The organism is Microbacterium sp. HM-570, assembly GCF_054165885.1.
The window spans coordinates 2849727-2907397 of sequence record NZ_CM135111.1 but is presented as its reverse complement, the minus strand read 5'-3'; the positions used below and the strand labels follow the sequence as shown (position 1 = coordinate 2907397).

Genomic DNA, 57671 nt, shown 5'->3' with positions numbered 1-57671 from the left:
AGTGGGCTACATAATTGCTCTCGTTGCCGCCCAGATCACTAGCGTCCTGTGCGCCTTCGTGCTGTACAGGCGCTTCGTCTTCCGCGTGCGCGGCCACGTCTGGCGCGATCTGATGGCCTTCTCGTCGGTCTACGCAGTGTCGTTCGCCATCAATATCGTCGCCCTACCGATCTTGGTCGAGATCGTGGGCTTTCATCCTTTGGTCGCTCAGGTGGCTATCGTCTTCGTGACGACGATCGTGAGCTACGTGGGACACAACTACTTTTCTTTTCGCAGGAAGCACGGTGCGTCATGACAGTCCCCAAGGTTTCGGTGGTCGTTCCCGCCTTCAACAACGAATCATTCATCCGACAGACGATGCGGTCCGTCCTTGACCAGGACGGGGTCGATCTCGAACTCGTCGTTGCTGACCACAGCTCGCAGGACGGAACCTGGGACGCAATGAGCGAGTTCGCCGGGGATCCGCGCGTGCGGCTGCTGTCGACGCCTGCGGGCGGCGGCGCCGAAGCCAACTTCAACCGTGTCTCCGCGGAAGCGCGCGGCGACTACATCAAGCTTCTTCCCGGGGACGACTACCTCTTGCCGGGGGCACTCGCACGACAGGCCCGAGCGCTGGACGAAGATGATGCGGCAGTACTGACGGCATCCCGCCGCACTATCGTCGATGCACGGGGCGGAACGGTGATCCGCGCCCATGGGCTGAAGGGCGTGAAGCGACGTCTCTCCGGAAGCGACGCGATCCGACGAACCGTTCGCGCCGGTTCCAACATCTTCGGAGAGCCCGGCGCAGTGCTCATGAGACGTGAAGCTCTGGAGAGTTCAGGACTGTGGGACTTCAGTCACCCATTCCTGGTCGATCAAGCTACCTACGTGAACCTCCTGTTGAAAGGAGACTTCATCCCTGATCAGGAGCCCGGAGCTGTTTTCCGTCTGAACAACGGCCAGTGGAGCGTCGCGCTCACCGACTACCAGTACGAGCAAGTCTCATCGTTCCACCGCGCGCTGAGCGAAGCGAACCCCGGACTCCTCACGCGAAGCGATGTGCGGGTTGGCAACCGAAACGCGTGGCTGATGGCACAGCGGCGAAAGCTCACTTACCGGATATTGCAGAGGAGGATGTCATGACCGAGCTGGATGCCTTCGAACACCGCATCTCTATCGTCATCCCCGTTTACCGAGGGGAAAGAACGCTACCGGCCGTCATCGATGAGCTTCTCCCCTACGTACAGGGTTTCCACACCGCTGCCGGCCACCGCGCCCGGATCGAAGAAGTCATTCTTGCGTACGACCGTGGCCCCGATCGATCAGACGAGGTCATGCGGCACCTGTCGAGTGAGCACAGCTTCGTGAAAGTGGTGTGGCTGAGCCGCAACTTCGGACAGCATGCAGCGACCATGGCCGGCATCTCATCCTCCGGTGGCGACTGGATCCTCACGATGGACGAGGACGGGCAGCAGGATCCCGCATTCATCGGTCTTCTGCTCGACACAGCGATCGCCGAGCAGGCGGAGGTCGTCTACGCCAGGCCCACGAACAAGCCGCCGCACGGTGCGGTGCGAAACAACGCTTCCCGACTGGCGAAACGGGTCTTGCAGAGCGTTTTCGGCAGCGGCAACGCTGCGGAGTTCAACAGCTTCCGGCTGATCCTCGGCGAGGTAGGACGGAGCGTGGCGGCCTACACCGGTACCGGCGTATACCTAGATGTGGCGCTTACATGGGTGGCGAACCGCCAGGTGACCGCGCCGGTGGTACTGCGCGAGGAAGGGGACCGCCCATCTGGCTATTCCTATGCGCGGCTGCTCGGCCACTTCTGGCGGATGGTTCTGTCCACCGGCACCAAAGGCTTGCGCCTCGTGACAGTTCTGGGAGGGCTGTTTGCGGCGGCCGGGGTGCTCTTCGCGGTCTATCTCATCGTTGTCCGTTTTGTATCCGGGAACGTGCCCGAGGGCTGGACCTCGCAGATGGTGCTCACATCGCTCGGCGTGGGAGCGATCCTTGTTGCACTCGGGATCGTCGCGGAGTATGTGGGCGTTGCCGTGAACATGGCAATGGGTAAGCCGCCGTACCTCATCGTGCGGGACCCGGCGCTGTCGCCCCTCGCAGCTCGCCCCAGCAACACTCAGCCGCGGACCGATGATCGCTGACTGGGTCGTCGGACGTGGGCTGCTGGGCAGCGCGGTCGCGCGACAGATGCGGAGCGAGCCACTCTCTCGCTCGGTCCGCTGGGACGACGACGAAGCTGCGCTCAAGGATCTGACATCCGGCCTCCGCTCGCTCTACGAAGTCGACGCCGACCAGTACCGCATCTTCTGGTGCGCAGGAAGCGGAGTGACCGCCACCCCTGCAGCGGTGCTGGCACGCGAGAGCGCCCTATTTGCAGAATTCCTAGCGGAGTTCGCATCTATCCCGCAATCTGCGGCCCGACGCACCACCTTCTTCCTTGCTTCTTCCGTCGGTGGCGCGTACGCCGGAGTCGGCTTGCCGCCCTACTCGGAATCGTCACCTACCGCGAGCGCCTCACCATACGGGGACACCAAGCTCGCGATGGAGCAATCCCTCAAAGCCGCAGCAGAGCAGTTTGGATTGCGCGGGTTCATCGGGCGGATCACGAACCTCTACGGGCCCGGCCAGAAGGTCGGCAAGAAGCAGGGACTTATTTCGGTGATGTGCGAGACGTACTTCAACCACGAGCCTGCGACCGTGTACGTGTCTCTGGACACGCTACGTGACTACATCTACGAAGATGACTGCGCCGCGGTGGTGCTTGCGGGAACGGACAGGGCGACGGCTCTGGCGCCGGGTGAATGCGCGGTAAAGATCATCGGCTCAGGCCAGGCCGTGTCGATCGGAGATCTCATCGGCACCATTACTCGCGTCCGCCGGCGCCGCCCACTCGTTGCCTTCGGCGGTGGTAATGCGGTCGGTCAGGCGCCGGATCTGCGCGTCCGAAGCGAGGTCTGGCCAGATCTCCAGGGCCTCGTTCAGACTCCGCTCCCGGCTGGCATCGCCGCCGTGTTCCGCTCGCTCGGCGAAGCGATGTCGCGCCCCAACGCGTGACGCGGAGCGTTCGCACTGCGGTTCTCTCGTCCTATCGCACCCGCTGATAGGCTCGAATCCATGCGTGTACGCCCTCTTGCAATCCCCGGCAGCTTCGAGTTCACCCCCCGACAGTTTGATGACAATCGCGGCTCGTTCGCCGAGTGGTATCGGTTCGAGCCTGTCGAAGAGGCCGTCGGCCACAAGCTCGATCTCCGGCAAGCCAATATCTCGCGTTCAGCCAAGGGCGTCCTGCGCGGCATCCACTACGTTGACCTCCCCGGACAGGGCAAGTACGTCACGTGCGCGTACGGAGCGGTGCTGGACTTCGTCGTAGACATTCGGGTCGGCTCTCCGACCTTCGGGCAATGGGACACCGTGCTGCTGGACGACAAGGATCGGCGAGCAATCTACATTGCCGAAGGGCTCGGTCATGCCTATGTCTCGCTCGAGGAGAACTCGATCGTGACGTATCTCTGCTCGAATGTGTATGACGCGGCGACCGAAGGCGCCATCCAACCTCAGGACACGACGATCGGCCTGACATTCCCCAGCGAACTGGGCCAGCCGATACTCTCCGACAAGGACATCATCGCGCCATCGCTCCAAGAGCTTCAGGACGCTGGAAAGTTGCCTACCTGGGAAGATTCTCGCGGCTACTTCCGTTGAAGCCCCCCTCCGTAGTGATCCAACAAGAGAGGAAGGCGCCATGAAGGGCATCATCCTGGCCGGAGGATCCGGCACGAGACTGCATCCCATCACTCTGGGCGTTTCTAAACAACTCGTTCCGGTGTACGACAAGCCGATGATCTACTACCCGCTGTCAACGTTGATCAACGCCGGCATCTCGGACATCCTCATCATCACGACTCCTCAGGACACCGACCAATTTCGACGACTGCTCGGAGACGGATCCCAGTTCGGCATCAACTTGAGCTATGCGGTTCAGCCGAGCCCAGACGGTTTGGCTCAAGCGTTCATCCTGGGCGCAGACTTTATCGGGCAAGACACCGTCGCGCTTGCCCTCGGAGACAACATCCTTTATGGACCCGGACTCGGTCAGCAGTTGCGGCGATTCAAGGACCTGACCGGAGGCGCGATATTCGCCTACTGGGTCGCCGATCCGACTGCCTATGGGGTCGTGGAGTTCGATTCTGAAGGCAACGCAGTGTCGATGGAGGAAAAGCCCGCCGTCCCTCGCAGCAACTACGCGGTGCCCGGCCTCTACTTCTACGACAACGAGGTCATCAGCATCGCGCGGGATCTCGCCCCCTCGCCGCGGGGTGAGCTAGAGATTACGGACATCAATCTCGAGTATCTGCGGCGAGGCTCGCTGCGGGTCGAAGTGCTCCCGCGTGGCACCGCTTGGCTGGACACAGGGACCTTCGATTCGATGACAGACGCCGCGGAATTCGTGCGCACCATGGAGCGGCGCACAGGGCAGAAGATCGGGTCTCCTGAAGAAGTCGCCTGGCGTCGAGGCTTCCTGACAGACGATCAGTTGCGTTCGCACGCCGAGACCCTTCGAAAGTCCGGCTACGGACAGTACTTCACAACTCTTCTCGAGCAGGGACGCTGATATGCGACGGCTCCTCGTCACCGGTGGTGCAGGATTCATCGGTTCGAACTTCGTGCACTATGTCATGGAGCACACAGATGACCACGTGACTGTTCTGGACAAACTCACCTATGCAGGAAACCTCGCCTCGCTCACCGGGCTACCGGAGCGTCGGCTGACCTTCGTCCAGGGCGACATCGCAGACGCGGCTCTCGTTGACAAGCTGTTTGCCCAGGTCGACTCGGTCGTGCATTACGCGGCCGAATCCCACAACGACAATTCGCTGAACGACCCCCGCCCATTTCTCGACACGAACATCGTCGGGACGTACACGCTCCTCGAGGCGGCACGTCGCCATGACCGCCGCTTCCACCATATTTCGACCGACGAGGTCTATGGCGATCTCGAGCTCGACGACCCACAACGCTTCACCGAAGCGACTCCCTACAATCCCTCCAGCCCATATTCTTCAACCAAGGCTGGCAGCGACCTCCTCGTGCGCGCGTGGGTGCGCTCGTTCGGGGTGCGAGCGACTATCTCGAACTGCAGCAATAACTACGGCCCCTACCAGCACGTGGAAAAGTTCATCCCGCGTCAGATCACGAACGTCATTCGCGGAATCAGGCCGAAACTTTACGGCGCCGGCGAGAACGTGCGTGACTGGATCCACGCCGATGACCATTCCTCAGCCGTCCTCCGCATTCTCGATGGTGGCGAGATCGGCGAGACATACCTCATCGGCGCTGACGGCGAGATGGACAATCGATCCGTCGTGAGACTGATCCTCGAGATGATGGGCCAGCCAGCAGACGCGTTCGACCATGTGACGGATCGTGCGGGTCACGACATGCGGTACGCGATCGACTCTGCGAAACTGCGCGATGAGCTCGGGTGGGCACCACGTTTTGCCGACTTCACGGCAGGTCTTGCCGCCACCATTGACTGGTATCGCGCGAATGAGGCGTGGTGGGCTGCGACAAAAGACGGCGTCGAGTCGTTCTACGCCTCGAAAGGTCAGTAGAACGCCGCGGTTCGCTCCGGGTATTCGCCCCCGAGCGAACCGCGGCCCTCTTCAACGCTGGGTAATAGCGCCTGTGGGCTGGTCCCAGACCAAGCTGCCGCGCTCGAAGCTGATCGAACAGCCTCCGACCACGCATGCTTCGCCGCCGGTCGGCCACCCGAGAACGCTACCTGTCCCACCCATGCCGACATAGGTCGACCACAGGCCGCTGTTGGTACGAAGGGAAGCGACAGGTCCACCCGCCTTGACGTAAACCTGGCCATTACGGAAACGCTGGGTCCACCCTCCTCCGTTGTCGGCGGTCGCCACCATGGCGGCGATGGGCGCGCCATGCCAGGAATTCACCCCGCCAGCGGTGAGCCACAGTTGCGCGATCGCGCCGCTGACGTCTCTAACCAATGACGAGCTCTTCTCCCAGGCGATCGCACCGCCCGCAAAAACTGTCCAGCAGCCGGCTGCACCACACGTCTCTGTACTTTCCGGCCATCCGAATGGCCCCGCCAGGCCACCTGACTGGATGAACCGCTGCGTGATGCTGCTTGAGGTTCGAAGCGCCGCGACTTTTCCTGCGGTCGACACGTACATCGAACCGCCGCTGAAGGACTGCACGGTTCCTCCCCCCGCAGTGGAGGTCTGCACCGGCGAGGCGGTGGGGACACCGAGCCCGCGCATCCCGCCGGACGCGGTCCACGCAGTCGCCACCGATTGCGTGAGATCCACGATCCCGAGTTTGGACGCCCACACGGAGATTCCAGCGTCGAAGGTGGTGGCGCACCCGTCAGCCGTACACTCTTCGCTGGCCACGGGCCACCCGAGCGCACTTGTAGGACCGCCGAGCGAGTTGTACCGCTGAGTGATCCCGCTATTGGCGCGAAGTGTCACCGTAGGACCGGCGCTCTTCACGAATATCTTCGCGCGAACGAAAGTTTGGTGCCACCCAGGGCTTGAGGTGTTGACCGTGGACATCGAGGTCGTCGGGGCACCGATCGGATTGTTGACACCGCCGCCCGCAAGCCAAGCCGAGTTGATCGCACCATATAGCGGGTAGACGCTACCGGTCTCGTTACTCCACGCCATACTTCCTCCTTGGAAGGCAGTACGGCATCCATACGCGCCACAGTCTTCTCCCCCGACCGGCCAGCCGAGAGCGTGCGCCGGACCTCCGGATGACAGGTAGACCTGCGTGATTAGACTGCCTGACCTCAAGATGATGTACGCACCCGTTCGCGGAACGAAGATTACGCCGTTGCGGAACTGCTGGTACCAGCCGCTGCCCGAGGCTCCGGTGTACACCATGTCGCTCGTCGGCATGCCCATCCAGCCGGCACTACCGCCCTGTGTATTCCAGATGTCAGCGATCCGCCCGCTGACATTGAGCCGCGTATTCCCGAACCAGTCAACGTAGTACTGGTAAAAATTGCGGTTTCCGTAGGACGAGCATCCGTCACCGGTTCCGTAGCCGGCGCGAAGCGCCGCGGGGTTCGGCTGATAGGGCGTGTAATTGTAGAGTGCCGCCGTCGCGTAGTTGCTCACGAGCACGTTCGTCCCGCCACACGCAGTGTTCGGGTGATAACCGATGAAGTGCGTCCCGGGCTGACGCGAGAATGCACCTGCTTTGTATGTCTTGAGCTGGGTCGTGCCCGCGATAATCTGTGGGCCCACGCCTGCATACGCAGGGTCGCAGGGCGACGTGTCGGGGCAGAACGCACCCATCGCTGCCCGCAAGTTCCAGTCAGAAGGTGCTCTGCTCGTTACGAGTCCTTGCTCCTTCTGAAGCGTGACGAGGATGACCTTCGCTGATATCCCACACGCTACCTGGGCTCGGTAAATCACCTCAGCCACACGCATCGTCCCGCCGGTGATCGGCGCACACACGGTGTTGCCCGTGCGTGCCGATACCACTGCGCCGCGCGACGTGAACCCTGCCGAAATCACGTTCAAGCACTTGCCGTTACTACACGCGCCGATTAGGCGGTCCAGAAATGCTTGGATTTCGGCGGTGGTCATTGCAGCCGAATCGTAAAAAAGTGCATCGCTGATGATGTCCGATGGGGAAAACTCCGCCAAGTTGGCTGTGCGGACCTGACTGTCGGGCAGGCTCGAGACGCTGTTAACAATCGTCGAAGACCGATCCTCCGAAACAGCGCGACCGGACTGCTCCGAAGCTTGGGCAACGCCCGGCACGAGGACCAACGCTGCCACGATTGCGGCTACCCAAACCTTGGACGCCCGCGAACGGGAACGGTCGTCAATGAAGGTGAGCCTGTTACGCATGTGCCTATTGTGACTCAATCACCGGCCGAATGCGGGCATTGGGCTCATCAGGCACGGCGTCCCCCTCTACCGCGGTGCTGTCAGGCCGACGCGGACTCTGGGTACCTCAGCGGAGGATTGAAAGCCACGCCACCCATCCACTTGCGCATCAGCGACAGGCGCAGCCGCCAGGGGACACGACCGCGGTGCAGACTGACGAACAAACGCGCACCAAACTCGAGGAAGTAGACGAGACCCTTGTGGTGGAGCAGGAACGAGGACTCGTTGCGGACTCCGTACTTGAATTTCCACAGGCTCTTGGCGTCGACCATCGCGAAGTTGACACCGCGGTTGTCGCCCATATCGTGCACGACAACGCTATCGAGTACCTGAACTCCGGGGCAGCGCTGAGTCAATCGAAGGGTGTACTCGCGGTCATCAAACCAGATGAAGTACTCCGCGTAAGGAAGACCGTACTCGGCCAACACCCATCGAGGAATGAGGACGGATACAAATGAGCAGGCGGTCACCATGACGTTTTGCTGTTGCTTGACCAGCAATCGCCCCCAATCCCAGGTCGGAACCGGATTATTCATTTCACAGATAGCTCCGTCCGTGAACTCGACCACGGAACATGCGAAGGGAACATCCCCACCTAGCTCGTCCACCGCCTCTCCGAAGCCGCGCACGAGTGCTGCCAAAGCGCCGGCCCGGGGATAGCAGTCGTCGTCCATGATCCAGACAAAATCGGCGCCGGTTGCGTAGCCGCGCGACATCCCCGCGGAGAAGCCGCCCGCACCACCCGTGTTCTCGGACATCGTCACGATCTCAAGCGGCACCACTGTGTTGAGATCGGCGAGGTACTGCGCTGTGCCGTCGGTCGAAGCATTGTCGATCACAAGGAGAGTCGATACGACATGAGTCTGCGCTTCGATGGACTCGACGACCTTCTTTAACTTCTCAAGTCGATTGAAGGTGACGACCACCGCTGCCACTGTCACCATGAGCTGACCTCCCGTTCAAACCATGAACTCGCGGACTCGTGTGCCAGCAGTTCTCGCTCAGCAGCGCGTTCGACCAGCCAAAGGTCCGCTCGCAGCTTTTCGTTCTCCGCGAGCTCGAGTACCTTGTCGGCCGACTCGATGACGGCACGGTGCACGTTGGACGAAACGAGAGCGTGATGCGGCAGGAGATCCGATTGCGCACCGACATCGGTCGAGATAACGGGCACACCGTGTGCGATGGCCTCGAGGGTCGTCAGAGTCAGACCCTCATTGTGTGAAGTGACCACAAGCAAATGGGACTCGTCGAGAGTTCGCCCGACGGGTACCGTCGAGTCGCGGCGCACGACTACGTCGGACAGCCCGTAGGACTTGATGAGATCATCGACCCAACCGGAGAGGTCTCCATCGCCGTGCATGATGAACTTCACTCCGCTCTCGCGACGCCGGACCCGCTGTGCCATTGCGGCAAAAACCTCCGGAGCCTTCTGTCGTGTCATACGGCCGATAAACGCGACTGTCAGCGGTTCACCCGCTGGCCGCGGGCGTAAGGAAGAATCCGCTAGATCTACGGTGAGCCCGGCAAGAGGGGCCATAACCACTTTTCTTGCATCAATCCCCTGTGTCGCGACCATCCACTTCTCGAGCGAGGGCGAGATGACGTGATGAGTAGTAATCGCAGTTTCGACCAGCGCACTACTGACGGGATAGCCACCACCACGGCGCTCGACGATGTGGGTGGAATCGACCACCGGAATGCCGGGGCGCGATTCCGTGATCCAATGCAGACGGTCGTACAGCCACTGATTGTGATGCACCACCACTCCGCGTATGTCAAAGGACCGCAATATCGCGCGCAGAAGTTCTTCCACGCCCGGAGTCTGCGATGTCACAGTGGGTTCCGAGAAGGGAATGAGCAGACAACCCTCTAACTCGTCCCGTGCCGCCCATGCCTGATGCGAGTCACGGTTGGTGAGAACGATAGGCAGGAACCCGGCATCGCGCGCGATACGAACACTCTCGAGGGCCCAACGTTCGGCGCCGCCCAGCTCCAGCCAATGAAGCCCGAAGAGCACAGCTCTGGGCGCGCCGTCAACCGCCCGCGGGGCGAGCACGATTTCACTGTCGGAGTGGGAGCCTCCCGGAAGGAACTCGATCTGGTACTCCCGTCTGGGAGCAGCCGAAACTGTGGGGCGGCGGTGGCGGAGCAGCTCGAGGTCTCTGATCTCGTCGTAGACGAGTGGTGCGCGGGTTCGAACCTGGCGGGCGAACCGACGCAAAAGGTCTCGCGGCACGCCACGCGGCGGGTCGAAGGAAAGCACCTCGTCGCGCGAGATTCGTAGGTGCCGACGCGGAGAGCTGGTCAACACGCCCGAGCGCGCCTCCGCTTGTATCGGGGTGCGCTCCTCTGCCGACACGTGGCTTCGGACGGCGAACGAATGTATGCGGGAGCGGAACGCTCGGTTGTACCCGGAAAAGGTTGTGTCGTCGGTTGTGCGCGGCAGAGACGAGTGATCGCCATCGTACAAATGCACCTCAAATCGTGCTCCCGGCGCCATCAGCGCGTGAAAATTCAGTGCACCAACCAGCAGTCGACGCTCACGACTCGACAGACCTCGCAAAGAATCGTCGGCTTCAACTATTTCGAAAAGAGCAGGCTGGCCGAGCACGACGTCAGGGGTCACGATGGAGGCAGAATCCTTCGAAAAGATGGCGTGGGTTCACGCGGTGCGGAAGCTCCAGGAGTCTATCAGCGTCCCTGTGGCATACCTTGAGCGACTGAACCGTCGGCCCACCGGCTCCACAGCCGCGGCAAAGATAGGATGGTTCAGCCCGCGCCTCGGGCGCCCTCCCACGCAAATAAGGAAGTCGATGCCCCTTTCGACGCCCGCGACGCCCTCCCTCGAGGAACCTGGTCGGAATCTCGGTCTGGTTGACGTATTTCGCCGCCGCTACCTGTTGTCGCTGATCGTCAGCAAGGAAGTCCAGATCCGCTACCGCGGCTCGATCTTGGGTTGGGTCTGGTCCTACGTCAAACCGCTCGTCCAGTTCGTCGTCTTCTATGTGGCGATCGGTGTCTTCCTCGGGATGAACGACAACGTCGAGTTCTTCCCGATCTACTTACTGGCTGGAATCACGATCGTCACCTTCTTTAGTGAAGCGTTCGCGAACGGCACCAGGTCGCTGGTTGACAATGCAGCCCTGATCAAAAAGATCTACCTACCCCGCGAGATGTTTCCGATATCCAGCATGCTGATCGCTGCGGTCAATACGTTGCCGCAGATTGTGGTGGTCATCGTCATCTCCCTGTTCTTTGGCTGGGCACCATCTGCCGCTCATATCGGCGCGATCCTCCTGGCGCTCGTCATTGTCGCCCTGCTTGCAAGCGGCCTCGGTCTACTTTTCGGCGCTGTGAACGTCTCGTTTCGCGACGCTCAGGCCCTCGTCGACATCATCGTCATGTTCGCCGTCTGGGCCTCGCCGGTGATGTATCAGTGGCAGATGGTGCAGGAGAAAGTACCCGAGTGGTTGTTTGTCCTCTATCGCCTCAACCCGCTCACGCCAGCCGTTGAGCTCATGCACTACGGGATCTGGTTTCCGCTCGAGCCACGAAACGCGGCGCTTCTTCCCGGGTTGTGGACTTATTCAGGCTCCGCGCTACTGATTGGTCTCGCGCTCATCATGATCGGCCAACTCGTCTTCCGTCGCTTGGAGGGTCGTTTTGCACAAGACCTCTGACCCTTCAAAGCTGCCGCGCATCGTGGTGGATGACGTACATAAGGACTTCAAGCTCCGGCACACCCACTCGATGAAGGAGACGTTCCTCGCGGCGATCAGACGGAAACCGATCACAACGGAATTCCACGCCCTTGACGGAGTGTCTTTCTCAATCGGTGAGGGCGAGGCTGTCGCTCTCCTCGGCTTTAACGGCTCCGGCAAGTCCACCATGCTCAAGTTGATCTCGGGAGTTCTGACACCAGACTCCGGCAAGGTCCTGACCCGCGGGCGAGTGGCAGGACTCATCGAGGTCGGCGCGGGCTTCCATCCCGACCTCTCCGGCAGAGAAAACATCTTCCTCAACGCCGCTATTCTCGGGATGGAGCGTAAGGAGATCGAGAGACGCTACGACGAGATCGTCGCCTTCAGCGAGATCGAGCAGTTCATCGACACAGAGGTCAAGCACTACTCGTCCGGGATGTTTCTTCGGCTCGCGTTTTCTGTCGCCATCCACACGGAAGTAGATGTGCTGCTGATCGACGAAATCCTCTCCGTGGGCGATGAGCCCTTCCAGAAGAAGTGCCTAGCCCGGATCCGGGAGCTGCACGCGCAAGGCAAGACCCTGGTCGTCGTGAGTCACGATCTCGGCATGGTGTCGAAACTGTGTGAGCGGGGCGTCCTCCTGCGTGATGGTGGAGTCGCTTTCGATGGGCCGAGCACGGAAGCTGTTGCGCTGATGCGGGCCTAACGCGTCACGATCACAACTCGGCGTGGAGTTGCCACACCCGTTCGGCCGTATCGCGCCACGAGAAAGCCCGCGACCGATCAGCCGAGAGGACGCGCAGCCGTTTCGCAAAGCCGGCATCGTCAATCAGGCGCCGCAGAGCCTCGGCGATCCCATCCGCATCGTCAATGGCCGTGAAGTATGCACCATCGGCCAGCAGCTCCTCGTTCTGCGGGGTCTTCGCGGTAATAATTGGGGCTCCGACAGCGAGTCCCTCGATCACCCGCCAGGGAAACACAAAAGCCGTCGAAGCCGAGACCACCGCGAGAGCGCCAGACAAAACAGCGGCGCGATCGGATGCATCGACCCTACTGAGGACGTGAACTCGCCGTTCGGGAATACCGCTCGCCTGCGCGAGATCTCCGATCCGGGTCACATCGTCGTGCTCGTCGCCGATAAACACCACGTCGAGCGCGAGATCCGCGGCAGCGCGCAGAGCGGGCGTCAGCCCCGCGGGATCCGTCGTGCGTCCGAGAGCTACCACGTACCGGTCGGGCAGCCCCAAGGTTCGCACACGACCTGGCGCATCCGTCGGCGTCGCGAAGGCGTCGGGTGCAGCACCGGCGATCACACGGACTCGGCCGCGGAGCGAGGCGATCTCCCCGAGTTCGGCGGCCATCGCGTGCGTGGGAACGACGACAGCATCGGCGAACCTCGCTGCGCGACGGAGCATCGCTCGGTGCCACGCGACCGAGCCGCGATCGAGGCGCTCCGGCGCGGTCCACGGCTCGAGGCTCCACACAGTGACCACCGTTTGATCGTGATCGTGGGCACGATCGTGGCGAACCAGAGGCGCCATTAGCGTCGGCGAGTGGATCATTCCGCCCGCTGCGCCGAGCGAGACACCCGCAGCCCAAGCAGCAGCGAGCTGACGGCGACGGACGGTCGCACTCCACACCCCGGCAAGGCCGTCCAGCGCTGCGTACTGTCCTTGATCGGGGCCGTTCGCCGGGAGGATGCCCGCTACGTCGCACCCGGCAGGCGCGGTCTCGGTAAGCGCGGCTAAGAGACTCGTGGATGCGGAGCCGAGGTCGCTCGACGTCGGCGCGATCGCCTGGTCGAGCACTACTCGGAGCCTCGCTGTCACTCTTTTGACCCTACCCGCGTGACCTGGCGTCCACCTGTGACACGCTCGCGCTGCTCGCCTCCGGCGCGGTCGCGCATGCCCGACTCCACAGCCCGATACAACCGTGAACAAATTCCCTGCGTCGGAATGCTTGAATGAGGCCCGTGCCTGAAACCCACCACCACAACCGCCAGGGACGCCGCCGAGTCTGGCTGATCTCACTCGGTATCGCGCTTTTCGTGCTACTGGCGGCCGCCCTCTGGCTCGGCACGCGCGTCCTTGTCGCCCGCGACGGCCTCGAGTCCGCGGCCGAAACCGCCTCGACGATCCCCGATCTGGTGCAGAGCGGGGACGCGGCCGGAGCCGTCTCAGCGGCACGGGACTTCGAGACGGATGCCGACGCCGCCCGGGCCGCGACATCCGATCCCGTGTGGCGGGTCGCCGAATGGCTGCCCTGGCTCGGATCGGACCTGACCGCCGTCCGCGGCATGAGCGAAGTCGCCGCCGATCTCGCGTCCGCCGCTGTTCTTCCCCTCGCCGAGACTCTCGGCAGAATCGACATCTCATCTCTCGGCTTCGCGGATGGGCGCATCGATGTGGCTCCGCTCGCCGGAGCATCGCCGGATCTGGCCGCCGCCAACACCGCCCTGCAGCATGCCGTGGAGCGCGTCAACGCGTTACCCGAGCCGACGCTCCCAATCGTTGCGGGTGCCCTCGAGCGGCTACAGGATGCCACGGCCGAGGCGGCAGCGGTTATCGACGGGCTGGACCGCGCCGCTGCGGTACTCCCGGCGATGATCGGAACGGACGGTCCGCGCACCTACCTGCTGCTCGTGCTCAACAATGCTGAAGCGCGGTCCCTCGGCGGGATCGCCGGTGCCGGGGCAGTCCTGCGGTTCGACGACGGGCGCATCACGATCGAGCGGCAGTTCTCGTCACGCGATTTCGAACGCGCCGAAGAGCCCGTCATCGATCTGTCGCCCGGCACGATTTCCCTCTTCGAGGACCTTCCGGGCCGCTTCATCCAGAACACCGCGAGCTCGCTCGACTTCACCGAGACCGCGTCGGCCGCCGCCGCCCTGTGGGAGCACACCAGCGGGCAGCGGGTCGATGGCGTCATAGCGATCGATGCCGTCAGCATCTCGTACCTTCTTAAGGCGACGGGCCCGGTGCAGGCGGGACCGTTTTCGCTGAGCGCCGCCAACGCGGTCGATACCCTGCTGTCGACCGCGTACGCGCAGATTCTCGACACGACCATGCAGGACGAGGCGTTCGCACTGGTTGCACGGGCGGTCTTTGAGGCTCTCGCGGCCGGTGAAGCCGACCCGAGCATCCTGCTGGGAGCTCTCGGACGGTCAATGGACGAGCAACGTCTGCACGTCTGGAGTTCCCATGCCGAGGAACAGGCTCGCATCGATGGCACCCCCCTGGCGACGATGCTTCCGCCGGATTCGGATACGACGCGCATCGGAATCTTCGCCAACGACGTCACGGGCGCGAAACTCGACTACTACGCAACGCCCTCTACCCTTGTCGAACTGGACTCATGCACCGACGCCCCCCGCGTGACCGTCACGGTCGACTGGACGAACACCATCCCCGCGGACGCCGCTTCGACCCTCCCGAAGTACGTCCTCGGCCCCGAACTGATGGTTCCGACGTTCGGAGATACCCTCACCCGCATAGCGGTGGCAGGGCCGGATGACTGGCTCGCGACGGACTATTCGATTGACGGCGAGCAAGGGGGCGTCCAGGCAGCGCAGTACGGCAATCGCACCGTGCTGCAGCACGAGTTCGTCACTACACCCGGCGGTTCACACCGCATCGTCGTCAAGTTCACCGCGCCCGAGGGCACGACTCTCGAAGACCTCCCGATAAAGGTCGTATCGACTCCGCTCGTGCATGCGAACGAGGTAGAAATCGCGCACGCGAAGTGCACCGATTGATGTAGGGTGTGAAACGTCAGCTGGGGTAGTTGACATCAATTGGGGAAGTCTTCGCAGGACACCTTCGGGTCGTCCGCGATACGTGCATCGAATGCTGGGGAGCAGCGGTGTACGCATACTTCGCGTGAACACTGGGGAAATCTCATGCTGAAGAAGAACATCGTGGTGCTCGGAATCGCACTCGGAATCGTGGCGTTCGGCGCGCCCGCGGCGGCATCCGCCGTCGAGGACCCGTACGTCCTGCCTGCATCCGTCTCGATCGAAGATGCTGTCATCACGCCGTGCGAGTCGTCGACGATCGTGTTCGGCGCCAACTACTGGATCGCGGGCGAGAACGTCGCCGTCTCGGCTAGCGGCGCACGAGTCGCGGGCGCGAGCTTCACGCCGAGCGTCAACGCGGGCGCGGACGGAAGCCTTTCGGCGACCTTCCAGCCCCCGGCCGACGGCGAGGGCGTGTACGACATCACCTTCACGAGCGCGACGCAGAGCTACACGGCCCCGATCACGGTCACGCCGGTCGCGAACTGCGAGGGCGACCCGCAGGTCGACCAGGCTCTCGCGCTCACGGGTGGCGGCACCTCGCCGTGGGTCTACGGCATCGGTGGCGGACTGCTGGTCGCGGGCTCGGCCCTGATCACCGTCACTGTCCTGCGCCGTCGCCAGGCCTAAGCCCGCAGATACGTCCCTCACGGCGCCGCTCGCAACCCGCGGCGGCGCCGTGAGGCGTGTCTTCGCCTGCCATGAGAGCCGCACCAACCGGTCATCGTCGACCCACCCGGGGAGCAAGATGATCACGCGCATCGTTGCTGTCGCCCTGGCCGTCATCGCCATGATGTGGGCCGGGCCGGCAGCGGCCGCGGCGATCGCCGACGACTCCTACGTCGCCCCCGCGGGGGTGTCCGTGACACCAGCCGTTATCGAGCCCGGCGGCAGGTCGACGATCGAGTTCTCCGCGGGGTTCTTCGAAACCGGGGAACGCGTGGCGACGGATGTCTCCGGTGCCCGTTCGCGGGCAGCCCTCGTGCTCGGCGCCGGTGGTACGGCGACCCTCGTCAGTCGCGTCGATGGCGGCCTGACGGCCGTTTTCCACGCACCCGAACACGGTTACGGGCGATACGCGATCACCTTTTCGGCGTCTCGCGACTATGTCGCCATCGTCACCGTCACGAGTGCGAATGGAACGCATCACGAAGCAGGCCCGCTCGCTCCCCCGGGCCCCGACCTCGGCGTAGCAGCGCCGGGCGCGGAAGTCCCCGGCACCGGCACCGGCACCGGCACCGGCACCGGCACGACGCTCGATCCCCCGGGCGTGCCTGACAAGTGGACCGGTTCTCCCGATCGCGAGGGACGAGTGCAGATCCCCAGCACCCGTCCGGACGCGCCGGAATGGCCGGACCTGGACTACCTCCCCTGGACCATCGCGCTTCTCGCGGCGATCGCCCTCGTCGCGACGACCGTCACCGCAACACTGTTGATTGCGGCCCGCCGGCGCACCTGAGCTTCGCCCGCCGACCCGAAGGCTATGTGTTCCGACAAAAGACGCTAGGGAGAGACGCAGTTTCGTATCCCCATGTCGGGATATTCTGGGCGTCGTCGATGACGGCCCCGTCCGGGGAACGCTGAATGAACGAGGGGTGCGCCGTGGACCTCTCGATCGTCGTGCCGACCTTCAACGAAGCACCGAACGTCGCCGAACTCGTGCGGCGGATAACGGCTGCGACGGAAGGCCTCGACCGCGAGATCCTCTTCGTCGACGACTCCACAGACGACACCCCCGCCGAGGTCGAACGCGTGGCGACCGGCACGGCCGTGTCGGTCAGGCTCATCCACCGAGACACCCCGACTGCCGGACTCGGCGGGGCCGTGCTGCAGGGCATTCGCCTGGCTGAAGCAGACATCTGCATCGTGATGGACGGCGACCTTCAGCATCCTCCCGAAGTGATCCCCGAGATGCTGCGCGCGCACCAGCGCACGGGCGCCGGGATCGTCGCGGCGTCGCGGTACACGGGCGACGGCGCGGCGACCGGGTTGGCGGATGCGGTGCGCACAGCGGTTTCCCGCGGCGCGACGCTCCTGACCAAGGCCATGTTCCCCCTGCGCCTGCGCGACTCGACGGACCCGATGACCGGCTACTTCCTCCTCGACCGGACGCAGCTCGACCTCGACCGGCTCCGCCCACGAGGTTTCAAGATCCTGCTCGAGATTCTGGCGAGGAATGACATCGCTGTCGCAGAAGTCCCCTTCGATTTCGCGGAACGATCGGCCGGCGCGTCGAAGGCATCCATGCGCCAGGGGATGCGTTTCCTCGCCCAGCTCTCGGTGCTGAAGTTCGGGAAGATGTCGGGGTTCGCCCTCATCGGCGCGATCGGCGCGGTGGCGAACATCGGGATCATGGCCGGCCTCACCCATCTCGGGATGAGCTACATCTGGGCGGCGATCATCGCGGCCGAGGTGACGATCGTCGGCAACTTCCTGCTGCAGGAACGGTTCGTTTTCCGCGAGATGCTCGGGAATGCCTCGGCTCGCTGGCTGCGCTTCGCGAAGTCGTTCAGCTTCAACAATGCCGAAGCTCTCATCCGCATCCCCGTGCTCGCCCTGCTGGTCGAGACCTGGCACATCTCCAGTGTCCTGGCCGCCGCCATCACGCTCGCCGTGGCTTTCGTGGCGCGCTTCGCCTTCCACTCGCTCGTCGTCTACGCCCCCCAGCGGGAGGGCGCCCCCTCGCGCAGGCGGGTTCTGGCGCAGAAGATCGACGAGCAGGCGATGCAACCGGGCGAGCTGTAGCCCGGCCGAACTACGGTGTGGGCGTCGGGGTCGGCGGGTGCAGCGCAGCCTGGACGATCTCGCGCACGTAGGCGTAGTCCGGTTCCTCGGCGTCGATGCCGCCCTCGGGCGTCAACTCGATCGTCGTGACCGGGAGCTCCTTCGTCTTCATGGCGAGCTCTGCGAAGTAGGGCAGCATCGATTCCGGCAGGTCGGTCTCGACGAGCGCCGTACCCGCTACCGCCACATCCTTGAAGCGCGTGAGCACATTGCCGGGCGTGAACTGCGCGAGAATCGCGGTCTGCAGTTCGCGCTGGCGACGCATCCGGTCCCAATCATTCGTCGTGTACCGCGACCGCGCGTACCACTGGGCCGTGTCGCCGTCCATGCGCTGCGGGCCCGCCTCGATCCAGCCGATCGCCCAGTCCTCGGCCGACTGGCCCGGGTAGGCCGGGCCGCCGCCCTTGGGCAGACGCTCGACGACCGTGATGTCGACGCCGCCGAGCGCATCCACGAGCGCCGCGAAGCCGTGCATGTCGATGAAGACGTAGTACGGGATTTCGATACCCAGGATGCCTTCCGCGGCATCCTTCGTCGCCTCGATCGCGGGGGTGGAGCCGGAAGCACGCGCATCGGGATACAGGGCGTCACCGTCGCGGCACACCTCGACCTCGGTGCGCAGCTGGTTGATGCCCGGTCCCCAGCCGCAGTTGGCGTTCGCGTAATTGGTGTGCCCGTCGGGGTACAGGTCCAGCATCGGGCCCGGGGCGAACGGGAACCCGGGCATATCGCGCGGAATGCCCGTTATGGTTGCCGCGCCCGTGTCGGCGTTCACGGAGACGACCGAGATGCTGTCGTAGCGCATCGAGTCGCGCCCTTCGCCGCTGTCCGCGCCGAGGAGCAGGATGTTGTAGTAGCCGTCCGAGGGCGGCACGGCCGGCCCGCCGAGGCCGAAGATCGAGCCCAGCGTGCCGCGCGTCGTGCCCACGAGATCCGCGGCGTACAGCGCCCCGCCGGACGTGAGAACAAGAAGCCCCGCGAGGACGGCCGATACTCCGACCCGTGCCACGGGACGGAGCTTGACCAGCCGCACCAGGCGGAACGTGTCGATCGCCAGCACGACCCAGAGTGCACCGTAGGCGATGAGCAACCCCTGGAGCAGCAGCAACGCGATGCCGTTCGTGGCGATCCAGTAGACGAAGAACGGCCACAGCATGGCAGCCACGGCGGTGAGGATGAGCACGGTCCATAGGAACAGCGTGGCGCCGAGCGCGAATCGTCCGAGCCGCTTGCTGCCTGCCAGCACCTGGGCCGACCCGGGGACCAGCACGTTGAAGATCACGAGCCACCACGCGCGCCTACGCATGTAGTCGGCCGACCCCGAGTCGGGGTACCGGAGCGGCAGCTGGTTGACGATCGGCGGCAGGGACGGCGCGACGCGCGGCAGCCGGGTGGGAGCTGCGATGCTCACAGCGCGTCCTTCAGCCGCCGGTTCTTCTCCTCGACCTCGGCCTCGAGCCGGCGGGCATAGTCGTCGAGCGAAGTCGCGAGGGCCGCATCGGATGCGCCCAGAATGCGTGCGGCCAGGAGGCCCGCGTTCTTCGCGCCCCCGATCGACACGGTCGCCACGGGGATCCCGCCGGGCATCTGCACGATGCTGAGCAGGGAGTCGAGCCCATCGAGCGTCGCGAGCGGCACGGGCACGCCGATGACCGGAAGCGAGGTGACAGACGCGAGCATGCCGGGCAGATGAGCGGCGCCGCCGGCGCCCGCGATGATGACACGGATGCCTCGGGCCCGCGCTTCGCGGCCGTAGGACATCAGCTTGTCGGGCGTGCGGTGGGCGGAAACGACCTCGACCTCGTGCGGAACGAGCAGGTCCGTCAGGATCTGGGATGCGTCACTCATGACGCGCCAGTCGGAGTCGGAGCCCATGACGACGCCGACGATGGGCGCGTCGGAGGAATGCAGCGGCCGGGTCACCCGATCAGGCTAGGCCCCCCTCCTGCAAGAATGCCGTTCCGCCGCGCACTCACGTGAAGTGCGCCACACACTCAGCCCAACTGCGCCGCGCACTCAGTCGAAGTGGGCCGCAGCGGCGCGTGCTTCGTAGGCGACCTCATCCAATTCATCACCTGCGGCGTTGACGTGTCCGACCTTCCGCCCCGGCCGAGGGTCTTTGCCGTACAGGTGGATCTTCGCGCCCGGATGCGCCGACATCGCCGCGGGCACGCGTTCCGCGAGTCCGCCCTCAGCGGGTCCGCCGAGGACGTTCACCATGACCGTCCAGGGAGCGTGCGGGAACGTCAAGCCCAGCGGCAGATCGAGGACCGCACGCAGGTGCTGTTCGAACTGGCTCGTGAGCGCGCCATCCTGAGTCCAGTGGCCGCTGTTGTGGGGGCGCATGGCGAGTTCGTTCACGAGCAGGCGATCGTCGGTCGTCTCGAAGAGTTCCACCGCGAGCATGCCCGTCACGCCGAGCCCATTCGCGATGTCACCCGCCATCGCGGCCGCGACGTCCACGAGGCGCGCACCGGCTCCCGGAGCGGGTGCAACGACCTCGGCACAGACGCCATCGCGCTGGACCGTTTCGACGACGGGATACGTCGCAGTCTCGCCGGCGGGGCTCCGAGCGATCTGCTGCGCGAGTTCGCGCCGGAAGTCCACCAGTTCTTCCACCAGCAGCTCGCCGCCCCGCGCGTCCTCGGCGAGCGCCGCGAACCAATCCGCGGCCTCCGTGCCATGTTCGATAACGCGAACCCCCTTCCCGTCGTAGCCGCCGCGGGGGGTCTTCACGACAGCACGGCCGCCGTGCTCGTCGATGAATCGCTGCAGGCTATCCGCGTCCGAAACTGCGGCCCAGTCGGGCTGCGGCACCCCGAGCTCGGCGAGACGCGTACGCATCCGGATCTTGTCCTGGGCGAATTCCAAGGCCGCGGGTCCGGGATGCACCGCGACACCCGCCTCGAGCAACGCGTGCAGCACGGGCTGCGGAACGTGCTCGTGGTCGAAGGTGATGACATCGACGTCGCGGGCGAACGCGAGAACCGTGTCGGCGTCGCGGTAGTCGCCCACCTGGCTCGCGGCGAGGGCCGCCGACATCCCCTCCGCCTCAGCCAGCACCCGGATCTCGATGCCCAGCTCGACGGCCGGGGCGATCATCATGCGGGCCAGCTGGCCGCCGCCGACGACTCCGACGCGGTATGTCATGGTCTTCCCCTCGCAGGTGATTGGACGTGCGCCTCCATCCTTTCACCGGAGCGCATGGATCGTCGGCCTCCTGTTTCGGGGGGCGATCGGCGCTGTCGGCTCAGGCGGGGAGCGGGGGACGCGGCGGGGCGGCCACGGATTCGTCGCTCGCCATTCCCTGTGCGTTGCGGTGCGCCAGGATCTGACCGACTTCGATCTGATCGGCGAGCACCTCTTGGAGGAGGACGACGTCGGGAACGTTGACCAGGCGCAGCGGCTCGTCGACCCCGTTGCTCAAGATGATCGTTCCGGCCCGCCACATCCGCTGGATCGGACCGCGACGCAGGCTGATCGTGTACCCCCGCGCGTGCGTCAGCTCCTGTGCACGACGGGACAGCACACCACGACGAGCGATGACGCGGCGGGTCGTGATCGTGTACGTGCGACTGACCCAGATGATCCACGGCAGCACGACGAGGAGCAGCACGACCGCACCCGCGGCGGCGAGCAGCATCCAATTCTCAAAAGGCGCAGGAAGGTTGTCGTAGAACCACCCCGAAGCGCCGGCAACAGCCACGACGACCAGCGCCGACCAGCCCAAGCGGCGAGCACTCCCCCGCGTCCGCGCGACCAGCCGCTCGGGCGTGGCCGAACCGGGCGGCGGCGCCGGCAGGCGATTGCCGTACGTCGTCGGCTGGGTCATGCGCTCATTCTGCCGGTCGTCGGCGCGGGATGACGCATCCCACGCGGCTGGTTCGTCAGCGAACGTGCACGACGTCGCGGTTCGTCAGCGAACGTGCACGACGTCGCCGGCGACGACGGATGTCTCGTCGACCCCGCTGCGGATGACCAGTTCGCCGTGCGGCCCGATCCGTACCGCCTCGCCGACGAGTTCGCTCTCGTCCGGCAAGTGGACGCGCACCGTGTTGCCGATCGTCCCGCAGAGCGCCTCGACCTCGTCATGCACTCCCGAGCGCGACGCGTCGCCATCTTCCAGGAGGAGAGCCCCGACGAGCTCGCCCAGTGCGGCGAGGTAGTCGGCGAGCAGCGTGTCGAGCAGCGGCGGGGTGACGTCCGTACCGAGCACCGCGAGTGATGTCGCGGTGGGAACCGGCAACTGTTCTGCGGTCATCGCCGTGTTGACGCCCGCGCCCACCACGATCGAGTCCTGCGCACCCGGCACGACCTCGGCGAGGATGCCGCTGACCTTACGACCATCGACCAATACATCGTTCGGCCATTTCATCCGGACGGTATGGGTGTCACCGACCTGCGCGGAGAGGTGCGCCGCGATGGCGCGCGTGAGGGCAGCCCCCGCGAGAAGGGGTATCCAGCCGCGCTCCACCGACTGGAGGCCCGAAACATCGAGAACGACCGAGATCGCCAGTGCGCTGCCCGCGGGCGCTTGCCAGGTCCGCCCGCGTCGACCCCGGCCATCCGTCTGGTCGTCGGTGACCAGCACCGACAGGTTCGGCCATGCGCCGGGATCGAGCGTGCGCGACCTGACCAGGTCGGCATTCGTCGATCCCGTTCTCTCGACGACCTCGACCCGCGTCGCGACGGTCGAGGCGGAGGGGAAGTCCGTGACATGCAGAGTCATAGCCCCAGGCTAGGCGCAGCACCGCACAGCACAGCACAGCACAGCACAGCACGGCACCGCACAGCACAGCACGGCGCGAGGACATCGGCGCGGCAAGAGGAGCATCCTGACGCGAAAGTCCTCCCCACACTCCGAAATCCTCCTCCCACGCTGCCGCGAGCTGTTCCCCACGCTCCCTCCCCCGTGCCACGGGACGCGCACCATCCCCCGTTTGCACCCGACGAACGTTCACAGCCCAGGGCGGACACAACGATGTGGGGCATGGAACTTCAGTCATGGCTCAGGGCGCGCGGAGGATGGGCACACCGCTCGGATGCGATCGAGGCGGGGTGGACGCGTTACCGCCTCGAGCAGGCGCTTCGCTCGGCGCTCATCCTGGTGACGGCGAGACAGTGGCTGCATCTTCCGGACATCGACGACGATCTGCGGGCGGCGATGAGCGCGAGCGCGCGAGTGACATGCGTGTCCGCGGCACGGATGCTGGGACTCTGGGTTCCTCGTCTGCCCGACCGTCTGCACCTCGCCGTCCATCCCCACGCCGGGCGGGATCTGTCCCGCTTCGTGGCCCACCGCAATCTCGGGCCCGTCCGGCCTCTCCCACGGTCGCCGCTGGACGCCATCGAGAACGTCCTCGCCCGCGTGGCGACCTGCCAGCCACACCTCGAGGCGCTGGCAATCTGGGAGTCTGCGATCAATAAGGGCCTCGCGACCTCCGCGCACCTGCAGGCGGTCGGATGGACGACTCACGCCGCGCGAACACTCGCATTCGAAGCCGGCGGCGACTCCGACTCGGGGCTCGAGACACTGGTCGTTCAGCGGCTCGCGAGGCTCGGCATCCCGGCGCTGCAACAGGTCCCACTGCTGGGTCACGACGTCGACCTCCTCGTCGGGCGGCGACTGGTCATTCAGCTGGACGGATTCGCGTACCACCAGGCGGCGCAGCGCCGCGCCGACATCGCGCACGACCGGCGTCTGCGCCTCGCGGGGTACACCGTGCTGCGCTTCGACTACGTCGAGGTCATGGAGCGCTGGCCTCTGGTTGAGCGTCAGATCCTCTCGGCGGTCGCGCAGAACTTGCACCTCGCTTGAGGACTTCGGCGCGAGGAAAGGAGGTTTCGGGTCCGACTCTCCTCGTGTCGGGCCGAAGTCCTCCCGCGGCGCAGCGCGGGGCCGCGAACGAGGTTTCCGAGAGGCGGGCAAGAGAGGAGGGCGGAGGGATTGCACAACGGATGACACAGGTCGTTGTGCGGGGACGTCAACCGTTCGAGCGTGGGGGGCCCGGATAGAGTGAATCGCGTGAGTCATGAGCCCGACCTGTCCACCGCCGGAAAGATCGCTGATCTGCGCGCCCGCTACGACGAAGCGGTCGTTTCCGCTGAGCTCGTTGCGCGCGAGAAGCAGCACGCGAAGGGCAAGCTGACCGCCCGCGAGCGCATCGAGCTGCTCGTCGACAAGGGCAGCTTCGTCGAGATCGACGAGTACGTGCGACACCGCACGACCGCCTTCGGGATGGACCGGTCCCGCCCCTTCGGCGACTCGGTCGTGACCGGCACGGGCACGATCCACGGTCGCACCGTTGCCGTGTACGCCCAGGATTTCTCCACATTCGGCGGATCGCTCGGCGAGGTCGCCGGTGACAAGATCATCAAGGTGATGCAGCTCGCCCTGCGCGGCGGGATGCCGATCATCGGCATCCTCGACTCCGGTGGCGCTCGCATCCAGGAAGGCGTCGTCGCCCTCGGAAAGTACGGCGAGATCTTCCGCCTCAACACGGCGGCCTCGGGCGTCATCCCGCAGATCTCGCTCATCATGGGTCCGGCGGCCGGTGGGGCCGTCTACTCCCCCGCCCTCACGGACTTCGTCATCATGGTCGACAAGACCAGCCAGATGTTCGTGACCGGTCCCGATGTGATCAAGACCGTCACGGGCGAAGACGTGGGCATGGACGAATTGGGTGGCGCGTACACGCACAACACCCGAAGCGGCGTCGCCCACTATCTCGCCGAGGACGAGGACGACGCGATCGACTACGCGCGCACCCTCCTCGGGTTCCTACCGGACAACAACATGACGGACGTCCCGACCTACGAGTCCGGCTTCGAGTGGGAGACGACGGATGCCGATCGCACGCTGAACACGGTCATCCCGGACTCCCCGAACCAGCCGTACGACATCCACCAGGTGATCTCGAAGCTCGTGGACGCGCCCTCAGGGTCGGGCGCCGGTGATTTCCTCGAGGTACAGCCCCTATTCGCTCCGAACATCGTCATCGGGTTCGGGCGGGTCGAGGGTCGCTCCGTGGGCATCATCGCGAACCAGCCGTCGCAGATGGCGGGCACGCTCAACATCGACGCGGGTGAGAAGGCCAGCCGATTCGTCCGCTTCTGCGATGCGTTCTCGATCCCGATCCTGACCCTGGTGGACGTGCCCGGATACCTGCCCGGCACCGACCAGGAGTGGACCGGAGTCATCCGTCGCGGCGCGAAGCTGCTCTACGCCTACGCCGAGGCCACCGTTCCGCTCGTCACCGTGATCCTCCGAAAGGCCTACGGCGGCGCGTACATCGTGATGGGTTCGAAGCAGCTCGGTGCCGACATGAACTTCGCGTGGCCGAGCGCCGAGATCGCCGTCATGGGCGGCCAGGGCGCGGTCAACATCCTGTATCGCGGCGAGATCAAGCGCGCCGAAGAGGCGGGCGAGGATGTCGCGGCCGTCCGCACGCGCCTCGCCAACGAGTACACGTACAACGTGGCTTCACCGTTCCTGGCGGCCGAACGCGGCGAACTCGACAGCATCATCGAGCCGGCCTCGACCCGCGTGATGGTCGCCAAGGCGCTGCGGTCCCTGCGCACGAAGCGCGCCACGCTGCCGCCCAAGAAGCACGGGAACATCCCGCTGTGAGCTTGCCGGAAGACGTGTCGGTCGAAGTCCTCCGCGGCTCGCCCGACGAACAAGAACTCGCAGCTCTCCTTGCCGTCGTGACCGAGGCGTACACCCGCGAAGCGGACGCGGTCGTCGCGGAGGACGACACCGGATCGTCGGCCTGGGCCCGGAGCGCGAGGGGACTCCGTCGTCCCCTCGAGCGCGGACTGCCCTGGGGACGATCGAGCTGACCGTGCCGCTCGCGCCCGGCTCATCGAAAACCCTGGAAAACCGGGAAAAATGTCCCCCAAAGTACCTACAGACACTGATTTCCGCGCCGCCGCATACTGGTTGGGCGTGACACGCTCATGCGTATGGCCGTGACCCCCGATTCTCGGGACAGCGGCTCCCGCGGACGATTTTCGGGTAATCGTTCCGCAACGGAGAGGGGCCGGCGACTTCGCCGCCCCTCTCCGCTCGCGTCGAGGTCAGCTGCGGGGTGCACGAGTCTGAGACGTCAGCGTCCCGGGTGCCGGATCTCACGCCAGAGGTCTACCGAATCCTCGTCGGTCTGCTCCACCACGAGGCGTCCCACGACCGTCACCGCGACATCATCGTCGGGGGACGTGCGGATGATGATCCTGTTCGATTGCGAATCGCGCAGCGCCTCGGCGAGTTCCGCGCGAATCTGACTCAGATCTTCGTCGAGCACACCCTCGAGTCCACCCTCGTCGAAGACACTCACCTGCGCGCCCCGGCGTCGCGCGGCGTCGATCTCGGCACGCACACCGTCATCGAGCAGGCGCGGTCCACGTAATTCGTCGCGGAGCCGCGCCTCGGCCATCCCCGCTTCACGGCGCTCCGACTCGCTCAGCAGCCCGTGCATGGCGATGACACGTGCGAGGACTGGGCCGCCGACCGCGAGGGCACGCTGGAGTTGCACCCGGCGTTCGCGCTCGCGTCCCTCCTGCGCGGCTTCCCACGCGGAGGTGACGGTCTGCAGCTCGGCGAGCTGCTCGGCGTCACGCTCGGCGCGATCGATCAGGAAGACCAGGAGGTGCGCCACGCCGACCCAGACGATCGAGCCGACGAGCCCCTGGCTGAGCGCCTGGATCGGCCCCATCCAGATCATCGAGCCGATCGAGAGCACGACGGTGCCGGCCCACGCGATCCAGGTTCTGCGTCGCACCATCAGCACGACCATCAGGGCGCCGCCGCCCCCGACGTACCAGGTGCCGTAGGTGGCGGTCCGCGCAACGCCCTCGGAGTCGGCAACCGCAAAACCTGTCATCGAGGGAACGACCGCGACCGTGATGAGCGCGACGACAGCCGCCCAGAGCGGCATCGGCTCTCGGGGCGAATCTGCCCCGGCCACGGGACGTGGGACGGCGAAGATCGTCACGACCGTCGCCGCGAGGTAGAGGATGAGGCCGACAAACAGGAATCCCGGACGCTCAGGCTGACCAGTCGTCCAGAGCACTCCTCGCGCGGCCTGATACACCGCAAAGGCCAGTGCGAGCGCGGCGAGCACGGTACGGACGTTCATCGTCGCACCTCTCGCCAGCGCAGGGTCACGACCGTGCCGTGAGGGCCGGAATCGATCACGGCCTCACCGTCGATAGCAGCGATGCGCGCGAGGATCGAGGCACTGATTCCGAGACGATCGTCGGGCACCGCATCGACGTCGAAACCGGGACCCTTGTCCGAGACGACGACTTCGACGGCGGCCAGTCGCTCGTCGCTCTCGGGAACACTGCGCACCGCACCCTCGACATGATCCGCATCGACAGCAGTCCCGACCGAACCGACACGAGTCGCGACCGAATTGACCTCAGGATCAGCGGGACGACGGACGATCGCTTCGAGCCCGACACCGTCGGCGTGCTGGATCGCGTTGGCCGCCGCCTGCGTGGCAGCCCTGATCATCGCGGCAGCGACGGCCGGCGGCACCTGGGGCTCGTCTTCCGCTGCCTCGACACGCACCTGCAGCCGCAGCCCCAGGTCTGCGAGGGACGCCTGGATGCCGCGAGCGAGAGCCTTCATCGTTGCCGGCTGGGGATCGATCCCCCCGCTCGGAGTGCCCGTGTCCGCGAGACCCTCCAGCGCTTCGCGCGCCATCGACATCGCAAGCGATCGAGCTCGGGGGCCATCCGCGCGCTCGGCGGCGATCAGGGCCGCAAGCACGCTGTCGTGCATGAGTGCCGAGACGGCGACCCGCTCCTCTTGCGCGGCCTGCGCCTCTGCGGCCTGGGCGTAGGCGGCGACCGTCTGCGCGCGTTCGCGGTCGACGCCCGAGGCCATCCGACGGAAGATCGTCACGAGCGTCATCAGCAGGCCGCCGAGGATGAGCGAGTACGGCACCTCGAAGACGGCCGCCAGCAGGAAATCGGTATCAAAGCCCCCCTGCCAGATCCGCACGACACCGTAGAGCAGCGGCGTGGCGATGGTCCACGCGAGTTGGAGGGGAAAGCGGAAAGCGATGACCGCGGCGATCGTCGCGACATTGATCAGGTACCACGACCAGGGCTCGGGCGTTACCGCGGGTACGGATCCCGCCGTGGCGAGCGGCCAGATCGCCAGCATGACGATGTAGATGACGGCGAACGCACCGGTTGCCACACGAGCGGTTGCGCGGAAGAAACACGCGCCGCACATGATGATGAGCGATCCGAAGACGATCGTCAGAAGCGGAATGGTCCAGCCGGGACGCAGCCCCGCATTATTGCCGAGAGCGATGAAGAACGCCTGGAGGCCAAGGACGAAGCATCCGACTGCCGCAGCGATCGCCGCGATCCGCTCGATGCGACGACGCGTGAACGTGCCCTGCCAGGCGGACGCCAGCTTTCCCTGGGGGATTTGCCCCCACGCGCGATCCCACGCGAGCGTCGTCTCTGTCGCGGCATGCGCGGCATCGATGTCAGGCGCCACCGGATGGATCCTCCGACGGCTGCTCGACGATCCCGTCCTCCATCGCGCGGCGCAGCAGGTCCACCTTCGTCGGCGCGGGCCGGCCCACTTCGACGTACTTGACGCGCACCCGGGTGATGTTCTCTTTCGCGGTGGAGTACGCGACACCCAGCCGATCGGCGACGACCTTGAGCGGCAACCCCGCGGCGTAGAGCCGCAGAACCTCGCGCTCGCGGGCCGAGAGTTGGGCGTCGGCGAAGGCGCGGTCACCGTCGACGGCACTCGCCCACTCGACATTGTCGAGATGCTCCCCCGCCGCGACGGTGTGAATCGCCGCCATCACATCACCGATCGGGGAACTCTTGCTGACGACGCCGGCCGCACCCGCCATGAGCGCCTCGCGAACGGCAGCCGGACGATCGGCGACGGAGTGGATGATCACGCTCGATCCGTCGGAAACGAGGCGGCTCACGTTGCCGGTCGCCGTGGTGCCGTCTCCGAGCGTCAGATCCAAGACGACGACATCGGCGGGGGCGGAACGCGAGCCGGTGCGCCACCCCAGGTATTGGGCGACGGTGGCGCCCGAGAAGACCAGATCCTTGCCCGATCGGGCGAGCGCTGCTTCGAGGCCGAGGCGTACGGATTCGTGATCGTCGATCAGGGCAACCCGCGTCATGGGGACAGCCTAGCGGGGGGAGGCGACGGAACCTGTGGCGGCGCGTGCTGCGGCTCTGTCGAAGACGGCGATGGCCTCGACATGGTGCGAGTTGGGGAACAGATCCAGCGCGCGGAGGTCCCGCAGCTCATACCCCTCGGCCTCGAACGTCGCGGTGTCTCGCGCGAGCGCCACCGGATCACAGGCGACATAGATGACGGTGCGGGGTGCGAGAGCCGCGATCGCTTGCACGACTCCGGCCCCGGCGCCCGCACGGGGCGGATCGAGGAGGACGGTCGCTTCGTGGTACGGGTCTGCGGACGATCCGGACGATCCGGACGCTTCGGATACCTCGGCCACCTCGGACGCGAGGAACCGGTCGACGCGCGCCGTGATGGCCTCGGCGTTGCCCCAGTCGCGCAGGTTTCGCGCCGCATGATGGGTCGCGCGGGCAGCCGACTCGACCGTCGCGACGCGGGTCGAGGAACCTCCGACCTCACCCATCACGGCGGCGAACAGTCCGACCCCGCCGTAGAGGTCGAGGTTCGGCGCGGCCGGATCGAAACCCGTGCTCGCGAGAGCTTTCGCGACCGCGTCGGCCAGCGTCTGGGCTGCGAGGCGGTGCACTTGCCAGAAACCGCTCGCGTCTACACGGAAAGGTCGGCCGCGCGCCGTTTCGACGACGACCTCGTGACCCGCACTATCGGCGCCGCGCCGCGGTCCGCTCCGTGAGCCGCGGCGCGGGTCCGGAGCATCCGTCCGCTCGATGACGCGGACCTGCCCGTCCGACGGCAGAACGAGATCGACGCGGTCGCCCCGGCGCGTGCCGAGCTGAAGAGCCGCCTCGGCGAGCGCCGGAGCGGCCAGAGGGAGCGATGTGACGGGCACGATGTGGTGCGACCGTGCCGCGTAGGGTCCGACCGCGCCATCCGGTCCGACGTGCAGGCTCAAGCGCGTGCGCCATCCCGTGCCATCCGGAGTCTCGTCGGTTCCCGCGGGCTCGACGACCACGTCGACAGGGCGGTGTGCGAAGCGATCGAACGCCTCGCGGATCACTCGCGCCTTGAGCTCACGCTGCGCATCGAGACGGATGTGCCCGAAGTCCGCGCCGCCCGCGCGGTCGTGCGGCGCCCGGGCGATGTCCGCCTCGGGCCAGATGTGCGGGCGACGACTCTCGGATGCCTCGAGCACCTCGACGGCCTCGGCACGCCAGAACGCGGGGCGCGAGGCATCCGTGATCCGTGCGCGGACACGTTCGCCCGGGATCGCGTCGGGAACGAAGATCACGCGGCCTTCGTGACGGGCCACGAAGATGCCGCCGTGCGCGACGCCGGTGATCTCGAGCTCGATCGTTTCGGCGGTATCCACGCCTCGAGCATTTCACAGTCAGCTCGAGCCGGTAGCAGCTCGCCTGCCCTCGGTGAGCGGTCGCGACACGCCGCGTGTACTCGCAGGTCGCGGCGTGTCGCGTCCGTTCGAGGCCCGCGGGCCCCGCTCGCTACCGTGGAGGCATGCGCGTCTGCCTCGCCTCAACGTCTCCCGCCCGCCTCATGCTGCTGCGCCACGCCGGTATCGAACCCCTGACCCTCGCGCCTGACGTCGACGAGGACGAGGTGATCCGAGCGGTCGAGGCAGCAGAGGCCCGCACCCTTGCCCCCGACGAGCACGTCCTGCTCTTGGCGCGGCGGAAGGCGGCGGATGTCGCGGCGCGTCTCGTCTCGGAGGACCCGGCATTCGACGGGCTCGTGATCGGCGGCGACTCGATGTTCGAGCTCGACGGCGAGATCCTCGGCAAGCCCCACACCCCCGCGAACGCCACGGCGCGCTGGTACGCCATGCGCGGCAAGACGGGCGTACTGCACTCGGGGCACAGCGTCTTCCGTGTCGGTCCCGGGCACGAGCCGCGCGAGGCGCAGGCGGTCGCCCACGCCTCCGTGACCTTTGCCGACGACATCGATGACGCCGAGATCGCCGCGTACGTCGCAACCGGTGAACCCCTGTACGTCGCGGGGGCCTTCACGATCGACAGCCTCGGCGCCCCGTTCATCGTGCGAGTCGAGGGAGACCCGTCGACCGTCGTCGGGATGTCGCTTCCGACCCTTCGGCGTCTGGCCCGCGAGCTGGACGTTGAATGGACGAGCCTGTGGCGGGCGTTGTAGACGTTCCCCCACGTTCTGCGCGGCTTCTTGTCGGGACCTGTCAAAACACGGGGCCGGAGCGTCGGTAGGCTGGCGACCATGCCCGAATTTGGCAAAGTCCTCATCGCCAATCGTGGCGAAATCGCTGTCCGTATCATCCGCGCTACCCGCGATAGCGGGCTCGGGTCCGTCGCCGTGTACGCCGATCAGGATCGCGACGCTCTCCACTCGCGCCTGGCCGACGAGTCGTACGCGCTCGAAGGCTCGACGAGCGCCGACACCTACCTCTCCATCGAGAAGATCCTCTCGGTCGCGCGCCGCTCCGGAGCCGACGCGGTGCATCCGGGCTACGGTTTCCTCGCCGAGAACGCGGGCTTCGCGCGCGCCGTGATCGACGCTGGCCTGGTCTGGATCGGCCCGCCGCCCGAGTCGATCGACGCGCTCGGCGACAAAGTCACCGCCCGCCACGTCGCGGAGCGGGTCGGAGCGCCCCTCGCCCCCGGAACCCCCGGCCCCGTCTCGAACGCGGACGAGGTCATCGCGTTCGCGCGCGAGGTGGGCCTCCCCGTCGCGATCAAGGCCGCCTACGGCGGCGGCGGCCGCGGCCTGAAGGTCGCGCGCGAATTCGACGAGATCGCCGAACTCTTCGACTCCGCGACCCGCGAGGCCGTCACGGCCTTCGGGCGCGGTGAGTGCTTCGTCGAGAAGTACCTCGACAAGCCGCGCCACGTCGAGACCCAGTGCCTCGCGGATGCCGCGGGCAACGTCGTCGTCGTCTCGACGCGCGACTGCTCGCTTCAGCGGCGCCACCAGAAACTCGTCGAAGAGGCACCCGCCCCCTTCCTCACGCCAGAGCAGACCCGCATCCTCTACGAATCGTCCAAGGCGATCCTGCGCGAAGTCGGCTACGTCGGCGCGGGAACCTGCGAGTTCTTGATCGGCGCGGACGGCACGATCTCGTTCCTCGAGGTCAACACGCGCCTGCAGGTCGAGCACACGGTCTCGGAAGAAGTGACGGGCATCGACCTCGTTCGCGAGCAGTTCCGCATCGCCGCGGGTGGACTCCTGGACTACGGCGACCCCGAGGTCACCGGCCACTCGATCGAATTCCGCATCAACGGCGAGGACCCGGGTCGCGGCTTCCTCCCGCAGCCGGGCCCGATCCATGTGTTCAAGACGTTCGGCGGCCCCGGCATCCGTCTCGACTCCGGAGTCACCGCGGGCGACACCGTGAGCGGCGCGTTCGACTCGCTGCTGGCGAAGATCATCGTCACCGGCCGTGACCGGGCCGAGGCGCTCAGCCGCGCCCGGCGTGCGCTCGACGAGTTCGAGGTCGCGGGCCTGCCGACCGTGCTGCCCTTCCACCGGAAGGTCGTACGCGACCCCGCCTTCACCGCCGATGACGGCGTGTTCGGCGTCTTCACACGCTGGATCGAGACCGAGTTCACGAACGACATCCCGCCGTGGGATGGCGAACTCAGCGACCCCACTCCCGCCGAGGCGCGACACACGGTCGTCGTCGAGGTCGCGGGCAAGCGACTCGAGGTCAGCCTGCCCGACCGGATCGTGTCATCCGCCACCGCGGTCGGTCGTCCCGCCGTCGTGCCGCCGTCACGCCGCGATCACGCGAAGACCGTGCTGTCCGGAGCATCCGGTGACGCCGTCAAGGCGCCGATGCAGGCGACGATCGTGAAGCTCGCCGTCGAGGACGGCCAGCAGGTCGTCAAGGGGGACCTCGTCGTTGTGCTCGAGGCGATGAAGATGGAGCAGCCCATTCAGGCGCACAAGGACGGCGTGGTCGGCGGGATCGATGCGAACCTCGGAACCACCGTCTCGGCCGGCCACCAGCTGCTGACGATCAGCTGAGCGGCGGGGCTCAGCCCTCGTCGAGATCCGGTCCGCGGTCGACGACGTGCATCGAACGCGCTAGATCGGTGATGCTGCTCGCGAGCGAAGGGTAGACCGCAAACGCGCGCGAGAGCTGGTCGACACTGAGCCGACGATCCACCGCCACCGCGATCGGGTAGATGAGTTCGGATGCCTTGGGCCCGACGATCACGCCGCCGAGGACCGTGCCCGATCCGCGTCGGGCCATGAGCTTCACGAAACCGTCCGTGATGCCCATCATCTTCGCCCGGGGGTTGGCCGCGAGCGGCAGCTTGTGCACGACGCCTTCGATCTTGCCGTCGACGATGTCCTGCTCCGACCATCCGACAGTCGCGATCTCGGGCGCGGTGAAGATGTTCGCGGCGATCCGGCGGCGCTCGATCGGGATCACGATGTCGCCGAGCGCATGGAAGACGGCCGTGCGGCCCTGCATGGAGGCGACCGACGCGAGCGGCACGAAGGTCGTGCAGTCGCCGGCCGCGTAGATGTTCGGGACGGAGGTGCGCGAGACGCGATTCACGCGGATGTTGCCGGACGAGGTCATCTGCACGCCGGCCTCTTCGAGACCGAGCCCCGCGGTGTTCGGGATCGAGCCGACCGCCATCAGGCAGTGGCTGCCCTCGATGCGACGCCCATCCGAGAGCGTCACGACGACGCCGTCGCCCTCGCGGACGACCGAGTCGGCGCGGGCCTTCGAGAGGAGGGTCATGCCGCCACGGCGGAAGACCTTCTCGAGCACGGCCGCGGCATCCGCGTCTTCACCCGGCAGAACCTGGTCGCGGCTGGAGACGAGCGTGACGCGCGCGCCGAGGTTCATGTAAGCGGAGGCAAACTCGGCCCCCGTGACACCGGAACCGACGACGATCAGGTGCTCGGGGAGCGTCGGCATGTCGTAGAGCTGGGTCCAGGTCAGGATGCGTTCACCGTCGGGCTGGGCGGTCGGCAGCTCGCGCGGCGACGCGCCCACCGAGATGACGAGGGTGTCCGCTTCGACACGGTCGAAGTCCGTGCCGCCGGGTCCGGTCGAGACGACCACCGCACCCGGGCCCTCGAGACGACCATGGCCCGAAATGATGCGGACGCCCGCATCGAGGAGCGTCTGACGCATGTCCTCGGACTGCTGGCGAGCGAGCGAGAGCAGACGCTTGTTGACGGCGGCGAGGTTGATCGCCACCTCCGGTCGACTGGGCTTGCCGTCCGAGTTGCGTGCAAAGAACTGGACCCCGAGGTCGGATGCCTCGGAGATCGCCTTTGCCGCGTCCGCTGTGGCGATCAGGGTCTTCGACGGCACGACATCCGTGATGACCGCGGACCCACCGACACCCGCTCGTTCGACGAGAGTGACCTCGGCGCCGAGTTGGACGCCGGACAGCGCCGCCTCGTAGCCACCGGGCCCGCCACCGATGATTGCGATTCTCTGTGTGCGTTCGAACTCACCCGACATGATCCCCATTGTGTCATCCGCGGCGACGCGGCCTGACGACGCGGTCCTCCCTGTCGGTGCGCTCTTCGCTCGTTCCGCTCGCATCCACCGCGTCGCGTGTGGCCGACACGGTCCGCGCTTCCTAGAGTGGGGGGATGTCAACGCATACCCCCCACCCCCTCGACGACCCCGCTGCGGACCCGTTCGCGATCGCAGCCGAGGCGGCGGCCGACATCGCGCGGCTGACCGGCGTCGAGAAACACGACATGGCCCTGACGCTCGGATCGGGCTGGGGTCGCGCTGCGGAGCTCATCGGAGACACCGTCGCAACCATCCCCGCAACAGAGGTCACGGGCTTCAGTAAGCCGGCCCTCGAGGGGCACGTCGGAACGCTCCGGAGCGTTCGCACGCCCGGCGGCAAGCACGTTCTGGTGATCGGCGCGCGCACCCACTACTACGAGGGCCACGGGGTACGACGTGTCGTCCACAGCGTGCGCACCGCCGCGGCGGCGGGGGCGCAGATCATGGTGCTCACCAACGGTGCGGGAGGCATCCGCGAGACGTGGGCACCCGGCCGGCCGGTGCTGATCAGCGACCACATCAACCTCACCGCGGACTCCCCTCTCGAGGGTGCGACGTTCATCGACCTGACGGACCTGTATTCATCGCGCCTGCGCGACATCGCACGAACCGTCGACCCGAGTCTCGATGAGGGCGTGTACTGCCAGTTCCGCGGCCCTCACTACGAGACCCCCGCCGAGGTGCAGATGGCGAAGGCCATCGGCGGGCACATCGTCGGCATGTCGACGGCGCTCGAAGCGATCGCCGCGCGACAGGCCGGGATGGAGGTGCTCGGCTTTTCACTCATCACCAACCTGGCTGCCGGCATTCAGAAGACCCCGCTCAGCCACGAAGAGGTCATCGAGGCCGGTCGCGAGGCCGAGCCGGTGATCTCATCGCTGCTCGCCCGCGTCATCGGCCAGCTATGACCGAGACGATCTCGCGAGGACCGGATGCTGCGCCATCCGACGATTCCGCACTCGAGGCCGCGCGCGCCTGGCTCGCCGAAGACCCTGACCCCGAGACCCGGGACGAGCTGGCCGGGCTCATCGAACGCGCCGAGGGCGGAGATGCCGAGGCATCCGCTTCTCTGCACGACCGCTTCGACACCCGCCTGGCGTTCGGGACGGCGGGTCTACGCGGCGAGCTCGGAGCGGGCAGCAACCGGATGAATCGTGTGCTGGTCACCCAGAGCGCGGCCGGACTCGCGGCCTTCGTGCGCGGCCGGGTGCCGGACTCCGCCCCGGAGACGCGCGCCTCGATCGTGATCGGGTACGACGGACGCAAGAACTCCGCGGTGTTCGCGCGCGACTCGGCCGAGATCTTCGCGGGTGCTGGGCTGCGCGCCATCCTGCTCCCCCGCATGCTGCCCACACCGGTGCTGGCGTTCGCGGTGCGGCACCTCGGGGCAGACGCCGGCGTGATGGTCACCGCCAGCCACAATCCGCCGCGCGACAACGGGTACAAGGTCTATCTCGGCGGCGAAGACGACGGGGCGCAGATCGTCTCCCCCGCGGATGGCGAGATCGCGGCGCGGATCGACGAGGTCGCCGCGGGCATCCCGGTGTCGCGCATCCCGCGATCGCTCGGGTTCGAGATCGCAGGTGAGGACATCCTCGACGCGTACGTCGCCCAGACCGCGGCCACCGCGCCCGCTCCCGAAGGCGCCCGAGACGTGCGCTGGGTGTATACCGCGATGCACGGTGTCGGGCACGAGACGCTCGACCGTCTACTGTCCGCCGCCGGATATCCCGCGCCCATCACGGTCGACGCGCAGATCGAGCCCGATCCGGACTTTCCGACCGTCGCATTCCCGAACCCGGAAGAGCCGGGCGCCATGGACCTCGCGATCGAGGCGGCCGTCGCGGCGGATGCCGAGCTGATTCTGGCGAACGATCCCGATGCTGACCGGCTCGCCGTCGCGATCCCGGACGGCGCGGGCGGATGGCGGCGCCTCAGCGGCAACGAGGTGGGGCTGCTGCTCGGTTGGCGGGCAGCCCGGCAGGCTCGCGCCGCGGGGGCGCCCGAGGGTTCGTCCCTGGCGTGCTCCCTCGTGTCGTCGCCCGGGCTCGCGGCAATCGCGGGGCACTACGGCCTCGACTTTCACGAGACGCTGACGGGATTCAAATGGATTTCGCGCACGCCCGGAATGGTGTTCGGGTTCGAAGAGGCGCTCGGATACCTCGTCGACCCGCACGTCGTTCGCGACAAGGATGGGCTCTCCGCCGCGGTCGCACTGCTCGAGCTGGCAGCCCAGGCGCGGGCGTCCGGCTCGACGCTGGGCGGCATGCTCGCGGACATGGCGACGCAGTTCGGGCATTTCGCCAGCGCGCAGGTGTCGATGCGGGTGGACGATCTCACCGTGATCGGGCAGATCATGGCGCGGCTGCGGGCAGACCATCCGACCGACATCGGGGGCATCCATGTCTCACGTGTTGACGACCTGCTCGAGGGTTCGGGGGCGCTGCCTCCCGGCGACGTGGTGCGCCTGTGGCTCGACGACGGGTCACGGCTGATCGTGCGCCCGAGCGGCACCGAGCCGAAGCTGAAGGTGTACATCGACGTGCGCGGCGATTCGGCAGAGGATGCCGGGGCTCGCACGGCCGTGTTGGAGGATGCGTCGCGGGCGCTCATCGCGGTGCTGCAGGGCGGCTGAGACCCTCACTCGCCTAGCAGGCAGAAGCCCGCCCGCCGCGGGTCGGCGTGCTTCGCCCGCGGCGGATCGTCGCTGAGAAGTTGGGGCGTGCTCGTCGCGTTGGGGCGTGGGAGGCCACGCCCCAACGCGGTTGCAGCGCCCCGGACGGGATCGCGGCCGCCATTCATCCCTCCACAGCCACCGGGGGTGCAGTTCATCCACGGATGCCCCGGGGATCCGTCGGGCCCCTGGCGCCGTGCGGCCAAGCTCAGCGCATGACCGATCCGTTTACGCTCCCGCTTCTCACCTCACGCAGCCTGACCCGCGAGGGGATGACGTCACGACAGAAAGAGCGCCATCTCGACTCGGGCGACCTCGTCCGGCTGAGACGCGGCGTGTATGTCGAGGGTTCCGAGTGGTCGCAGCTGCGCCCGGAAGGGAAGAGGGTCGTCAGGGCGCGGGGCTGGGCCGAAGCATCCGAGTCCACTCCGGTCTTTTCTCACGCGACGGCTGCCGCGATCCACGGTTTGCCGGTCTTTCGAGCACGGGACGAGCGGACCCACGTGGTGGTGCCGCTGCCGCGAAATCATCTCGCCGAGGACATCAGTCGCCACCGCGGCACCGTCGACTCGGGTGTGACCGAGATCGGTGGGCTGCGAGTGACCACACTCCCCCGAACGATCGCCGACCTCGGCCGATTCGACACCGCCGAGGCATCCATCACGGCTGCGGACGCCGCGTTGCGAACTATCTCAAAGCACCACGACGCCGCGTCCATCGCCGACTTCCGCGAACTCGCGCTCGACTTCCTGCCACGACGCGCGCCCGGTTCTGCAGCTTCATCCCGCACCATTCGCTTCGCAGATCCACGTGCGGACAGACCGGGCGAGAGCATCAGCCGGCTCTACCTGCACTACCTCGGGTTCCCCGTCCCACGGCTCCAGATCGAGGTCCCGGGACCGAACGGCTCGCGATACTTCGTGGACTTCGGCTTCGACGAGCTGCGCACCTTCGGCGAGTTCGACGGGGATTCGAAGTACCACGACCCGGTGTTTCTCGCGGGGCGCACGCCAGAGGAAGCACTGCGGGACGAGAAGGCCCGCGAGGACTGGATCCGTGGCACCACCGGGTGGGCTATGGTCCGATGGACGATGCGAAATCTGGCGTCGGCCAGAGTGTTTCTGCGTCACCTGAGCGCATTCAATGTTCGACCGCCTTTCGGCCGAACATCAGCGTGATCGCACGGGCAATGCACTCCACCCACCCGGGGCGTTGAAGCCCCCGTTGGGGCGCGCGCTCCCACGCCCAGCGGGAACTCCAGCGCCAGAGAAAAATCCAAAGCCCCACACATCCCGCTGGGCGACGCACAGCGTGCCCGACATCCGACCCGGGGCGACAGAATCCCGTTGGGGCGCGCGCCCCCACACCCCAACGGGAGCTCAACGCCCCAAGCATCCGCATGGGCAGCGCGAGCATGCCGTGCACCCGACCCGGGGCGTCGTATTCGCGTTGGGGCGCGAGCTCCGACGCCCCAACGGGAATTCAGCGCCCCAAGCGACATGGCAGCGGAGGCGGAGGCGGCGACTGGCGGGGACAGCGCTCGCTCAACGACCCGGGGCTCAGCGCGCCGGGTCGAGGATGGCCTCGAGGCGATCGAGCAGTGCCTCCGCGTCGTGCCCCTCGACCGTCACGACGATCGACTCACCCCGGTCGACCCCGAGCGTCATGATGCCCAAAATGCTCGCGCCGTCGATCGGCGCGCGGCCCTCGGCGCGCACCTCGACGGCGCCCGGGTAAGCGCTTGCGAGGCGCACGAACTCGGCAGCGGGACGGGCGTGCAGACCCGCCGCGGCCGTCACTGTTATGACGCGTTCGACCATGACACCCCCGCGCCTTCGCCATCGATGAGCCCCGTTGGGCACGTGCGCCCCACTGTACGGGAGGGGTCGCTCAGCCGTCGATGACCGCCACGAGTTCGTCCAGGAAAGCCGGAAAATCGGTGCCACGGCGGAGGATCCTCTGCACGCTCTCGCGCTCCGAGAAAACTTCGACGAGTTGCTCGAACACCGTCTGGAACGCGGCGCGATCGCCTTCACTGAACGCGACGAGCGCCACGACCTGCACCCGTGAGTCGCCCCAGGGAACGGACTGCTCCGACACCGCGATCGAGATCGCCGTGCGCGTCGCCGTCATCGTGAGCGCGTGCGGCACGGCGAGCGCGTCCGTGAACGCGGTGGATGACAGGCGTTCGCGCTCGATCGTGCGCTCGATGTAGTCGTCGTCGATCACGCCCGCGGCTATCAGCGGCGCACCGAGGCGCCGGATGATCGCCTCATCCGAATCCGCAGGATCGAGGCCCCGGACGAAGGCGGCGGCATCGAAGTATTGCTCGAGCTCGCCTCGCAAACGGGCCAGGCGCCGTCCACGCCGCACGCGCGCCGCGGCCGCGCCGACCCGCTCGACATCCCCCTCGGTCAAGAACGGTTGTACGCGGACGATGCGATCGGATGCCTCGGGCGGCGCGATCGTCGTCAACACCAGGTCGGTCGAGATCGCTGCCCAATCCGGGTCGGCACGTGTCTCAACGGTCACGACCTCGATCGAGCGGCCGAGCGACCGATCGACACTCGATCGCAACAGCTCGTGCAGCTCGTAGTAGCCGGGGCAGACGATCGTGGCCGTGACAATCGCATCCGCGCGCCTGCTGCGCTCGAGCCGGCCCCCGACGTGCATCGCGATGTAGGCGAGTTCGTCGTCGTGAAGTTCGAGCCCGAGGCGCTCCTGCAGCTGCAGTGCGAGGAACACGGCGACCTCGAAGATCATCGGATAGCTCGACTTGATCGACCGCGTCAGCGGGTTGCGCGACCACGCGCCCACGCGGGAGCGGTGCCGCAGGTTCTGCACATGCAGCGCCAGGCGCAGCACGAAGTCCTCGTGCCCGAGGTCGACGCCGAATTCATCGACGGCGCGACCGACGGCATCGCGCACGGCCTCTTCGACATCGGGTTCGAGGAGCTCGCGCTGGTCACCGCCTTCGTCGGCGGGCGCGACCACACGCGTCTGCAACAGTGTGGCGAGGTGCCGACGATCGGCGAGGCCGAGATCCACACCGAAGCGGTCCTCCGCGAGCCTCCCGACGATCGCCGCGACACCCGAGTCGGCGCTCGAGTCGGCAGCGTCGGCGATCACGCGGCGGCGGCGCGTGCGGTCCACCGCGATCGCCACGTGGAGCAGCACGTCGGTAATCGCGTACTCGTTGATGTAGAAGCCGTGCGCTGCGAGCTCGGCCACGAGATCGTCCTTGAAGCGGGCGAGGGCGTCCGGGTCGACATACTCGGCGGCCAGGGAGCGGCGCAGGAGAGGTGTTTCGAGGGCCCCGGCATCCATCTCGTCGTGGACGAGCCGGCTGAGAAGACGCCGCTGAGCTTCTTCCGGCCCCCGGAGCCGCAGGATGCTGCCCGCGCGTTCGAGCGACAGCCCGGCGCTCGCGAGGAGCGCGCGCACTCGAGCCAGGTCGCCCTCGAGGGTCGCCTCACTGACGAAGAGCGTCGCCGCCGTGGCATACACATCTATGCCGTCGTCGGCATCGAGCAGGGCTCGGACGAGGGCGTGCAGGCGATCGCGCGGTGTCGAGGCATCGGGAGCGACGTTGCGAAGCGAAGCGACCGTGGCCGGGTCGATGCGGTACCCGAACGGGCCGGACTCGATCGGGTCGGCGTCCGTGAGACGTGCGTTGATCGACGTCACGTAGCTTCGGATGCTTCGCGGGGTGACACCGAGTGCATCCGCGAGCGTCGCCGCTGTGACCCACTCGCCATCGCGCGCCAGCAGCGCGATCACCCGGTCCTGTCGCGCCCTCGTCACGCGCTGCCGCCTTCCTTGCCTGACGCGCGGCGATATCGCGCGTCCCGCTCAGTCAATCACGTCGTTCGTATTCGACGCGGGGAACCCGGCAGAGGTTTCCGCGGGGGCGGAAAGGAGAGTGCATTGTCGGCTCACAGCGATCTCACAACAATGGAACAGAAGGAGGTACGGATCGATGAGGATCCTCGTGATCTGTGGCGCGGGTGCGTCCAGCACCTTTGTGGCGATGCGACTGCGTCATGCCGCGCAGAGCGCCGGTCTCTCCGTGCAGGCCCTCGCCGGCACCGTCGAGTCGCTCGCGGTCGACCTCGACTCCACCGACATCCTTCTCGTCGCGCCGCACCTCGCCCGCGAACTGCCCGATCTCGAGCAGTTCGCCGCGCAGCGGAGCGTTCGAGTCATCCTGCTCCCCGACGACGTCTTCGCCGACATGGATGGCACGCGCACGCTGCGAGCCGTTCTGCCGGCACTCAGCACCGATTTGCCCCTGACCCCCACCGACCATTGACTCCCCCATTGAAAGGACACCCCATGGCTGAGATCACTCGCACCGTGCGTATCGGATCTTCACACGGACTGCACGCCCGCCCGGCGAAGATGTTCGCGCAGGCAGCGAAGGAGGCTGGGTTCCCCGTCACCGTCGCGAAGGACTCGGGCAAGCCGATCAACGCGGCGAGCATCCTCGGGGTCATCTCGCTCGGTGTCGAGCACGGCGACTACGTCACACTCGCGGTCGACACGGATGACGCGGACGCGGGCGAGGCGACACTCGACAAGCTCGCCGAACTGCTCACCACCGACCACGACGCGGCGTGAGCGTGGCAGAGCTGCGGGGCGTCGGCATCGGCCTGGGTGTCGCCCAGGGCCCGGTCGCGCGCATGGCCGAACCGCTTCCGGCGCCCGCCGACGTGGCGAGCGAACTGACTCCGGAAGAAGAGACCTCACGCGCCCGCGCCGCGGTCGCCGAGGTTGCGCGTGAGCTCGAATCCCGCGCCGTCACGGCGGGCGGCATGGCACAGGAGGTGCTCGAGGCCCAGGCCATGATGGCCGAAGACCCGACCCTCGAAGAAGAACTCGACACGCGCATCCAGGCCGGCAGGACCGCCGAGTTCGCGGTCTTCGACGCCTTCCAATCGTTCCGCGCGCAGCTCGAGGCGGTCGGCGGATACCTCGGCGAACGCGCCGCGGATCTCGACGACGTGGCGCAGCGCGTCATCGCGAACCTACGCGGTGTGCCGGCCCCGGGCGTGCCCGACCCCGGGCATCCGTTCGTCCTCGTGGCGAAAGATCTGGCGCCGGCCGACACCGCGCTGCTGGACCTCGACATGGTGCTGGCGCTGGTCACGACCGAGGGCGGGCCGACGTCCCACACGGCGATCCTCGCCCGCGAGAAGTCCATCGTCGCCGTCATCGGCGTCGCGGCCGCGAAAGAACTCGCCGACGGCGACGCGGTGATCGTGGATGCCGCGGCGCACGTCGTCGTCACCGACCCGACCGCCGAGGAGCTCGCCCGGGCGCAGAACCGGGCGGACGCGCGACGTGACGCGGCGTCAGCCCCCATCACCCCGGGAGCCCTCGCCGACGCGACCCCGGTGCCGCTGCTCGCGAATCTCGGGTCGCCGAAGGGCGCAGCCGAGGCCATCGAACTCGGCGCCGAGGGCGTCGGGCTGTTCCGCACCGAGTTCCTGTTCCTGAGCGCCAGTCAGGCGCCGACGGTCGCCCAGCAGCGGGACTCGTACACCCAGCTGCTCGAGGCGTTCCCGGGCAAGAAGGTCGTCGTGCGGGTGCTGGATGCCGGAGCCGACAAGCCCCTGCCGTTCCTCAACGACGCGCACGAAGAGAACCCGGCGCTCGGGCTCCGGGGCCTGCGCGCGCTGCGGGCGAGCGAAGACATCCTGCGCGAGCAGCTGACCGCGTTGGCAGAGGCGGATGCGCGAACCTCGGCCGACCTCTGGGTCATGGCGCCGATGGTCGCGACCGTCGAAGAGACCGAGTACTTCGTCACGATCGCCCGCGAGTACGGGATCAAGACAGCCGGCGTGATGATCGAGGTGCCCTCCAGCGCCCTTCTGGCCGACCGTGTTCTCGCGCACGCCGACTTTGCATCCATCGGCACGAACGATCTGACGCAGTACACGCTGGCGGCGGATCGTCTGCTCGGTTCTGTTTCGTCGTTCCAGGACCCGTGGCACCCCGCCGTACTCCGGCTGATCCGTGAGGTCGGCGACGCCGGCCGCGAAACGGGCAAGCCTGTCGGCATCTGCGGCGAGGCGGCGGCAGACCCGCTCCTGGCCGTGGTGCTCGTGGGTCTCGGCGCCACGACCCTCTCGATGGCGCCCACAGCGATCGCGGATGTTCGCGCCATCCTGCTCGACCACTCGCTCGGGGATGCACGCCGCATCGCCGAGGCCGCCCTCGCCGCGAACGACGCGGCATCCGCACGATCCGCGGCCTTGGCAGCAGCCACAGCCGCATCCACCCCGGCATCCTCGCCGACCGACACACGAGAGAAAGAGACACAGTCATGACGACGACGTCAACCCCTGCGAAGAGCGGGGTCAACAAGGCGCGAGTCGGAGTCCAACGCTTCGGCACGTTCCTCTCGGGCATGATCATGCCCAATATCGCGGCGTTCATCGCCTGGGGCTTCATCACGATGCTCTTCATCGCGGTGGGTTGGCTCGGCGGATGGACCCCGGTCGCACCGCTCCTCGGCGGCTTCGGCAACGCGGACCTGATCAACTGGCCGGGCGCCATGACGGCGCTGGCGGTCGATGACGACGGCAACACGTTCCCGCAGTTCGTCGGCCTCGTCGGCCCGATGATCACGTACCTGCTGCCCCTCCTCATCGCCAACACCGCGGGCCGCATGGTCTACGGCGAGCGCGGTGGCGTCGTCGCCACGATCGCCGTCATGGGTGTCATCGTGGGCACGAACATCCCGATGTTCCTCGGCGCGATGATCATGGGACCGTTCGCGGCCTATGTCACCAAGTGGATGGACAAGATCTGGGACGGCAAGATCAAGCCCGGGTTCGAGATGCTCGTGAACAACTTCTCGGCGGGCATCCTCGGCATGCTGCTGGCGATCCTCGGCTTCTTCATCTTCGGACCGGCGATCCTGTGGTTCAGCGACATCCTGGGTGCCGCGGTCGCGTGGCTCGTGAGCCTGAGCTTGCTGCCCTTCGTCTCGATCATCGTCGAGCCGGCGAAGGTGCTGTTCCTCAACAACGCGATCAACCACGGTGTCTTCACCCCGCTCGGCATCGAGCAGGCGACCGAGACCGGCAAGTCGATCCTGTTCCTCATCGAGGCCAACCCCGGCCCGGGCCTCGGCCTGCTGCTGGCGTTCTCGTTCTTCGGTGTCGGCGCGGCGAAGGCCTCGGCACCGGGTGCGGCGGTCATCCAGTTCCTCGGCGGTATCCACGAGATCTACTTCCCGTACGCACTGTCGAAGCCGATGACGATCCTCGCCCTCATCGCGGGTGGCGCGACCGGTGTCACGACGAACATGATCCTCGGTGGCGGCCTCGCCTTCCCGGCGGCGCCCGGAAGCATCATCGCGGTGACCGCCGCGGCTTCCAGTCCGGCTGCTGGTGGAATCACGAACCTGCTGGTCGTGTACTTGTCGGTGCTTCTCGCCGCGACGGTGACGTTCCTGATCACCGCGGTCATCCTGCGGGCTTCGCGCAAGCGGGACCTGCTCGCCGAAGCCGACACGTTCGGCGCCGCGATCGCTCAGACCGAAGCCAACAAGGGCAAGTCCTCGGCCGCGATGGACGCACTTCGCGTCTCGTCGGGTTCGGACCGTGCCGCCGACCGTGACGCGGATGCAGCGCTCGACAAGCTCGAGACGGAGCGCGAAACCGGCGGCCGCGCCGACGGCGGGCTGCTTACCACGAAGCAGGTCAAGACGATCGTCTTCGCGTGCGACGCGGGTATGGGTTCGTCTGCCATGGGCGCGAGCGTCCTGCGCAACAAGATCAAGAAGGCGGGCATCGACGATGTCACGGTCACCAACAAGGCGATCGCGAACCTCGACGGATCGGCCGACCTGATCATCACGCAGAACCAGCTCACCGACCGGGCTCGCCAGAAGACGCCCGAGGCGATCCACGTCTCGGTCGACAACTTCATGAACTCGCCGAAGTACGACGAGGTCGTGGAACTCGTGCGCGACCAGCACCAGGATGGTGCGTAGGGTCTGATCCGTTGCGGGGTCGGTCGGCGCTGCGCCACCGACCCCGCAACGCTCTCCCTGTACGACCGTGTCCCCTTTTCGTTCGCTATAGGCCTCCCGGAGCGAGCGAAAGTGGGACACGCTAGAGGCAGTCAACAGAAAGGCATCACCATGGCACGCGACGTCCTCACCCTCGGGCAGGTCCGCATCCACTCCGGCTCCGCGACGCGGGAGGAGGCCATGAAAGAAGCCGCCGACATCCTCGAAGCCGCGGGCGCAGTGACGTCCCAGTATTTCGACGCGATGCAGCAGCGCGAGATGACCGTCTCGACGTACATGGGCAACGAGCTCGCGATCCCGCACGGCACCAATGAGACGAAGGATGCGATCCTCGGGTCCGCACTCTCGGTCGTTCGCTACGACGGCGGCGTGGATTGGGGTGGGGAGCCCGTCACGTTCGTCATCGGCATCGCCGGCAAGGGCGATGAGCACCTCGAGATCCTGTCGCAGATCGCGCTCGTCTTCTCCGACGAAGACGAGGTCGCCGTTCTGAAGAACGTCTCCACCCCCGAAGAGCTGTTCGCCGTCCTCAGCGCGGTGAACGAGTCGTGAAGGCCGTTCACTTCGGCGCCGGAAATATCGGGCGCGGCTTCGTCGGGCTGCTGCTGCACGAAGCGGGGTACGAACTCGTTTTCTCGGATGTCTCGGCGGCGCTCGTCGACGCGATCAACGCCGAGAAGTCATACACGGTGCACGAGGTCGGAGTCGGCGGTGTCGACAAGGTCGTGACCGGGTTCCGGGCGATCAACAGCGCCGAAAACCCGCAAGAGGTGATCGACGAGATCGCCGGGGCGAACGTCGTGACCACGGCGGTCGGGCCAACGGTGCTGAAGTTTCTGGCCCCGGTCATCCTGGCGGGCCTCGCGCTGCGCGATCCGTCCGCTCCCCCGTTGCAGATCATGGCGTGCGAGAACGCGATCAACGCCACGGACGTGCTCCGGGATCACATCCGCGATGAGGCCGGCGAAGCCTGGGATGCCGTCGCAAGTCGCGCGGTGTTCGCCAACACCGCCGTCGACCGCATCGTCCCGGCCCCGCAAGACAACCCCGGTGTCGACGTGACGGTCGAGCCCTTCTACGAGTGGGCGGTCGAGCGTCCGCCGTTCGGGGATGACCCGCCACGGATCTCCGGCGCACATTTCGTGCAGGATCTCACCCCGTATATCGAGCGGAAGCTCTTCACCGTGAACACCGGCCACGCCACCACGGCCTACTACGGCGCACGGACGGGCGTCGAGCGCATTTCGGACGCCCTCGCCGTGCCCGAGATCGCGGAGCGCGTGAGCGCGACGCTGGAAGAGACATCCGCGCTGCTCGTCGCGAAGCACGAACTCGACCCGCGGGGGCTCGCCGAGTACCGCGAGCGGATCCTCGAACGGTTCCGCAATCCCGCGCTGCCCGACACGGTGTGGCGGGTGGGTCGACAGCCTCTTCGTAAGCTTTCGCGCCACGAGCGCTTCATCGGCCCGGCCGCGGAAGCGGCGGAGCGCGGGCTGGCGACCTCGGCTCTCGTCGCGGCGATGGGCGCCGCCCTCGCTTTCGAGGATGCGGAAGACCCGCAGTCGGCGGACGTACAGCGGATGCTGCGGGAGCTGGATGCGGCCGAGTTCACCGCGACCGTCACTGGCCTGGACCGGGAGCATCCGCTCTTCGCGCGGGTCGAGGCGGTCGTCGCGGCTCGACAGGCCGAATTGGCCTGACAGGTACCGAGCGCCACGCGGAGCCCCGAGCCGCTTTGCGAGGCTCGGCGCCTTCGCTTAGCCTTACCTAAGTGAACATTCAGACGCGAACACTGCCGAAGCGCTCCCCCGACGTCGCCTTCGTGCCCATGCTGGCCGAGGTCGCACGCATCGAGGTCGTGAGCCCGACGTTCCGTCGCTTCACCCTCACCGGCCCCGAACTGCACACGGTCGCCGACAACCGGTTCGACCAACGGTTCAAGATCCTGTTCCCCGCGTCCGGGGAAGATAACGCAGCGGCGGCACTGGATGAGTTGGTCAACACTGACGACTGGTACGGAGCCTGGCGCGAACTCGACAACGCGGTCCGCCCGCCCATGCGCACCTACACGGTTCGAGTGGTCCGGCCCGAGGCATCCGAGTTCGACGTCGACATTGCACTGCACGGCCGGCTGGGACCCGCCTCGGCGTGGGCCCTCGATGCGAGCGTCGGAGACCGCGTCATCGTGTGCGTGCCGCACACGGGATACACCGGCGGGTTACATGGCGGCGTGGACTGGCGTCCGCCCGCCCAGGTCGAACGCGTGCTGATCGCGGGCGACGAGACCGCTCTGCCCGCGATCTCCGGCATCTTGGAGCGGCTTTCCGCGAGCACGCGGGGTACCGCCGTCGTCGAGGTACCCGAAGCCCGAGACGCAGCGGCGCTCAGTCTTCCGCCGCAGGGCGTGGACCTGCGAATCGTCGTGCGAGGCGATGCAGCCGTGGGCACAGCGCTCATCCCGGCCGTGCGTGCGGCCGCCGCTGAACTGCTGGATGCTCCGGCGCTGTCCCCCACCGACCTCGAAGACGTCGACATCGATGCGGGGCTCCTCTGGGAGGTCCCGACCAACGCACAGGGCGATCCGCTGCTCGCGAAGGCACCCTTCTACGCGTGGCTCGCCGGTGAGGCGCAGCCCATCAAGGAACTTCGCCGCCACCTCGTCTCGGAGCGCGGCGTCGACCGGAAGGCCGTCGCATTCATGGGTTACTGGCGGCGCGGTCGCGCCGAGATGTGACGCGAACGACACCAAACCGATTCGAAGCCTGAGCATCGTTAGGCTAGGCTTACCTTAGCGAGAATCCTCGCGCCATCCTCCCGAAAGGACCTCCCATGAGAGTGCCCCGCAGCATGGGTCTGCTCGTCGCAGCAGCCCTCACATCCACAGCCCTCGTCTCATGCGCTTCCCCCGCAGCCGATGGCGGCTCCGCCACCGAGCCCACCGCGGACGGCTTCCCCGTCACGATCGAGCACGCCTTCGGCGAGACCGTCATCGACGAGAAGCCCGAGCGCATCGCGACGGTCGCGTGGGCCAATCACGAAGTGCCTCTCGCCCTCGGCGTCGTGCCGGTCGGCATGAGCAAGGCAACGTGGGGCGATGACGACGGCGACGGCGTACTGCCCTGGGTCGAGGACCAACTGGAAAAGCTCGGCGCCGAAACCCCCGTGCTCTTCGACGAGACCGACGGCATCGACTTCGAAGCCGTCGCCGACACCGACCCCGACATCATCCTCGCGGCCTACTCGGGTCTCACGCAGGAGGATTACGACACCCTGTCGCAGATCGCCCCCGTCGTCGCCTACCCCGAGGTCGCATGGGGCACGTCCTGGCAGGACATGACGCTCATCAACTCCGAGGCGATCGGCCTCGCCGAAGAGGGCGAAGCACTGGTCGCCGACCTGGATGGCCAGGTCGCCGACGCGCTCGCCGCGTACCCCGAGCTCGAGGACAAGAAGCTGATCTTCGCGTTCCACGACGCGACCGACCTGAGCCAGATCGGTTTCTACACGAGCCACGACACGCGTCCCGGATTCCTCGAGTCTCTCGGCCTGCCTACACCGGAGATCGTTGCCGAAGAGTCGGCCGGCACCGATGGGTTCTACGTCGAGATCAGCGCGGAAGCGGCCGACCGCTTCTCGGACGTCGACATCTGGGTGACCTACGGCGACGCCGAGGGCGCCCTCGTCGACGCCATCATGGCCGACCCGCTACTGTCGCAGATCCCGGCGATTGCCAACGGCCAGATCGCCGTCCTCGAGAACTCGACGCCGCTCGCCTCATCGGCGAACCCCTCGCCGCTGTCGATCGGGTGGGGCATCGATGACTACTTCGGCGTGCTGGCCGGAGCGCTCACTCAGAACGGCTGAGTAACGACCCTTGAGTACCACCCTCACGCCAGGTGGGCGACCGACAGCGACCGCAGCCCTGCGGCGACCCGTCGGCGTCCGCCTGGCGTGGCTGGTCGCCACCGTCGCGCTGCTCGTCGCGCTGGCCGCGGCATCCCTCGCCTTCGGCGCGCGTGACGTCTCGCTCGCCGAGATCGTCGCGGGCCTCGGTGGCGACACCGGCAGCGTCGGCGAGGCGGCGGTCACGCTCCGGATGCCGCGAACGGTGCTCGCCATGCTGGTCGGCGCAGCCCTCGCCCTCTCGGGCTGTGCCATGCAGGCCATCACCCGCAATCCGCTCGCCGACCCGGGCATCCTCGGCATCAGCGGCGGCGCGGCTCTCGCGGTTGTCGTCGGGATCGCCTTCTTCGGGCTCACCAATCCGTACTCCTACATCGGTGTCGCAACTCTCGGCGCGGCAGCGGCATCCGTTTTCGTGTACTTCGTCGGCTCGATCGGACGCGGCGGCGCCACACCACTCAAGCTCGCGCTCGCCGGCGCGGCGTCGGCGGCAGCATTCTCGTCACTCGTGAGCGCGATCCTGCTGCCGCGCGTCGACATCCTCGAGACCTTCCGGTTCTGGCAGATCGGAGGCGTGGGCGGCGCCAGCTGGGACCGCATCCTCGTCGTCGGGCCCTTCCTGGCCCTCGGCGTCCTGATCTGCTTCGTCAGCGCGCGCGGCATGAACTCGCTCGCTCTCGGCGACGACATGGCGGCGGGGCTCGGCGTGCGCGTCGGTCGGACACGCCTCCTCGGCGCGACCGGGGCGGTCATCCTCGCCGGTGCGGCGACCGCGATCGCCGGGCCGATCGGCTTCGTCGGCCTCATCGTGCCGCATCTCTGCCGCCTCCTGGTCGGCACCGACCACCGCTGGCTGCTGCCCTTCTCGGCGCTTGCCGGTGCGGCCCTGTTGACCCTCGCCGATGTCGTCGGGCGCGTCATCACCCGCCCGGAAGAGATCGATGTCGGCATCGTGACGGCATTCATCGGCGCTCCTGTCTTCATCTGGATCGTTCGCCGACAGAAGGTGCGCGAGCTATGACGCTGGATGCCGTCATCGCTGGCCGTCGCGCGCGCACTCGCCGCCGCGCTCGGACCACTTCGATCCTGCTCGCGCTGGTCGTCGTCGCCTACGCGGTGACTCTCATGATCGGTCAGACTTTCTACTCGCCGGCCGAAGTGATCGGGGTCATTCTCGGTCAGGACGTACCCGGTGCATCCTTCACGGTCGGCACTTTGCGCCTGCCGCGGGCGACCCTCGCCCTGCTCTCGGGCGCCGCCTTCGGGCTCGCGGGGGTGACCTTCCAGACACTGCTGCGCAACCCGCTCGCCTCACCGGATGTCATCGGGATCAGCGCGGGCGCGAGCGTGGCCGCCGTATTCGCGGGAGTGACTCTCGGACTCGGCGACCGCGAGGTGTCGGCCTTCGCCCTCATCGGGGCACTCGCGACGGCCGGTGCCATCTACCTCCTGTCGTACAAGGCCGGGTTCTCGGGGATCCGACTCATCCTGATCGGTATCGGTGTCGGCGCGATGCTCGACAGCCTCATCACCTACCTGCTGTCGCGGGCCTCGGCCTGGGACCTGCAGGTCGCGATGCAGTGGCTGACCGGAAGCCTCAACGGGGCCTCGTGGGAGCGCGTGCTGCCGCTGTTGGTGGTCGTGGCCGTTTTCGGACCGCTGCTGATGAGCTCGGCGAGGTCCTTCGCGGCGCTGAGCCTCGGCGACGACACCGCTGCCGCACTCGGCGTGCGCACGAATCGCACCCGCGTGCTCATGATCCTGGCCGCTGTCGCCCTGCTGGCCTTTGCTACCGCGGCGAGCGGACCCATCGCGTTCGTGGCGTTCATGGCCGGACCGATCGCCGCGCGCGTGGTCGGCCCGGGAGGCTCGCTGTTGTTCCCCTCGGCGCTCGTCGGTGCTCTGCTCGTGCTCGTTGCCGACCTCATCGCCCAGTTCGCCTTCGGCACGCGCTACCCCGTCGGGGTCATCACGGGCGTGCTGGGCGCGCCGTACCTGATCTATCTGCTCATCCGGACCAATCGTGCGGGAGGACCCCTGTGACCGGTGTCGATCGGCTCGTGGCCGACAATCTCACTCTCTCGTACGGCGATCGCGAGGTCGTGCACGACCTCGATCTGGCGATCCCCGCGGGTCAGATCACCGCGATCGTGGGGGCCAACGGATGCGGCAAGTCGACCGTCTTGCGTGCGCTCGCGCGACTGCTGAAGCCCCGCAGCGGCTCGGTGCTGCTCGACGGCGAAGAGATCCATCACCTGCCCTCGCGCGAGGTCGCCCGACGCCTGGGGCTCCTGCCCCAGAGTCCGACAGCACCCGAGGGGATCGTGGTAGCCGACCTGATCGGCCGGGGTCGGCATCCGCATCAGCGATTTCTTGCGCGCTGGAGCGCGGAGGACTACGCGGCCGTCGCCGATGCCCTCGACGCGACGGGCATCGCCGACCTCGCCGAACGTGCCGTCGATGAGCTGTCGGGCGGGCAGCGCCAGCGGGTGTGGATCGCGATGGCGCTCGCCCAGCAGACCGACATCCTGTTGCTGGATGAACCGACGACGTTCCTCGACGTGACGCACCAGATCGAGGTGCTCGACCTGCTCACCGACCTCAACCGCACGCGCGGCACAACCATCGTCATGGTGCTGCACGACCTCAATCTCGCCGCGCGATACGCCGATCGCCTCGTCGCGGTGTGCGAGGGCCGCATTCATGCCTCGGGTGCCCCGGCCGCGGTCATCACCCCCACGATCGTCGGCGAGGTGTTCGGCCTCGACTGCCAGGTGATCGCGGACCCGGTCTCGGGCGCCCCCCTCGTGCTCCCCCGCGGCCGCCACCACAGCTGACCCGCCCCGACCCCGACGCCGAGACACCCCTCGGGCGACCAAACACCCAACGACGAGGGGTGTCTGGCCGCAGGAGGGGTGTTTCGGCGTGGGAAGTAACGCGGGTCAGGCCGCGAAACCCTCGGCGATCAGCTCGATCAGCTCTTCGCGCTCCTCGACCGAGAGGAAGGCGGCAGCCGCGGCGTTCAACTGGAACGCCTGCAGATCATCGAGGTCGTAGTCGAACGCGCGCGCGAGCAGCGCGAGCTCACGCGTCAGTGACGTGCGGCTCATCGTGCGGTTGTCGACGTTCACCGTCACCGAGAAACCCAGCTGGTACAGCAGATCGAACGGGTGGTCCGCCAGCTCCGTGCCCCACGCCTCGATCGCCCCGGTCTGCAGGTTCGACGACGGCGAGAGCTCCAGCGGAATCTCACGATCACGCACCCAGCGCGCCACCGGCCCGAATGTGACGACGACCTCATCGCCCGCGCGCGAGACGACGTTCAGATCGGATACCAGCCGCACCCCGTGACCGAGGCGGAGCGCCCGACCATCGATCAGCGCGGACCGGATCGAGTCGATGCCCGCCGCCTCACCCGCGTGCACCGTCACGGGGAAGAACTCCGAGGCGAGATAGGCGAAGGTCGGGCGCAGGCGTGAGGGCGGGAAGCCGTCCTCGGGGCCGGCGATATCGAACCCGACCGCGCCGCGCTCGCGGTGACGCACGGCGAGCTCTGCGATCTCGAGAGAGCGCTCCGTCTGACGCATCGCGCTGAGGATCTGGCCGACGCGGATGCTCCGGCCCGAACGGTCCGCGGCATCCTCGCCCTCTTCGATCCCGGCCTGCACGGCCTCCACGGCTTCGTCGAGGCTCAGACCCCCGGCGACGTGCAACTCCGGCGCCCAACGCACCTCCCCGTAGATCACGCCGTCCTCGGCGAGATCCTCGACGAACTCCCGGGCGACCCGGGTGAGCCCCTCGCGTGTCTGCATGACGTCCGTCACCACACCGAACGCCGAGAGGTATTCGACGAGCGAACCCGAGTCGGTGCGCTCCGTGACCCAGTCGCCGAGACCCGCGACGCCGTCGGCGGGAAGATCGATCCCGGCCGCTTCGGCGAGTTCGACGACGGTCTCGATGCGCACGGCGCCGTCGAGGTGATCGTGCAGGCTGACCTTCGGCAGCGAGCGCACCGAAACCCCCTGCACTCTGAAGTCGCCGTTCGCGTCGATCGTCATACGATCGCCTTCCTCTCGAGTGGGTCGTACGTCATGCCGTGATGCGTTCGCGGACGAGCGGCGCTCGCTCGGGCGCCTCTGTCGGGTCACCGACTGACCACGCGCCATCGAGCGCCGCCAGTGCGCGGTCGAAGCGTGCCGAGTCGTCCGCGAGCAGAGTGAAAACGGGCTGACCCTCGGACACGGTGTCACCGGGCTTCACATGCAGGTCGATCCCCGCGGCGTGCACGACCGCATCCTCGGCTCGGGCGCGTCCGGCGCCCAGCCGCCACGCGGCGATGCCGAACGGCAGGGCCTCCATCCGGGACACGGTGCCCGCACGCCCGGCCCTGATGGTGTGGGTCTCGCGCGGCGCCGGGAGCGGAGCATCCGGATCGCCGTCCTGTGCGCGGATGAGCGCGCGCCACGCATCCATGGCCCGTCCATCGGCGAGTGCACCCTCGACGTCGGCGTCGGGCTGCCCCGCGAGCGCGAGCATCTCCCGCGCGAGCGCGACCGTCAGCTCGACGACATCGGCGGGTCCACCACCCGTGAGCACCTCGACCGACTCGCGCACCTCGTTGGCGTTGCCGATTGCGAGGCCGAGCGGGGTGTTCATGTCGGTCAACAGTGCGGTCGTCGCGACGCCCGAATCGGTGCCGAGTGCGACCATGGTGCGGGCGAGTTCGCGTGCACGGTCGATGTCCTGCATGAAGGCGCCCGAGCCGAACTTGACGTCGAGCACGAGCGCATCGGTGCCCTCGGCGATCTTCTTCGACATGATGCTCGACGCGATGAGCGGGATCGCCTCGACGGTGCCGGTCACGTCGCGCAGGGCGTAAAGCTTCTTGTCGGCGGGAGCGAGACCCGAGCCGGCCGCGCAGATCACCGCGCCGACGTCGCGCAGTTGGGCGAACATCTCGTCGTTCGACAGCGCCGCACGCCATCCGGGAATCGATTCGAGCTTGTCGAGGGTTCCGCCCGTGTGCCCGAGGCCCCGCCCCGACAGCTGCGGGACGGCGACGCCGAAGGATGCCACGAGTGGCGCCAACGGCAGGGTGATCTTGTCTCCCACGCCGCCCGTGGAGTGCTTGTCGACGGTCGTCTTGCCGAGTCCCGTGAAGCTCATTCGCTCGCCGGACGCGATCATCGCCTCGGTCAGGACACGGATCTCGTCGCGCTCCATGCCGTTCAGCAGCACCGCCATCGCGAAGGACGACATCTGCGCGGCCGAAACGTAGCCGCGGGTGTACGCGTCGATCATCCAGCGAAGCGCCGGCTCGGGCACAGCTCCCCCGTCACGCTTGGCGCGGATGACGTCGACCGCGTCGTAGGCCTCGATGGAACCGGATGCCTCGCTGCTCGCAGCCGTCACCGCGCAGCCTCTTCGAGGTCGCGGGGACCGAACGCATCCGGCAGTACCTCGTCGATCGTGCGGATGCCCGACACGGTTTCGAGCAGCATGCCCGGCAGGGCGAACTCGTTCAACAGTTGCCGGCAGCGCCCGCACGGCATGATCGTCTCGCCCGCGTTATTGACGCAGACGAACGCGACGAGCTGTCCGCCGCCCGACATGTGCAGGTCGCCGACCAGCGCGCACTCCGCGCAGAGGCCGACCCCGTAGGAGGCATTCTCGACGTTGCAGCCCGACACGATACGACCGTCGCTCACGAGCGCGGCCGCGCCCACGCGATAGCGCGAGTACGGCGCGTAGGCCCGCTGCATGGCCTCGGTCGCAACCGCGCGCAGCTCGTCCCAATCGATGTCGGTCACGTCACCCCTTTATGTATGGTTTGCCGGCGGCTGCCGGTCCCCGGATCTGTCCCGCGAAGCCCGCCACGGCGAGAATGGTGACGACATACGGGAGCATGAGCATGAATTCGCTCGGTACGGGCGAGCCGATGACACCGAGGGTGTTCTGCAGGTTCGAGGCGAAGCCGAACAACAATGCCGCGAGCGTCGCCTTGATCGGATCCCACTGGCCGAAGATCACCGCGGCCAGGGCGATGAAGCCCGCACCCGCCGTCATCTCCTTGTTGAAGGCTCCGACCGAGCCGAGTGTGAAGAAGGCTCCACCGGCACCCGCGATGGCGCCGGCGAGCGAGACATTCCAGAACCGCGTGCGGGCGACGTTGATGCCGACCGTGTCGGCTGCCTGCGGGTGTTCGCCGACGGAACGCAACCGCAGACCCCAGCGCGTGTGGAACAGCCCGATGTACACGAGGACGATCGCGACGTACATCAGGTAGACGATGATCGTCTGCCGGAAGAAGGTCGGACCGATCAGCGGGATGTCGGCGAGGATCGGGATGTCGATGCGCTCGAACCGGGGCGGCGAATTGAGTTGGGCGGCGTTGGGCGCGAGCACCTGCGAGAAGAGGAAGCTGGTCACCCCGACCACCAGAACGTTGAGGACGACACCCACGATGACCTGGTCGACGTAGTACACGATCGAGAACGCGGCGAGCACGAACGACACCAGGACGCCCGCGACGGCGGCGGCGGCGAGTCCCAGCAGGGGCTGACCGGTCGCGGTCGCCACGACGGCCGAGGTGAACGCACCCGCGAGCAGCTGCCCCTCGATCGCGATGTTCACGACCCCGACCCGTTCGCTGATGACACCGCACAGCGCCCCGAAGATCAAGGGAACGGACAGGCTCAGGGCCCCGGCGAAAAGTCCCGCGAGTGGAATGACGTGAATGGATGCGCCGGCCGCGGCCCAGGTGAGGAACCCGGTCAGGAACACGAGGGCGAACACGATCGAGAACACAAGCGGAACGCGGCGACGACGCCGCACGAATATCCCCGCGGCCCCGGTGATGAGCACCATCACGATGAGGCAGACGGTCGTCGTGAGGGTAGCCCCCAGCGTGACCTCGGGGAGCTGCAACGCGTCGCCTGCCGCCGAGATGCGGAAGATCGCATCGCCGCCGTGCGGGGCGAGGAGGAACAGCAGCGTCGCCAGGACCGTGACGGATGCGAACGCGATGGGCGCCTTCCAACTCACGACCACCGTCCGCTCGAGGTGGATCGGAGCGTCGGCACCGTCGGTGCGCGGGGCGAGCGTGGTCATTTGGCCAGTCCCTCCGTGTTGACGATCGGGCGACGGCGCTTCGGCGAGCTTCCGGGGGCGGGGAGCCGGAAGATTGCCCGAACGAGTGGCGGCGCGGCGATGAAGAGCACGATGAGCGACTGCACCACGAGCACGATGTCGATCGGTACCCCCTCCGCGGCCTGCATCGAGAATCCGCCGGCCTTGAAGGCACCGAACAGCACACCCGCGGCGAGAACGCCCCACGGGGTCGACCGGCCGAGCAGGGCCACGGTAATGGCGTCGAAGCCGATGCCCGCGTCGATGCCGCTCGAGAAGCCGGTGGTCACGGTCCCGAGCACCTGGCTTGTCCCCGCGAGTCCGACGAGCGCGCCCGAGATGAGCATCGCGTACACGTACATCGCCTTGACGTTGATGCCGGCGACCTTCGCCGCGTTCGGGTTCTCTCCCACGGCACGGAACTGGAACCCGAGGGCCGAGCGGTTCAGGATCCACCAGACCAGTACGACGGAGGCGATCGAGAGCACGAACCCGAAGTGCAGGTTGTACTGCGGCCCGAGCAGTTCGGGGAAGACCGCGGTATCGCGCATCCCCGGGGTCGTGGGGTTGTTCGTGCCCGGTGCCTGCAACAGGCCGGGAGTGCGGAGCATCCACGTGATCAGGTACAGCGCGACGTAGTTGAGCATGATCGTGACGATCACCTCGTGCGCCCCCGTGCGCGCCTTCAACAGCCCCGCGATGCCGGCCCATACGGCGCCCGCCGCGAGTCCGGCGAGGAGGGCGACGACCATGTGGATGCCGAAGGGCAGGTCGATCGCGAAGCCGACGTAGCCGGCGGCAGCGGCGGCCATCAGCATCTGCCCGCGACCACCGATGTTGAACATGCCCGTGCGGAATGCGAGGGCGACACCCAGACCTGCGGCGATCAGCGGCGTGGCGAACGTCAGAGTCTCTGTGAGGGGACGGATGCCGGTGGCGAAGTCCGGCCGGCGGAAGTTGTAGACGGCGCCCTGGAAGAACGCGGAGTACGCGCCCGCGACCGACTCCCAGATGGCGACCAGCAGGTCGGTGGG

General features: G+C 67.0%; 53 protein-coding genes (2 of these 53 cut by a window edge). 32 read left to right on the top strand and 21 right to left on the bottom strand.

From position 1 onward, the window contains the following. The 7 genes in view from ACT9TC_RS13935 to rfbB are tightly spaced (at most 60 nt apart) and all read left to right on the top strand, a layout consistent with a single transcriptional unit that may run on beyond the window. On the top strand, positions 1–295 hold the 3' portion of the coding sequence (locus ACT9TC_RS13935; RefSeq protein WP_458041058.1) for a GtrA family protein. The gene continues 152 nt to the left of window position 1, outside the view; the window shows 295 of its 447 coding nt (coding positions 153–447); its start codon lies off the left edge, out of view; it ends in the stop codon at positions 293–295. Next, positions 292–1125 carry a glycosyltransferase family 2 protein gene (locus ACT9TC_RS13930; RefSeq protein ID WP_458041057.1) on the top strand — a complete coding sequence of 278 codons (834 nt, stop codon included), beginning with the start codon at positions 292–294 and terminating at the stop codon, positions 1123–1125. Before ACT9TC_RS13935 ends, ACT9TC_RS13930 begins: the two co-directional genes overlap by 4 nt. Then, the gene (locus ACT9TC_RS13925) at positions 1122–2144 is read left to right on the top strand and encodes a glycosyltransferase (RefSeq protein ID WP_458041056.1); all 1023 of its coding nucleotides are present in this window, start codon (positions 1122–1124) and stop codon (positions 2142–2144) included. The genes ACT9TC_RS13930 and ACT9TC_RS13925 overlap by 4 nt, the downstream gene beginning before the upstream one ends. Then, positions 2134–3057: an NAD-dependent epimerase/dehydratase family protein gene (locus tag ACT9TC_RS13920; RefSeq protein WP_458041055.1), complete on the top strand. Its 924-nt coding sequence runs from the start codon at positions 2134–2136 to the stop codon at positions 3055–3057. Before ACT9TC_RS13925 ends, ACT9TC_RS13920 begins: the two co-directional genes overlap by 11 nt. 60 nt (positions 3058–3117) lie before the next feature. Beyond that, a complete protein-coding gene (locus tag ACT9TC_RS13915; RefSeq protein WP_458041054.1) occupies positions 3118–3705 on the top strand; it encodes a dTDP-4-dehydrorhamnose 3,5-epimerase family protein in 588 nt (195 codons plus the stop codon). A 40-nt stretch (positions 3706–3745) separates the two neighbouring features. After that, on the top strand, positions 3746–4615 hold the full coding sequence (gene rfbA, locus ACT9TC_RS13910) for a glucose-1-phosphate thymidylyltransferase RfbA (RefSeq protein ID WP_458041053.1): 870 nt from the start codon (positions 3746–3748) through the stop codon (positions 4613–4615). A gap of 1 nt (position 4616) precedes the next feature. Next, positions 4617–5615 (top strand): dTDP-glucose 4,6-dehydratase, encoded by a 999-nt coding sequence (gene rfbB, locus ACT9TC_RS13905; RefSeq protein ID WP_458041052.1) that lies wholly within the window; start codon positions 4617–4619, stop codon positions 5613–5615. A 51-nt stretch (positions 5616–5666) separates the two neighbouring features. On the opposite strand, the gene ACT9TC_RS13900 is transcribed toward rfbB, so the two are convergent. The 3 genes from ACT9TC_RS13900 to ACT9TC_RS13890 form a co-directional block, all read right to left on the bottom strand. Then, positions 5667–7889 carry an LGFP repeat-containing protein gene (locus tag ACT9TC_RS13900; RefSeq protein ID WP_458041051.1) on the bottom strand — a complete coding sequence of 741 codons (2223 nt, stop codon included), beginning with the start codon at positions 7887–7889 and terminating at the stop codon, positions 5667–5669. Between the two features lie 80 nt (positions 7890–7969). Continuing rightward, complete coding sequence (locus ACT9TC_RS13895) at positions 7970–8854, bottom strand: glycosyltransferase family 2 protein (protein ID WP_458041050.1); 885 nt, start codon at positions 8852–8854, stop codon at positions 7970–7972. Between the two features lie 11 nt (positions 8855–8865). Next, positions 8866–10554, bottom strand: a complete 1689-nt coding sequence (locus ACT9TC_RS13890; RefSeq protein WP_458041049.1) for a glycosyltransferase — start codon at positions 10552–10554, stop codon at positions 8866–8868. A 187-nt stretch (positions 10555–10741) separates the two neighbouring features. Here ACT9TC_RS13890 and ACT9TC_RS13885 point away from each other — a divergent pair, with 187 nt between their 5' ends. Together ACT9TC_RS13885 and ACT9TC_RS13880 are read left to right on the top strand one after the other, a co-directional pair. Further along, positions 10742–11608 (top strand): ABC transporter permease, encoded by an 867-nt coding sequence (locus ACT9TC_RS13885; RefSeq protein ID WP_458041048.1) that lies wholly within the window; start codon positions 10742–10744, stop codon positions 11606–11608. A gap of 70 nt (positions 11609–11678) precedes the next feature. Next, positions 11679–12335 carry an ABC transporter ATP-binding protein gene (locus ACT9TC_RS13880; RefSeq protein WP_458042940.1) on the top strand — a complete coding sequence of 219 codons (657 nt, stop codon included), beginning with the start codon at positions 11679–11681 and terminating at the stop codon, positions 12333–12335. A 10-nt stretch (positions 12336–12345) separates the two neighbouring features. Here the strand turns inward: ACT9TC_RS13880 and ACT9TC_RS13875 are convergent, their stop codons facing one another. Continuing rightward, entirely contained in the window at positions 12346–13458 is a 1113-nt protein-coding gene (locus ACT9TC_RS13875) for a glycosyltransferase (RefSeq protein WP_458041047.1), read from the bottom strand. A gap of 143 nt (positions 13459–13601) precedes the next feature. Here ACT9TC_RS13875 and ACT9TC_RS13870 point away from each other — a divergent pair, with 143 nt between their 5' ends. From ACT9TC_RS13870 to ACT9TC_RS13855, 4 genes are all read left to right on the top strand, one after another. Further along, entirely contained in the window at positions 13602–15383 is a 1782-nt protein-coding gene (locus ACT9TC_RS13870) for a DUF4012 domain-containing protein (RefSeq protein WP_458041046.1), read from the top strand. Between the two features lie 144 nt (positions 15384–15527). After that, positions 15528–16052 (top strand): hypothetical protein, encoded by a 525-nt coding sequence (locus ACT9TC_RS13865; protein ID WP_458041045.1) that lies wholly within the window; start codon positions 15528–15530, stop codon positions 16050–16052. Positions 16053–16170: 118 nt separating this feature from the next. Continuing rightward, positions 16171–16881 (top strand): hypothetical protein, encoded by a 711-nt coding sequence (locus ACT9TC_RS13860; RefSeq protein ID WP_458041044.1) that lies wholly within the window; start codon positions 16171–16173, stop codon positions 16879–16881. A gap of 143 nt (positions 16882–17024) precedes the next feature. Then, a complete protein-coding gene (locus ACT9TC_RS13855; RefSeq protein ID WP_458041043.1) occupies positions 17025–18167 on the top strand; it encodes a glycosyltransferase in 1143 nt (380 codons plus the stop codon). Between the two features lie 10 nt (positions 18168–18177). On the opposite strand, the gene ACT9TC_RS13850 is transcribed toward ACT9TC_RS13855, so the two are convergent. From ACT9TC_RS13850 to ACT9TC_RS13830, 5 genes are all read right to left on the bottom strand, one after another. Next, positions 18178–19617: an LCP family protein gene (locus ACT9TC_RS13850; protein WP_458041042.1), complete on the bottom strand. Its 1440-nt coding sequence runs from the start codon at positions 19615–19617 to the stop codon at positions 18178–18180. Next, positions 19614–20081, bottom strand: coding sequence for a 5-(carboxyamino)imidazole ribonucleotide mutase (purE, locus tag ACT9TC_RS13845; RefSeq protein WP_458042939.1), 468 nt, complete (start codon positions 20079–20081; stop codon positions 19614–19616). Before purE ends, ACT9TC_RS13850 begins: the two co-directional genes overlap by 4 nt. A gap of 141 nt (positions 20082–20222) precedes the next feature. Further along, a complete protein-coding gene (locus tag ACT9TC_RS13840; RefSeq protein WP_458041041.1) occupies positions 20223–21356 on the bottom strand; it encodes a 5-(carboxyamino)imidazole ribonucleotide synthase in 1134 nt (377 codons plus the stop codon). Between the two features lie 100 nt (positions 21357–21456). Next, a complete protein-coding gene (locus ACT9TC_RS13835; protein WP_458041040.1) occupies positions 21457–22038 on the bottom strand; it encodes a PH domain-containing protein in 582 nt (193 codons plus the stop codon). 84 nt (positions 22039–22122) lie between these two features. Further along, on the bottom strand, positions 22123–22935 hold the full coding sequence (locus ACT9TC_RS13830; protein WP_458041039.1) for a biotin--[acetyl-CoA-carboxylase] ligase: 813 nt from the start codon (positions 22933–22935) through the stop codon (positions 22123–22125). Positions 22936–23196: 261 nt separating this feature from the next. On the opposite strand from ACT9TC_RS13830, the gene ACT9TC_RS13825 reads away from it, so the two are divergent. The 3 genes from ACT9TC_RS13825 (at position 23197) to ACT9TC_RS13815 (ending at position 26048) form a co-directional block, all read left to right on the top strand. Next, entirely contained in the window at positions 23197–24024 is an 828-nt protein-coding gene (locus tag ACT9TC_RS13825; protein WP_458041038.1) for an endonuclease domain-containing protein, read from the top strand. A gap of 207 nt (positions 24025–24231) precedes the next feature. Continuing rightward, positions 24232–25836 carry an acyl-CoA carboxylase subunit beta gene (locus ACT9TC_RS13820; RefSeq protein ID WP_458041037.1) on the top strand — a complete coding sequence of 535 codons (1605 nt, stop codon included), beginning with the start codon at positions 24232–24234 and terminating at the stop codon, positions 25834–25836. After that, positions 25833–26048 (top strand): acyl-CoA carboxylase subunit epsilon, encoded by a 216-nt coding sequence (locus ACT9TC_RS13815; RefSeq protein WP_458041036.1) that lies wholly within the window; start codon positions 25833–25835, stop codon positions 26046–26048. The genes ACT9TC_RS13820 and ACT9TC_RS13815 overlap by 4 nt, the downstream gene beginning before the upstream one ends. Before the next feature lie 266 nt (positions 26049–26314). Here ACT9TC_RS13815 and ACT9TC_RS13810 read toward each other — a convergent pair whose 3' ends face one another. The 4 genes from ACT9TC_RS13810 to ACT9TC_RS13795 are packed head-to-tail and all read right to left on the bottom strand — an operon-like array spanning position 26315 to position 30727. Beyond that, the gene (locus ACT9TC_RS13810; RefSeq protein ID WP_458041035.1) at positions 26315–27343 is read right to left on the bottom strand and encodes a hypothetical protein; all 1029 of its coding nucleotides are present in this window, start codon (positions 27341–27343) and stop codon (positions 26315–26317) included. Then, entirely contained in the window at positions 27340–28725 is a 1386-nt protein-coding gene (locus ACT9TC_RS13805; RefSeq protein WP_458041034.1) for an ATP-binding protein, read from the bottom strand. Before ACT9TC_RS13805 ends, ACT9TC_RS13810 begins: the two co-directional genes overlap by 4 nt. Continuing rightward, positions 28715–29380 (bottom strand): response regulator, encoded by a 666-nt coding sequence (locus tag ACT9TC_RS13800; protein ID WP_458041033.1) that lies wholly within the window; start codon positions 29378–29380, stop codon positions 28715–28717. The genes ACT9TC_RS13805 and ACT9TC_RS13800 overlap by 11 nt, the downstream gene beginning before the upstream one ends. A gap of 9 nt (positions 29381–29389) precedes the next feature. Then, positions 29390–30727: a class I SAM-dependent RNA methyltransferase gene (locus tag ACT9TC_RS13795; RefSeq protein WP_458041032.1), complete on the bottom strand. Its 1338-nt coding sequence runs from the start codon at positions 30725–30727 to the stop codon at positions 29390–29392. Positions 30728–30870: 143 nt separating this feature from the next. Here ACT9TC_RS13795 and ACT9TC_RS13790 point away from each other — a divergent pair, with 143 nt between their 5' ends. Together ACT9TC_RS13790 and ACT9TC_RS13785 are read left to right on the top strand one after the other, a co-directional pair. Further along, complete coding sequence (locus tag ACT9TC_RS13790; protein ID WP_458041031.1) at positions 30871–31518, top strand: Maf family protein; 648 nt, start codon at positions 30871–30873, stop codon at positions 31516–31518. A gap of 78 nt (positions 31519–31596) precedes the next feature. After that, entirely contained in the window at positions 31597–33363 is a 1767-nt protein-coding gene (locus ACT9TC_RS13785; RefSeq protein WP_458041030.1) for an acetyl/propionyl/methylcrotonyl-CoA carboxylase subunit alpha, read from the top strand. A gap of 10 nt (positions 33364–33373) precedes the next feature. Here ACT9TC_RS13785 and ACT9TC_RS13780 read toward each other — a convergent pair whose 3' ends face one another. Continuing rightward, positions 33374–34828: an NAD(P)H-quinone dehydrogenase gene (locus ACT9TC_RS13780; protein WP_458041029.1), complete on the bottom strand. Its 1455-nt coding sequence runs from the start codon at positions 34826–34828 to the stop codon at positions 33374–33376. A gap of 134 nt (positions 34829–34962) precedes the next feature. On the opposite strand from ACT9TC_RS13780, the gene ACT9TC_RS13775 reads away from it, so the two are divergent. From ACT9TC_RS13775 to ACT9TC_RS13765, 3 genes are all read left to right on the top strand, one after another. Beyond that, a complete protein-coding gene (locus tag ACT9TC_RS13775) occupies positions 34963–35796 on the top strand; it encodes a purine-nucleoside phosphorylase (protein WP_458041028.1) in 834 nt (277 codons plus the stop codon). After that, entirely contained in the window at positions 35793–37523 is a 1731-nt protein-coding gene (locus ACT9TC_RS13770; protein ID WP_458041027.1) for a phospho-sugar mutase, read from the top strand. Before ACT9TC_RS13775 ends, ACT9TC_RS13770 begins: the two co-directional genes overlap by 4 nt. 254 nt (positions 37524–37777) lie before the next feature. Further along, positions 37778–38740 (top strand): hypothetical protein, encoded by a 963-nt coding sequence (locus tag ACT9TC_RS13765; protein ID WP_458041026.1) that lies wholly within the window; start codon positions 37778–37780, stop codon positions 38738–38740. Between the two features lie 381 nt (positions 38741–39121). Here the strand turns inward: ACT9TC_RS13765 and ACT9TC_RS13760 are convergent, their stop codons facing one another. Together ACT9TC_RS13760 and ACT9TC_RS13755 are read right to left on the bottom strand one after the other, a co-directional pair. Next, positions 39122–39382 carry an HPr family phosphocarrier protein gene (locus tag ACT9TC_RS13760; RefSeq protein ID WP_458041025.1) on the bottom strand — a complete coding sequence of 87 codons (261 nt, stop codon included), beginning with the start codon at positions 39380–39382 and terminating at the stop codon, positions 39122–39124. Between the two features lie 70 nt (positions 39383–39452). Further along, positions 39453–41366: a BglG family transcription antiterminator gene (locus ACT9TC_RS13755; protein ID WP_458041024.1), complete on the bottom strand. Its 1914-nt coding sequence runs from the start codon at positions 41364–41366 to the stop codon at positions 39453–39455. Between the two features lie 175 nt (positions 41367–41541). Between ACT9TC_RS13755 and ACT9TC_RS13750 the strand changes: the two genes are divergently transcribed. The 11 genes from ACT9TC_RS13750 (at position 41542) to ACT9TC_RS13700 (ending at position 52346) form a co-directional block, all read left to right on the top strand. Further along, positions 41542–41874, top strand: a complete 333-nt coding sequence (locus ACT9TC_RS13750) for a PTS sugar transporter (RefSeq protein WP_458041023.1) — start codon at positions 41542–41544, stop codon at positions 41872–41874. A gap of 23 nt (positions 41875–41897) precedes the next feature. Continuing rightward, entirely contained in the window at positions 41898–42182 is a 285-nt protein-coding gene (locus ACT9TC_RS13745) for an HPr family phosphocarrier protein (RefSeq protein ID WP_458041022.1), read from the top strand. A gap of 2 nt (positions 42183–42184) precedes the next feature. After that, the gene (ptsP, locus tag ACT9TC_RS13740; protein ID WP_458042938.1) at positions 42185–43894 is read left to right on the top strand and encodes a phosphoenolpyruvate--protein phosphotransferase; all 1710 of its coding nucleotides are present in this window, start codon (positions 42185–42187) and stop codon (positions 43892–43894) included. Continuing rightward, positions 43891–45567, top strand: a complete 1677-nt coding sequence (locus ACT9TC_RS13735) for a PTS mannitol transporter subunit IICB (RefSeq protein WP_458041021.1) — start codon at positions 43891–43893, stop codon at positions 45565–45567. Before ptsP ends, ACT9TC_RS13735 begins: the two co-directional genes overlap by 4 nt. 150 nt (positions 45568–45717) lie before the next feature. Beyond that, positions 45718–46158: a PTS sugar transporter subunit IIA gene (locus ACT9TC_RS13730; RefSeq protein ID WP_458041020.1), complete on the top strand. Its 441-nt coding sequence runs from the start codon at positions 45718–45720 to the stop codon at positions 46156–46158. Next, positions 46155–47306 carry a mannitol-1-phosphate 5-dehydrogenase gene (locus ACT9TC_RS13725; protein ID WP_458041019.1) on the top strand — a complete coding sequence of 384 codons (1152 nt, stop codon included), beginning with the start codon at positions 46155–46157 and terminating at the stop codon, positions 47304–47306. Before ACT9TC_RS13730 ends, ACT9TC_RS13725 begins: the two co-directional genes overlap by 4 nt. Positions 47307–47377: 71 nt before the next feature. After that, positions 47378–48340, top strand: coding sequence for a siderophore-interacting protein (locus tag ACT9TC_RS13720; protein WP_458041018.1), 963 nt, complete (start codon positions 47378–47380; stop codon positions 48338–48340). Positions 48341–48435: 95 nt separating this feature from the next. Beyond that, positions 48436–49470, top strand: coding sequence for an iron-siderophore ABC transporter substrate-binding protein (locus ACT9TC_RS13715; RefSeq protein ID WP_458041017.1), 1035 nt, complete (start codon positions 48436–48438; stop codon positions 49468–49470). Positions 49471–49480: 10 nt separating this feature from the next. Beyond that, the gene (locus tag ACT9TC_RS13710) at positions 49481–50530 is read left to right on the top strand and encodes a FecCD family ABC transporter permease (RefSeq protein ID WP_458041016.1); all 1050 of its coding nucleotides are present in this window, start codon (positions 49481–49483) and stop codon (positions 50528–50530) included. Beyond that, on the top strand, positions 50527–51552 hold the full coding sequence (locus ACT9TC_RS13705; protein ID WP_458041015.1) for a FecCD family ABC transporter permease: 1026 nt from the start codon (positions 50527–50529) through the stop codon (positions 51550–51552). Before ACT9TC_RS13710 ends, ACT9TC_RS13705 begins: the two co-directional genes overlap by 4 nt. Further along, the gene (locus ACT9TC_RS13700) at positions 51549–52346 is read left to right on the top strand and encodes an ABC transporter ATP-binding protein (protein ID WP_458041014.1); all 798 of its coding nucleotides are present in this window, start codon (positions 51549–51551) and stop codon (positions 52344–52346) included. The genes ACT9TC_RS13705 and ACT9TC_RS13700 overlap by 4 nt, the downstream gene beginning before the upstream one ends. A 105-nt stretch (positions 52347–52451) precedes the next feature. On the opposite strand, the gene ACT9TC_RS13695 is transcribed toward ACT9TC_RS13700, so the two are convergent. The 5 genes in view from ACT9TC_RS13695 to ACT9TC_RS13675 are tightly spaced (at most 31 nt apart) and all read right to left on the bottom strand, a layout consistent with a single transcriptional unit that may run on beyond the window. Next, a complete protein-coding gene (locus ACT9TC_RS13695; protein WP_458041013.1) occupies positions 52452–53567 on the bottom strand; it encodes an adenosine deaminase in 1116 nt (371 codons plus the stop codon). Positions 53568–53598: 31 nt separating this feature from the next. Continuing rightward, positions 53599–54921, bottom strand: coding sequence for a thymidine phosphorylase (locus tag ACT9TC_RS13690; RefSeq protein WP_458041012.1), 1323 nt, complete (start codon positions 54919–54921; stop codon positions 53599–53601). Beyond that, positions 54918–55319: a cytidine deaminase gene (locus ACT9TC_RS13685; RefSeq protein WP_458041011.1), complete on the bottom strand. Its 402-nt coding sequence runs from the start codon at positions 55317–55319 to the stop codon at positions 54918–54920. The genes ACT9TC_RS13690 and ACT9TC_RS13685 overlap by 4 nt, the downstream gene beginning before the upstream one ends. 1 nt (position 55320) lies before the next feature. Beyond that, the gene (locus ACT9TC_RS13680) at positions 55321–56619 is read right to left on the bottom strand and encodes an ABC transporter permease (RefSeq protein WP_458041010.1); all 1299 of its coding nucleotides are present in this window, start codon (positions 56617–56619) and stop codon (positions 55321–55323) included. After that, positions 56616–57671, bottom strand: partial view of an ABC transporter permease gene (locus ACT9TC_RS13675; protein ID WP_458042937.1) — the 3' portion only. Its footprint extends 189 nt past the window's final position; 1056 of the gene's 1245 nt are visible here — the last part of the coding sequence; its start codon lies off the right edge, out of view; it ends in the stop codon at positions 56616–56618. The genes ACT9TC_RS13680 and ACT9TC_RS13675 overlap by 4 nt, the downstream gene beginning before the upstream one ends.

Coding starts and splice junctions, on each gene's coding strand:
- ACT9TC_RS13735 (WP_458041021.1), top strand. CDS start 43,891: ATGACGACGACGTCAACCCCTGCGAAGAGCGGGGTCAACAAGGCGCGA.
- ACT9TC_RS13730 (WP_458041020.1), top strand. CDS start 45,718: ATGGCACGCGACGTCCTCACCCTCGGGCAGGTCCGCATCCACTCCGGC.
- rfbA (WP_458041053.1), top strand. CDS start 3,746: ATGAAGGGCATCATCCTGGCCGGAGGATCCGGCACGAGACTGCATCCC.
- ACT9TC_RS13785 (WP_458041030.1), top strand. CDS start 31,597: ATGCCCGAATTTGGCAAAGTCCTCATCGCCAATCGTGGCGAAATCGCT.
- ACT9TC_RS13860 (WP_458041044.1), top strand. CDS start 16,171: ATGATCACGCGCATCGTTGCTGTCGCCCTGGCCGTCATCGCCATGATG.
- ACT9TC_RS13775 (WP_458041028.1), top strand. CDS start 34,963: ATGTCAACGCATACCCCCCACCCCCTCGACGACCCCGCTGCGGACCCG.
- ACT9TC_RS13705 (WP_458041015.1), top strand. CDS start 50,527: ATGACGCTGGATGCCGTCATCGCTGGCCGTCGCGCGCGCACTCGCCGC.
- ACT9TC_RS13800 (WP_458041033.1), bottom strand. CDS start 29,380: ATGACGCGGGTTGCCCTGATCGACGATCACGAATCCGTACGCCTCGGC.
- ACT9TC_RS13790 (WP_458041031.1), top strand. CDS start 30,871: ATGCGCGTCTGCCTCGCCTCAACGTCTCCCGCCCGCCTCATGCTGCTG.
- ACT9TC_RS13825 (WP_458041038.1), top strand. CDS start 23,197: ATGGAACTTCAGTCATGGCTCAGGGCGCGCGGAGGATGGGCACACCGC.
- ACT9TC_RS13880 (WP_458042940.1), top strand. CDS start 11,679: ATGAAGGAGACGTTCCTCGCGGCGATCAGACGGAAACCGATCACAACG.
- ACT9TC_RS13840 (WP_458041041.1), bottom strand. CDS start 21,356: ATGACATACCGCGTCGGAGTCGTCGGCGGCGGCCAGCTGGCCCGCATG.
- ACT9TC_RS13750 (WP_458041023.1), top strand. CDS start 41,542: ATGAGGATCCTCGTGATCTGTGGCGCGGGTGCGTCCAGCACCTTTGTG.
- ACT9TC_RS13680 (WP_458041010.1), bottom strand. CDS start 56,619: ATGACCACGCTCGCCCCGCGCACCGACGGTGCCGACGCTCCGATCCAC.
- purE (WP_458042939.1), bottom strand. CDS start 20,081: ATGGGCTCCGACTCCGACTGGCGCGTCATGAGTGACGCATCCCAGATC.
- ACT9TC_RS13770 (WP_458041027.1), top strand. CDS start 35,793: ATGACCGAGACGATCTCGCGAGGACCGGATGCTGCGCCATCCGACGAT.
- ACT9TC_RS13865 (WP_458041045.1), top strand. CDS start 15,528: ATGCTGAAGAAGAACATCGTGGTGCTCGGAATCGCACTCGGAATCGTG.
- ACT9TC_RS13765 (WP_458041026.1), top strand. CDS start 37,778: ATGACCGATCCGTTTACGCTCCCGCTTCTCACCTCACGCAGCCTGACC.
- ACT9TC_RS13780 (WP_458041029.1), bottom strand. CDS start 34,828: ATGTCGGGTGAGTTCGAACGCACACAGAGAATCGCAATCATCGGTGGC.
- ACT9TC_RS13810 (WP_458041035.1), bottom strand. CDS start 27,343: ATGAACGTCCGTACCGTGCTCGCCGCGCTCGCACTGGCCTTTGCGGTG.
- ACT9TC_RS13885 (WP_458041048.1), top strand. CDS start 10,742: ATGCCCCTTTCGACGCCCGCGACGCCCTCCCTCGAGGAACCTGGTCGG.
- ACT9TC_RS13830 (WP_458041039.1), bottom strand. CDS start 22,935: ATGACTCTGCATGTCACGGACTTCCCCTCCGCCTCGACCGTCGCGACG.
- ACT9TC_RS13930 (WP_458041057.1), top strand. CDS start 292: ATGACAGTCCCCAAGGTTTCGGTGGTCGTTCCCGCCTTCAACAACGAA.
- ACT9TC_RS13760 (WP_458041025.1), bottom strand. CDS start 39,382: ATGGTCGAACGCGTCATAACAGTGACGGCCGCGGCGGGTCTGCACGCC.
- ACT9TC_RS13915 (WP_458041054.1), top strand. CDS start 3,118: ATGCGTGTACGCCCTCTTGCAATCCCCGGCAGCTTCGAGTTCACCCCC.
- ACT9TC_RS13925 (WP_458041056.1), top strand. CDS start 1,122: ATGACCGAGCTGGATGCCTTCGAACACCGCATCTCTATCGTCATCCCC.
- ACT9TC_RS13920 (WP_458041055.1), top strand. CDS start 2,134: ATGATCGCTGACTGGGTCGTCGGACGTGGGCTGCTGGGCAGCGCGGTC.
- ACT9TC_RS13695 (WP_458041013.1), bottom strand. CDS start 53,567: ATGACGATCGACGCGAACGGCGACTTCAGAGTGCAGGGGGTTTCGGTG.
- ACT9TC_RS13835 (WP_458041040.1), bottom strand. CDS start 22,038: ATGACCCAGCCGACGACGTACGGCAATCGCCTGCCGGCGCCGCCGCCC.
- rfbB (WP_458041052.1), top strand. CDS start 4,617: ATGCGACGGCTCCTCGTCACCGGTGGTGCAGGATTCATCGGTTCGAAC.
- ACT9TC_RS13715 (WP_458041017.1), top strand. CDS start 48,436: ATGAGAGTGCCCCGCAGCATGGGTCTGCTCGTCGCAGCAGCCCTCACA.
- ACT9TC_RS13900 (WP_458041051.1), bottom strand. CDS start 7,889: ATGCGTAACAGGCTCACCTTCATTGACGACCGTTCCCGTTCGCGGGCG.
- ACT9TC_RS13745 (WP_458041022.1), top strand. CDS start 41,898: ATGGCTGAGATCACTCGCACCGTGCGTATCGGATCTTCACACGGACTG.